Genomic DNA, 56240 nt, shown 5'->3' with positions numbered 1-56240 from the left:
GCCCGACGCATGCTGCCGTTCCGGCGCCAGTCGAAAGCGTCTCCGCTGGATGCGCTGCCGTTCCTTGCGGTGCCGGCCAGCGCCATCGTGGTGTTGCCCGAACCGTCCGCCTTTCGGCACGAACTGCTGCAACTCATCGCGCAGGCCAGCCGGCGCATCGTGATCGTGACGTTGTACCTGCAGGACGACGATGGTGGCCGCGAGGTGCTCGATGCGCTCTATGCGGCGAAGGCACGGCAGCCGGCGCTGCAGATCTCGGTCTTCGTCGACTGGCATCGCGCGCAGCGCGGCCTGATCGGCAAGCAGAAGAGCGAAGGCAATGCGGGCATGTACCGCGGGTACGCCGCGCGGCTGGGGCCCGGCGTCGACATCTACGGCGTGCCGGTGCAGAGCCGCGAACTGTTCGGCGTGCTGCACCTGAAGGGTTTCGTGATCGACGATGCCGTGCTCTACAGCGGCGCCAGCCTCAACGATGTCTACCTGGCGCGGCACGGACGTTATCGGCTCGATCGCTACCACCTGCTGCGGCATAGCGGACTGGCCGATGCGATGGCGGCATTCGTGCAGCGCCATTTCGTCGGCAGCGGGGCGGTGCGCCGGTTGAACGTGGCCGAGGTGCCCACGACGCGGATGTTGCAACCGGCGATCCGTGAACTGCGCCAGGACTTGCAAGGCGCCGGCTACGACATTCCGCCAGGCGGGACACTCGGGCCGTGCGATGTGGCGGTGACGCCGCTGCTGGGCTTCGGCCGCGGCGACAATTCGCTCAACGAGGCCTTGCTGGCATTGCTGCGCGGCACGCGCGAGCGGGTGATCCTGCTGACGCCGTATTTCAACCTGCCGCGGCCGGTGCGTATCGTGCTCGGCCAGCTGCTGCGCCGCGGCTGCGAGATCAACCTGATGATCGGCGACAAGACCGCCAACGATTTCTACATTCCGCCGGGGCAGCCGTTCAAGACGATCGGCCTGCTGCCGTACCTGTACGAAAACAACCTGCGCCGTTTCGCGCGCGCGCATCGCCGTCAGATCGGCAGCGGCCAGCTGAACATCCACCTGTGGCGCGACGGCGACAACAGCTATCACCTGAAAGGCCTGTTCGTCGACGACGACGTGGCAGTGCTGACCGGCAACAACCTCAATCCGCGTGCATGGGCACTGGATCTGGAAAATGGTCTGGTGCTGCTGGACCCCGCGCACCTGCTGCATGCGAAACATCAGGCCGAGTGGGCGGCGTTGAAACAGCACGCTACGCGCCTGTCCGACTATCGAGCGCTGGAAAGCCCACGGCATTATCCGGCGGCGGTGCGCAAGCAGCTGAAGCGGCTCAATCGCACCCGGCTCGACCGTCTGGTCAATCGGCTGCTGTGAGCGCCTGCGCATTGCCCAGGCGCTGCAGCCGCAGGCCCAGCCAGCGCTGCACGTCCGGCCATTCGCCGGCGAGGATGCTGTAGCAGACCGTATCGCGCAGGCTGCCGTCGGGGCGGCGCTTGTGCGCGCGCAGCACGCCTTCGCGTTGCGCGCCGAGACGTTCGATCGCGCGCTGCGAATCGAGATTGCGATGATCGGTATGCAGCTCCACCGCCACGCAGTTCAGCCCCTCGAACGCGTGCTGCAACAGCAGTCGCTTGCAGGCGGTGTTGAGGTGGCTTTTCTGCCAGCGCTTCGCGTACCAGGTGTAGCCGATCGCCAGACGGGGCAGGTCGGGCACATAGTCGTAGTAGCGCGTGGTGCCGACGATCTCGCCGCTGGATGTTTCGCGCACGGCGAACGGCAGCATCACGCCGTCGGCCTGGCCTTGCAGCGCTTTTTCCACATAGCCGCGTGCCTGGCCCGGTGCCGGCGCACTGGTGAACCACAGATTCCATAGTTCGCCGTCGGCGGCGGCGGCTTCCAGCGCCGGCGCATGGTCTAGGCTCAGCGGTTCCAGAACGACGTATTCATCGTGCAGGCGAGTCGGTACGAGGTGGCTCATCGGTAGTCCGGTGCGAAAGGCTAGGCGTCGAGGTCGGGGATCAGCTTGCTCTCGAGGCGGGCGATGTTGTCTTTCAACAGCAGCTTGCGTTTCTTCAGGCGGGTCAGCTGCAGTTCATCGCGGCCGATCGCGGTGGCCAGCTGCTCGATCGCCGCATCGAGGTCGCGATGCTCCATCCTCAGCTCGGCGAGCAGATGGACGATTTCAGCATGATCCTGAACCTGCATGGCGATAACGGCGGTTTTGGGGACGATTTCCCTAGTTTAACGCCGTTTGGCCGCTCGGAGCTGGGCGAGGACCCGGCTACAATGGGGGTTCTTTACTGTCCGATTGGCCGCCATGTCCGCCCAGCCCGCATTCGTCCGCACGCCAGCCGCCGAGGCCGACAAACTGGTCCGGCGCCTGCGTCGCCAGGTCGGCCAGGCGATCGGCGACTTCGGCATGATCGAGGACGGCGACACGGTGATGGTGTGCCTGTCAGGCGGCAAGGATTCCTACACCTTGCTGGACCTGCTGTTGCAGCTGCAGGCGAAGGCGCCGGTGCACTTCAGCCTGATCGCGGTGAACCTGGACCAGAAGCAGCCGGACTTTCCGGAGCATGTGTTGCCGGATTACCTGGCCGCGCGCGGTGTGCCGTTCCACATCATCGAGCAGGACACCTACAGCACGGTGACGCGGGTGATCCCTACCGGCAAGACCATGTGCAGCCTGTGCTCGCGGCTCCGGCGCGGCGCGCTGTACGGCTGGGCGGCGGCCAACGGCATCACCAAGATCGCGCTGGGCCACCACCGGGACGACATTCTCGCCACGTTCTTTCTCAACATGTTCTACCAGGCACAGCTGAAGGCGATGCCGCCGAAGCTGCGTTCGGACGATGGACGCCACGTGGTGATCCGGCCGCTGGCGTATTGCCGCGAAAGCGACATCGCCGAGTACGCCGCGCAGCAGCGGTTTCCGATCATTCCGTGCAACCTGTGCGGCTCGCAGGACAACCTGCAGCGCAAGGCGGTGCGGCGCATGCTGGCCGAGTGGGAGCAACTGCAGCCCGGGCGCAGCGAGAACGTTTTCCGCGCGCTGGGCCATGTGTCACCCTCGCAGCTGGCCGATCGCACGTTGTTCGATTTCACCCTGGGCGCGCCGCCGGCTGAAGCGTCGGCATGGACAGCCGACGCAACGGATGAGACCGTTGTCATGCAAGCTTGAACTTTACATACCACCTGCCGAGTAATCACTGTGTCCTTCTTTGCATCCGTTGAAATGGCCCCCGGCGATCCGATCCTGGGCCTGACCGAAACCTATCTGGCCGACCAGCGCCCGGGCAAGATCAACCTGGGAGTAGGCATCTATATCGACGATCAGGGCCGTATCCCGCTGCTGCCGACGGTGCGCGAAGTGGAGCTGGCCCTGGTCGCGACGGGCAAGCCGCGCGGCTACCTGCCGATCGACGGCCTGGCGGCGTACAACCGGCTCACCCAGCAGTTGCTGTTCGGGGCCGAGTCGTCGCTGCTGGCGGCCGGCCGGGTGGCTACCGCGCAGACCATCGGCGGCAGCGCGGCGCTGCGGGTGGCGGCCGATCTGCTGAAGCAGGTGGCCGGCGCCGGCGCGAAGATCGCGATCAGCAATCCGAGCTGGGGCAACCACCACGTAGTGTTCCGCACGGCCGGTTTCGAGCTGCTCGATTACCGTTACTACGATGCGTCCAGTCATGGCCTGGATTTCGCCGGCATGCTGGAGGACCTGGGCCGGCTGGAGCCGGGTACGGTGGTGTTGCTGCATGCGTGTTGCCACAACCCGACCGGTGTCGACCTGGATGCCTCCCAGTGGCAGCAGGTGATTGCGCTGCTGCAGGAACGCCGGCTGCTGCCGTTCGTCGACATGGCCTACCAGGGCTTCGATAAGGGCATCGAGCAGGACGCCACTGCGGTGCGCCTGCTGGAGGCGTCGGGGACCGAGGCGTTCGTGGTCGCCAACTCGTACTCCAAGTCGTTCTCGCTGTACGGCGAGCGGGTCGGCGCGCTGTCCATGGTCGGTGCCGATCGCGACGAGGCGGCGCGGCTGCTGTCGAAGATCAAGCAGACCATCCGCGCGAACTATTCCAGCCCGTCCACGCACGGTGCCAGCCTGGTCGCCGGCGTGCTTGGCAGTGCCGAGTTGCGTACGCGGTGGGAACACGAGCTGGGCGAGATGCGCTCGCGCATCCACGCGATGCGCGCCGGTCTTGTCGACAAGCTGGCCGCGCTCGGCGCGCCGGATTTCGGCTTCATCAACCGGCAGGCCGGCATGTTTTCCTATTCCGGCCTGAGCAAGGCGCAGGTCCATCGGCTGCGCGACGAGTACGCGATCTACGCGCTCGACAGCGGCCGCATCTGCGTGGCGGCACTCAACCGCAGCAACCTCGACACCGTGGCCGCGGCAGTGACTGCCGTCAGTCGCTGACATCGTTCGCCCCGATTCCACACCGTTCGTCCCCGGATCAAATCCGGGGCAGGCTCTGAGCGTAGTGCAGCGAAGTCGAAGGATTTCGCATCGCATCCCTCGGCTTCGGCCCGCCGGGTCTGCGCTCAGGATGAGCGGAAAGATCATAAAACACTGCCTTCGGGCCACACCCTTATCCGGATATTGAATGTTTTTTCGCAATCTCACGCTGTTCCGTTTTTCTCCCGCCGTTGCTCAAGACCTGAACCGCCTCGACGAAGCATTGGCCGAGCATCGGCTGCGCCCCTGCGGGCCGCTGGAAATGTTCACCAAGGGCTTCGTGCCGCCGGTGGGGCGCGGCGAGGGCGAGCCGCTCACGCATGCCGTGAAGCAATGCACCCTGCTCACCGTCGGCGGCGAGGACAAGCTGCTGCCGGCCGCGGTGATCAATGACGAACTGCACCGCAAGGTGCAGAAGATCGCCGAGGAAGAAGGTCGCAAGGTCGGCGGCCGCGAACGCAAGCGCATCAAGGAGGATCTGCTGACCGAGCTGCTGCCGCGCGCCTTCGTGCGCAACTCGCGGATGTCCGCCTATGTCGACAAGAAAAACGGCTGGCTGGTGCTGGATACCTCCAGCCGCAAGTCGGCCGAGAACGCGCTGACCCAGATCCGCGAGGCGCTGGGCAGCTTTCCGGCGGTGCCGCTGGCGCCGGAGGAGGGCCCGCGCGTGCTGATGACCGACTGGCTGGCCAACGGCAACCTGCCGGCCGGGCTGACCCTGGGCGACGAGTGCGAATTGCGCGATCCGGCCACCGCCACCGGCGCGATCGCCCGCTGCCGCCGGCAGGACCTGGATGCCGAGGAGGTCAAGGAGCACCTGCGCAACGGCAAGCAGGTGTTCATGCTGGGCCTGACCTTCGACGACCGCATCAGCTTCGTGCTGGGCGAGGACCTGATCGTGCGCAAGCTGAAGTTCCTGGACGTGGTGATGGACGAGCTGGGCGACAGCCAGCAGGACGCCCAGGCCGAGCTGGACGCCAGTTTTGCCCTGCTGACGCTGGAACTGGAGCGGTTGCTGGGCAAGCTGGAGGAGTGGTTCGGCCTGCCGCGACCTGCGGAAAGCTGAACAAAAAATCCATACCGCGAAGTCGGCCGGGGCGGCATACTGAGTGTCCGGTTGCAGGTTCGCAAACCGGTTCACTCACTCAACCAAAATACTCAACCAAGACAGGCCGGGGTACAAACGGGCAGGCTCATGGCGCAGCATCTGGAAGGCGACTGGCTGGAACTGGCGACGGTTGGCGGCAGCATCATTCGGGTGCTGAAGTCCGCCCATCCGCGTGCGCGCCGGCTGCGCCTCACCATCACGACCAAGGGCGCACGGGTGACCTACCCGAACGGCACCCATCCGGCCCAGGTCAACGCATTCCTGCGCAGCCACGCCGATTGGCTGGAGCAGAAGCTCGACGAGCTGAACCTGATCGTGAAGCCGCTGCCGCCGCTGCGCGTGGGTTATCCGTGCAACTTCCCGCTGCGCGGCGAATTGGCGGAGCTGGATTGGGCCGAAGGCGCTTATCCGAAGATCGAGCCGCACGCGACCGGGCTGACCCTGGTGATCCCGCGTCCGCATACGCGTGCGTTGCCGATCGCCCGCGGCCTGCTCGCCTCGCATCTGGAAGCGCTGATCCGGCGCGATGTCTCGCGCTGGCTGGCCAGCTACGTGCCGCAGCTGGGGCTGGCGCCCACGTCGTTGCGGATCCGTCCGATGAAAAGCCTGTGGGGCAGCCTGGATACCCGTGACCGCATCAATCTCGACCTGGCGCTGGCGCTGGCGCCGCCGGTGGCGCTGCGCTACGTGCTGGTGCACGAGCTGTGTCACCTCAAGGTACGCAACCATTCGCCGCGGTTCTGGGCGCAGGTCGAAAACCTGTTTCCGGACTGGCGCGAGCAGCGCGACTGGCTGCGCCAGCACGGCGCGATCCTCAAATCGGAACTCGACCGGCTGATCGACGACGTCGCCGATTGATCCTTGCGGCGGCGGACCGGTGGATCATCGGCAGCGGAATGAATCCGGTGAGACGTGCTCAGAACTTGCGGGCCTGCCGCACGTAGCGCGTGCCCAGCAGCACGTCCCACAGCGGCGTGGTGAGGCCGAAATTGCAGTCCGGATGGTAGTGGTGGATATGGTGGGCGCCAGCCCAGCGGCGCAGCCACGGATGCCTGAAGCGAACGTGATGGATGGTGAAGTGGCTCAGCCCGTAAGTGATGTAGCCGAAGGTGATCGCGCCGGCCATCAGCAGGGCGAAACCGGTGGGCATGATCAGCACGAACAAGCCGGCCAGGATTAGCAGCACCACCGCCGGCAGGAAGAACGGCAGCGAGTCGTAGCCCAGCGGCTGCTCATGGTGCGTGCGGTGACCTTGTTCGAACAGCGGCACCCGCGTGTGGAACATCCAGCGGTGAAAGAAATACTCGATGAAGCTGAAGGCAAACAGGCCCAGGCCGATGGCCAGCAGCGCGGTCAGCGGGTTGCCCGCATGCATGCGCCAGCCTTCGACAACCAGCAGCGCGCCCAGCGTGGTATCCACGCCGAGTTCGGCCCAGTAGTTGGTGCGGGTGCTGGACATGCGCACGATCGCATCCACGCCTGAGCGCAAGAAGCTTTGCTTCATCGGTCGCTGCATCGTTCCGTTTTCATGCAATGAGGCAGGCCTTACTGCGGGAGTCATGACCCATTCTCCCATGTTGTCATACGCAATTCACGATGATGTGCGTGGGTTGGCTGACTCGCAGATGACCGGATCGACCCGGCTGGGCCGACCGCGATGCCGGCCGCGATCGCGATTCAGTGCGACAGCGCGAATCCGCTGAGGATCTGGGCCGTCTGCTCGGGCTTTTCCAGCATCGGCATGTGATTGCAGCCGTTGATGGTGCTGGTGCTGATTGCGTTGGCCGCGGTGAGTCCGTTGCGCAGGCTGTCCAGTGCGGAGATGTCGACGATCTTGTCTTCATGGCACCACACACCCAGTACAGGCATGCTCAGCTGGCCTAGCCGGTTCTGCATGGCAAGATATTGCGACGGCTGGCGCAGCTCGTCGAGGCTGCGCTCGATGAAGGCGTGGTCACGCTGGTTGCGCTTGACCAGTACATCGACGAAGCGGCCGGGTACGGTCGGCGGCTTTTCGAAGGCCCAGGCGGTGGCGCGTTCAAAGCCGGCGCGGTCGTCGTACACGAACGGATCCTTGCCGGCCTGCACCTCGCGATCGAACGCGTTCGGTGTCGATTTCAGTCCGAACGCATCCACCAGCGCCAGTTCGGCGACCTGCCCGGGATGCGAGCTCGCATAAACGCCGGCAATGGCGCCGCCCATCGAATGGCCGACCAGCATGAAGCGCCGCAGGCGCAAGACCTGCACGAATGCGTCGAGGCGTGCGACCTGGGCGTCGATGTTGTAGCTGGCGTCCGCGACGCGCGAGGATTCGCCCCAGCCGGGCAGGTCGGGGATGATCAGGTGGAAGTGCGGCGTGAGCAGCTTGGCCACTTCCAGCCAGACGCTCTTGTCCGCCGCAAAGCCGTGCAGCAACACGATAGTCGGGCCGTCGCCGCCCTCGTAGTAGCTCCAGTGCGTATCGCCGGCCTGCACCGAATGCTTGTCCAGATGCGCCGCCATCGCCTCGCGCGTGAAGTTCGCCTGCATCAGCCACTGCGGTGCGAACAGGTAGCTGCCGCCCAGCACGACGACCAGCAAGCCGACCAGCCACCCCAGAAATTTCAGGCGGCGGTACAGCATGCGTTTCCAGAGCGGAGTAGTGGTGGCGTCTATTGATGGCGGCATGATGGCTTCTTGGTGGATCGTGGTGGATATCGCTTCCTTCCCCTGCAGGACAGGGGGAGGGGCGAGTTCGTTACTTCGCTTTTTTCGCCTTCGCGATGAGATCTCCCACCACCTGCTGGGTCAGCGGGTGGTAGCCGGCCCTGGCCCTGGCGTAGACCTGTTCGGCATAGGCCAGGCCATCCGGCGTCCGGGCAAAAGCCTTGTACAGCGGCATGGTCAGGTACAACCGGCCGATCCGGGTCATGTGTTCGGCAGCGGCCGTCCACACGGCCTTGTCGCCGCCGGCGATCGCGTGGCTGTACCAGCGCATGCCGATCTCCGCGTTCGGCGTGCCGGTGAGATGCCAGGCGGCGTCGAGCTGCTGCAGCTTGTCCAGCGGTGCGACGTCGGGCAGACGGTCGAGGAAATACATCCACTCCTGCGTGTTCCAGCCCTTCGCGGCTAGCCGGTCGGCGGCCAGCGTGCCGGCGAGGAATGCGGTACGTTCCCGGTCGATGGTGTCGAAGCGCGCTGAGTCGGGCAGCGGCGCATTCTTCGGGATGCCGGTGTCGTAAACCCAGGCTTTCACTTCATCCCAGCTCATCTTGCCGGGATATTTTTCGATGAGGTTCGGTTTCATGTAGTCGAGCATCTGCTCGGTGGTGATGCTGTGCCAGGCGAAGTGATTGAAATAGCCCTTGAGATAGTCGTCGAACGCGCTGCGGCCGAAGCGCCGCTCCAGCGTGCGCAGGAACCACGAGCCTTTGTCGTAGGCCACGTCGGACAAGGAATCATCGGCGCCTACGCCGCGCGGATCGGGTGCCAGCTTCTGCGCGTTGGCCGGCATCGCACCGATGCTCTTCTGCAGCGCGCGGGCCGACAGCAGCGCTTCCTCGTCGGCCAGCGGCTTGCCGTACACCGCCTCGGTGATGCGGCCCTGCACGTAGGTGGTGAAGCCTTCGTTGAGCCAGATGTCGCGCCAGGCGGCGCTGGTCACCAGATTGCCCGACCACGAATGCGCCAGCTCATGCGAGACTAGCGAGACCAGGCTCTTGTCGCCGACCAGCACCGTCGGCGTGGCGAACGTCATGTTCGGATTTTCCATGCCGCCGTACGGAAACGACGGCGGCAGCACCAGGATGTCGTAGCGGCCCCATGCGTAAGGGCCGTACAGCTGCTCGGTGGTGGCGATCAGCTTTTCGGTGTCCTCGAATTCGTGCGCGGCCTTGTCGACGACCGACGGCTCCGCATACACGGCCGAACGCGGCCCGGTTTCCTTCACCGCGATGTCGCCCGCGCCGATCGCCAGCAGGTAGGACGGGATCGGATGCGGCTGATCGAAGCTGAAGTCGCCGTTCAGCGGGTGCTTCGCGTCGTTGATCGCGCTCATCACCACGCGCACGTCCTTCGGTGCACTGACGTGGGCGTCATAGGTGAAGCGGATCGCCGGCGAATCCTGCAGCGGCACCCAGGACCGCGCGTGGATCGACTCGGACTGCGAGAACATGAACGGCCGTTTCTTGTACGCCGTCTGCGCGGGGGTAAGCCATTGCAGGCCGGATGCTTCGGGCGAAGTGGTGTAGACGATACGCACCTGCGCCGGATGCTGCGGCGCCGCGATCGTCAGCTTGCTGCCGAGCTGCTTGTCGCGCGGCGCCAGCGCATATTTCAGCGCGGTGGTCTTGCCGTCGCCGCCGACTGCCTCGATCTTCGCGATCTTCAGGTCGCGCGTGTCCAGCACCAGCGACTGCGCCTCGGGATTCTTCCAGTCCAGCTTCAGGGTGGCCTGGCCATCGAGCCGGCGCTGCGGAAAATCGATCTTCAGATCGAGATCCAGATGGGTCACGCGCACCTGATCGGGCTGGGCGTAGGAATTCGGGTCGCTGGCGTAGGCGGCCAGCGGCAACATCAGCGTGCCGAAGGCGAGGGCGGGGAGCAGGCGCATGGAAACTCTCGGGCCGGAAAACGCCGAGTATGCCATTGCCCCTGCTCCAGCCGCCCGTGGCGAAAGCTGGGTTCACGATGTCGCTAAGGCAACTCCTCGGCCGAGTGCGGATCGATTGCATACGGATGCATGGTGGCGAGAAAGCCCGGCTGCGCCTCGACTCGCGCGATCCACTCGCGGAAGTGGGGATACGCCTCCAGCGAAAGCCCGGCTTCGCCGGCGCGGCTGGCGTAGGCGAAGATCGCCATGTCGGCGATGCTGTAGCGGTCGTCGGCGATGAATGGCCGTGTCGACAGTTCGCTTTCCAGGATGTCCAGCGATCGCGTGGCGGCGCTGCGCTTGGCCTCGATCGTTTCCGCCGAGCGATGCGCCAGCTTGCCGGTCATCGTCCAGTGGCGCAGCGAGCCGATCACCGACTCCACCCGCTCCTGCTCGAAATGCAGCCACTGCTGCACCTTGGCGCGCTCGAACGGATCCGCTGGAAGATACGGCGTGCCTTCGGCGAGATACGCCAGGATCGCGTTCGACTCGGCCAGCACGCGGCCGTCATCGAGCCGGATCGCCGGCACCGTGCTGGTCGGATTGATGCGCCGGAATACCTCGGTCCGACCCTCGCCTTCGAAGATGCTGACCGCCATCGTGCGATACGGCCGGCCAAGATGATTCAGCAGCAGGCGCACTTTCCACGCGTTCTGCGAGGGCAGGTAGTCGAATAACGTCAGCATGACGGCATTCCTGTGGGAGCCGATGCACAGTGTTGAAGACGCTGCCGCCCCGAACCATCCGTTTCTTGCGCTGGTTCATGGTTGCCGGTAAAGGCTTGTCGGTCCGCATCGAGGCAATGGGGTTCTGATGCGGGGATGAAGCGTGTGCTCCACTGCACCGTCACGCGAGATTCGCCATGCTGGGCTGCCGTGCCGCGAACCGAACCTGATTGATGCGCATACCGCCTGCACCCATGCGTCGACTGCTGTGGCTGTTGGGTGTGCTGTATGTGCTCTACCTGATGGGCGGCAATGTATTCCTCAATAGCCCGCTCGCCCGGACCGAGGTCAATCGCAAGCCGCAGATTTTCCACGCGCAATGGGCCTGGGCGTGGACGTTGTGGCCAGGGCAGATTCATGCGCATGGACTGCAACTGCACGGGCAGGCGCGCCAATTGCTGTGGAGCGCGCGAGGCGATGCGGCGAGCGGCCACATCATGCTGTGGCCGCTGCTTCGGCACGAACTGCGTTTCGACGTGGTCCGTACGGTGGCGGTAAGCCTCGACATCCGGCCGACCGGCATCGATCTCAAGCCGCCGCCATGGCGAAGCGATGCCTGGCGTATCACGGTCGATCGCGTCAGCACAGCGTCGCTACGGCAGGTGCGCCTGGGTGATCTGGTCGCCGATGGCGATGGCGAGGCCGAGCTTGGCTTCACCCATCAGTTGCGCGGCGGTTCGACTGCCATTTCTCCTTCGCATGTCTTGATGCCGAAGGCGCGCCTGCACTATCGGCAGCTGGAGCTGTTGCGCGACGCGAGGCTCGACGTCCATTTCTTGTTCGATCCTTTCACCCATGAGGAGCTGCCGGGTTGGCAAAAACTCGAGCGGGCGAAGATACGCGTTGCCGCGGAAGGCACCACGCCGGCGATCGCGCTGGGTGCCGACAAGGCCGGCGCGCTGGCGGTCCGGCTGTCGCCGCAGGGCGGCCATCTCAACGCGGACTTCCTGCTGGATCACGGCACGCTGGCACCGGGCGGTCGTTTGCAATGGAACGCACCGGTGGCGATGACCGACGGCGACGGAACCCAGCAGCAACGTCATGGTTGGTTCGATCTCGCCGTGCAAGCCGAGGCCGTGACGATCAATGCGCGGATTCCGTCATCCCTAGGCACCGGCAACACAACCAGGCCGAACCAGGTGGACGCGCATCTGCAGTTCGCCAGCCGGCAGCTGTTGCCGCGGCCTTCGTCTGGCGAGGCGTTGCGATTGCTGTCCGGCACGCTCGAGGGCCGCTGGCATTTCGCCTCGATGCGCTGGCTGACGCCGCTGACCCAGTCCAGGCCGTGGCTGCAAATGAATGGCGCGGGCGATATCGTGGGTGCCTTGCGCATCGAGGCTGGACGACTGTTGCCGGGCAGCCATGTCGAAGTGCCGAAGGCCGTGCTGGCGGCGGACCTGCTCGACAACGTGTTCGCCGGCAGCGCGCGCGCGCAGGGGCGTGTAGTAGCCGGCAAGGGCGGTGCACGCACGACGGTGGACATGGTCGCGGATCGCTTCACGCTGGCGCCGCGCAATGCGCCCGGGCAGGCCTATCTGCGCGGGCGAGCGTTGCAGGTGACGTTGCAGTCATCCGCCGATCTGGCAAGCCTCGGCCACGACTTCATTGCCCGCCTGCATTTCGCCGATGCCGATGTTCCCGACTTGCGAGCCTACAACCGCTACCTGCCTGGCAAGAGTCTTTATTTCCTGCAGGGCAACGGCCGGATGAGCACCGAGTTCACCCTGGATGGCAACGGCGACGTGAGTGCGGGACGCATGCAGATGAGCAGTGGCGCTGTCCGACTGGCGCTGGGTGCATCGCGCCTCGCCGGCCAGCTCAAAATGGATACGCGGCTGTATCACGCCACCCGCGACGGCCATAGCTTCGATCTCGATGGCTTCGCGCTGGCCCTTGATGGCGTGCGCGTAGAAGGTTCCGCGGCACCGCCGTGGTGGGCCAGGATCACCTTGCAACATGGCCGTCTGGATTGGGATCGCCCCATGCGCGTACGCGGCAGCGCCACGCTGGTGATGAAGGACGTCAGTCTGCTGCTGTCGCTGTTCGCCGATCGCAGCGTGTTTCCCACATGGATCACCGGCATGATCAACGATGGCCAGGCCACCGCGCATGCCCAGATCGAGGCGCAGCGTGGCGACTTCATCCTCGATCATCTGGTGGCGCGCAACGAGCGCATCGACCTGTTGGCGCATCTGCATGTAAGCGAGGGCAAACCGAGCGGCGATCTCTATGCGCGCTGGGGCGTGCTCGGCCTGGGCGTGGCACTCGCCGACGGCAAGCGCCGCTTCCATCTGCTGCACGCCCGGCGCTGGTATCAGTCGCAGCCGGATCTGATTCCGGCAGAAGCCACTTTGACGCCTTGAGCGAGGCGACGAGCCTGTCTATGCGTAGCGATCGGCTAGCCGATCCGTTGCCTGCACCAGCTGGTCGACGATCGCCGGGTCGGCCGCGCTGTGGCCGGCCAGCACGATGTGCAGGTCCGCTTCCGGCCACGCCTGGCCGAGATCCCAGGCGCTCTTTACCGGGCAGATGATGTCGTAGCGGCCATGCACGATCGTCGCCGGGATGTGCCGGATGCGGTCGATGTCGCGCAGCAGCTGGTCCGGTTCGAGAAAGATCGCGTGACGGAAATAATGGGCCTCCATGGTGGCCAGGCTCACGGCCTTGTGCGGATCGGCGAAATCGCCGGTGCCGTCGGGATCGTGCAGCAAGGTGGTGCTGCCGCCCTCCCATGCGCTCCATGCTTTCGCGGCGGCGAGGCGCATGGCTTCGTCGTTGCCGGTGAAGCGGCGCCAGTAGGCGTCCAGCATCGAGTCGCGCTCCTGCTCGGGGATGAAATCGCGGAAGCGCGCCCAGCGCTCGGGAAAGATCTGCGAGGCGCCGCCGTCGACTTCGTTGAACCAGCGCAGCTCCTGCGGCCGGCCCAGAAAGATGCCGCGCAGTACTAGCCCGAGCACGCGTTCAGGGTGCGTCTGCGCATAGGCCAGCGCCAGGGTCGAACCCCATGAGCCGCCGAACACCACCCAGCGTTCGATGCCGAGCTGCTGGCGGATCGCTTCGATGTCGGCGACCAGATGCCAGGTGGTGTTGTCGTCGAGTTCGGCGAATGGCGTGGATTTGCCGGCGCCGCGCTGATCGAACAGCACGATGCGGTAGCGCGCCGGGTCGAAGAAGCGGCGATGGTAGGTCGCCAACCCGGCGCCCGGCCCGCCGTGCAGAAAGATTGCCGGCAGGCCATTCGGGTTGCCGCATTCCTCCACGTGCAACGTGTGGACGGGACCGACCGCGAGGCGATGGGTCTGGTACGGCTCGATCTCGGGATACATCTCGCGCATGACGGCGATCTCTGCGGTGCGAAAGGGCCACTTCGCCTGCGACCGGAGGAAGTCCCTTCGGGGCAGGCAGCGGAGGGCATTGTAATCAACCGAACTGCAGCGCCGCGGTGAGGTCGCCGGGCGGGAGGCCGCCGGCGGCGATCATGGCGGCATCGCGCAGTTTCAATCCGGGCAGTTGCTTCAGGCCGAAGCGGCGGGTGATGAAGCGCAGGATCGAGCCGGTGTCGTAGATGGTGTGGTCGACGAAACCCTTCTTCGCGAACGGAGAAACGATCAGCGCGGGAATGCGCGACCCCGGCCCCCAGCGATCGCCCTTGGGCGGTGCCACGTGGTCCCACCAGCCGCCGTTCTCGTCCACCGTGATCACCACCAGCATGTGCGGCCACTGCGGGCTTTTCTGCAGCGCATCGACCACCTGCGCCAGATGCTGGTCGCCCGCGGCCACGCTGGAATAGCCGGCGTGCATGTTGAGGTCGCCCTGCGGCTTGTAGAACGACACCGGCGGTAGCGTGCCGGCTTGGACCGCGGCAATGAAGCGGTTGCTGTCGGCGCTGCTGCCGACCCCGGCGTCGCGCAGGTGCTGCTGTCGTGCCGTGGTGCCGGGCGCGAACTGGCGGAAATAATTGAACGGCTGATGATGGATCTGGAAATTCGGCACTTCCGGAAACGCGTGGTGGTCGCCGCCGCCATGGCCGTCCAGCGCCAGCTGCCAGCCACCGGCGTACCAGGCCCAGTCGATGTCGGCTTCCGACAGCAGGTCGCCGATGGTGAGATGGGCCTGCGCCGGCAACGTGCTCGGGCTATCCGCATCGGCCAGCTGCGGCTGCTGCTTGTCACGACTGAATGCCGGCGCGTATGCCGGGCCGATGGTGTTGACCGCCCAGAAATCCGGCGTGAGCGTGTCGGGTGCGGCGAACTTCGAGCGGCCCTGCATCGCGCTGGGCGGCGAGCCGTCGGCCAGCTTCGGACGGATGCCGGTGGGATCGTCGCCTTCGACCATCGCGATCTGGAATTTCGCCGGCCCCTGGTCCGCCTGCGGATAGAACGGCGCCTGCGCCGCGGCCAGGTATTGATGGTTGAGGAACGAGCCGCCGAAGGCGCCCATGAAAAAGTTGTCGCACAAGGTGTACTGCTGCGCCAGCTGCCACAACTGCAGGTTGGCCGCGTTGTCCGCGTAGTGGCCCATCACCAATGCGCCGGAGTTGCCCCAGGCGACAAAGCCGTCGTTCTTGCCGCCGTTGATCTGCAGCTGGTTTTCGTAGAAGCGGTGCACCAGGTCGCGTGTGACCACGCCGTGGGGCAGCGGTGCGCCCGTCGGCGTGTGCAGCGCAAAAGGCCGGTTGGGCAGGTCGGCGATGGCGTCTTCACCGATCTGATAGTGTTGGCCATCGACGATCTGCGCATGCGGCGCCAGGCCGCCCCAGATCGGCGGCAAGGCGGTGAGCACGCTGCCGTCGCGGTCGCGCTGGCGGTATTCGGGCGCGTCGAGGTCCTTCAGCGGCTGCGCCAGTCCGGGGAAGTGCGCGAACAGGTTGTTGAAGCTGCGGTTCTCGGCATACAGCACCACCACCTGCTGGATATGCCGGCGCAGCAGGGCGTCGAGCGCATCTGCGCCTGTATCGGATGCCGCTGGCTGGCCGCCATCGGTCGGCGTGCAGCTGCCCAGGGTCAGTGCCGCGCCGGCCAGCGCGATGCCGCCGAGCAGGCGCCGGCGTTCGGGATCGGGCGGCGCTTCTTCGACCGCCACTGGCGGCCGGTCAGTGGGCTTGCGGATCATCGGATCGGTCGATGGGAGAAAGCCCGCGATTCTAGGACCGTGGCGCAGCTTCGTCATAGAAGCGCGACAGGTCCGCCTTGAGCTGCTTCAGCGCATCCATGTCGAAATAGATCATGTGCCCGGATGGATAGAAGCCGAACTCGATGTTCTCGCGGATCGCCGGATCGAGGCCGAGATGGCCGAGGTCGAACTCGGTGGCATGGAACGGCGTGGCAAGGTCGTAATAGCCGTTGGCCGAGAACACCTTCAGGTGCGGGTTGCGGCGCATCGCGCCGGCCAGGTCGGAGCCGACGTACGGTGCCTGGGTGAAACCGTGGCCGCTCTTGCGTTTCCAGTCCCAGCCGCGGTTGATCACGCCGTAGTTGTTGGGCAGGTAGGCGTGGTCGCTGGTGTATTTCAGCTCCGTGGCGGCGTACTGGTTGAATGCGGCCAGGTAGGCGCCGGTAGCGGCGTCGCTGGCAGCGTCGCCGTCGGGTGTCTCGCCGGCGGCATCCGGGTCGATGCCTTCGAAGCGGCCATCCAGACGCCCGACCGTACGGCGCTGATCGCGCAGCAGCTCCTTGCGGAAGCGGCTGGGACTGATGCGCAGGTTGGCCTCCTTGATGTAGGCCGGCGACAGGCCGATGTACTGGCTGAGCTGGTTGGCGATGCGGTCGGCCTCGGCCGGATCGATCGCATCGCCCTTGGCCAGCGCCAGCGTGTAGTCGGTGTCGGCGAAATGGCGCACACCGGCGAGGAAGCTGGCGATGTCGGCGGGTTTGTTCGGAACCTTGTTGTGATACCAGGCGATCGCCGCCTCGCTCGGCAGGTTGACCACGTAGGCATGGCCGATGCCGGTGCTTGACCACACGTTGAAGTCGAGGATCGAGGACATCAGCACGACGCCGTTGAACTCCATGCCCTGATCCTGCAGCAGCTTCACCAGCACGGCCGAGCGAGTCGTGCCATAGCTCTCGCCGAACAGGAACTTCGGCGAGTTCCAGCGATGGTTGTCGCCGACGTAGCGGGTAATGAACTTGGCGAACGCATCGGCGTCCTGGTCCACGCCGTAGAAGTTCTTGCCCTCGGCGGCGCCGACCAGCTGCGAGTAGCCGGTCCCCGGTGCGTCGATGAAGACCAGATCGGTCTTGTCGAGCAGACTGTATTCGTTCGGCACGGTTTCATAAGGCGGTGGCGGGATCGGCTTGTCACCGCGGTTCGCCACCCGCACCGGGCCGAACGATCCCATGTGCAGCCACATGCTGGAGGAGCCGGGGCCGCCGTTGTACATGAAGGTCACCGGCCGCTTGCCGGGCTTGCCGCCGTCCGCCGTGTACGCGACATAGAACACGCTGACGGTCGGCTTGTCCTTGTCGTCCTTGATCAGCAAGGTGCCGGCAGTGGCCTTGTAGCTGATCGTGCGGCCGCCGATGCGGACACTGTGCTTGCTGACCACGCTGTGTTCGGGCGGGATCGGCAGCTCGTCCTTCTTGCCGTCCTTGTCGGCCTGCGTCGTCTTGGCAGCATCCTTCGGAGTCGTGTCGTCGGCATGGACGGGGCCGCCGAGGGTCAGCAGCAGGGCGAGGGCGAACGGGGCGAGCGGAGAGAAGCGCATGGTGGGGATTCCGTGTCAGCGCTGCGGAGCGGCGCGGTCGTAGAAGGGCGCGAGGTCGGTCTTGAGCTGCTTCAGCGCGTCGGTATTGAGATAAATCATGTGCCCCGACGGGTAGTACAGGAACTGCAGGTTGCCGCGCAGCGACGGGTCGAGGTGCATGTGCGCCAGGTCGTATTCGGTGATGAAGAACGGCGTGGCGAAGTCGTAATAGCCGTTGACCGACAGCACCTTGAGGTTGGGATTGGTGCGCATCGCGTGGGCGAGATCGCCGGCCACGTAGGCCAGCGGCAGAGGACGCTTCACGTCGGCAGCCTTGTGCTTCCAGTCCCAGTCCTTGTTGATCTCGCCATAGGTGGGCCGGTAGTCCAGGTCGCTGTGATAGTGCAGCTGCTGGTCCAGATAGTCGTGGAATGCGCTGACGAACGCGCCGCTGATGCCGGTGTCGGAGGCGTCATAGTCCGGGGTCTCGCCGGCCGCGTCGGGGTCGGTGCCGGTAAAACGGCTGTCGAAGCGGCCCAGGGTGAGGCGCTGATCGCGCAGCAACTCCTTGCGGAAACGGCCGAGGTCGATGCGCAGGTTGGCGTCCTTGACGTACTGCACCGGCAGGCCGGTGTAGGCGGCGAGCTGCTGCGCCACGGCGTCGACCTGGGCGGCCGGGAGATTCTGGCCTTGTGCCAGCGCAGCGGCGTACGAGCCCTGCGCCCAGGCGCGGACCTGGTCGAGGAAGCTCTTCAGGTCGGCCGGCTTGTTCGGAATCTTGTCGTGGTACCAGGCAGCGGCGGCATAGCTCGGCAAGTAGCCGATGTAGATCTCGTCGTAACCGGGGATGCGGATGCCGTAGTTGAGGATCGACGACATCAGGATCACGCCGTTGAATGCCATGCCCTTGTCCTGCAGCGCATCGACCAGCGCGGCGGAGCGGGTGGTGCCATAGCTTTCGCCGTACAGGAACTTCGGCGAGTTCCAGCGCCGGTTGAGGCTCACATAGCGCTGGATCGCGCGGGCGAACGCCGAGATGTCCTGGTCCACGCCCCAGAAGTCTTTGCCGGTGGCCTTGCCCAGCGGGCGCGAGTAACCGGCACCGACCGCGTCGATGAAGACCAGGTCGGTCTTGTCGAGCAAGCTGTCGCCGTTCGGCACCAGATGGTACGGCGGCGGGGCGGTGGCTTCCGGGCTGGCGGTCTCGATCCGCACCGGGGCGAACGAGCCCATGTGCAGCCACATGCTGGAGGAGCCCGGGCCGCCGTTGTACAGGAATGTCACCGGCCGCTTTTCCGGCTTGCCGGTGTCGACCGTGTAGGCCACGTAGAACACGCTGGCCTGCGGCTCGTTCTTGTCGTCGCGGATGATCAGCGTGCCGGCGGTGGCGGTGTACTTGATCGTGTGGCCGCCGATGCTGACGCTGTGCTGCGTGCGCGTGGCGCTTTCTTTGTCGGGCGCCTTGACGTCGTGGGCTTCGTGGTGTCTGCCGGTGCCGGCCTTGATCGCCGTGGGGGCTTCATCGGCATGGCCGGGAGCCGACGGCGCAAGCGCGAACGCGCCGGCCAGCAGCAAGGTGGTCAGGTGGCGCATGGAAACCCCTTCTCGACACGAATCAGTCTGGGAGTATGCGTGTCCGCCCGCGTCCGCGACCGTGACAAAAGTACTGGGTGAGGTTGGACGTCCAAATACGCGGGCGCATGTCGTGTGCTGCCACCGAGCCGGATGTCAGTCGCGCGACATGGCGCGCGCGGCGTTCCACATCGCGCGCGTCACGGGACGGTTCTCATGTGGCGTCTGCAGCACGATCAGCGTGGTGGTGCTGGTGCTGGCGCCGGTTTTCAACAGGCGGTCCAGCACCGATTCGAGATGGCTGATCGACATCGCCACCACGTGCAGCAGGGCCGAGTCCTCGCCCGCTAGGCGCCGGCATTCGAGCACCTCGGGGATGTCCGCCACCAGGGTGCCGATGCGCGCGCAGGTAATGCCGTCGCAGCGCAGCCGTATCATCGCGCTGATCTCGTAACCCAGCCGCTTCGGGTTGACCGTGGCGCGATAGCCGGTGATCACGCCGGCCTCCTCCAGCCGCTTCACCCGCTCGGCCACCGAGGGTGCGGACAGCCGTACCATGCGGCCCAGCTCGGCATAGCCCAGGCGGGCATCCAGCTGCAGCGCTTCCAGCAGCTGCCAGTCCTTGCCGTCCAGTTCCGGCTTCGTTTCCATGACTTCGATTCCAAGGCGGGATCAGGGTTTGTTCATTTCGATCGTCGGCGAAACATCGTCCATACGATGCGATGCATTATTCCTCGGCGCGACCGGTAAGACTAGGATGCGCACTTCCCCGCCCTGGAATCCGTCCCCATGGATACCTCCGAGCGCCTCGACGGGCGCGCACTTTCGTATATCGGCATCGCCCTGGTGACCTGGTCGTCGGCATATGCCGCGATCGCCTACGCACTGGCCTCGTTCACGCCCGGCGAGGTGGCGTTCGCGCGGCTGGCGATCGGGTCGCTGTGCTTCGCCGTGCTGTTGCTGGTGAAACCTGTACCGCTACCGGCGCGCCGCGACTGGCCCCAGCTGGTGCTGCTCGGCGTGATCGGGCTCACCGTGTACCACCTGTGCCTCAACTACGCGGAAACACGCATTGCCAGCGGTACTGCGGCGATCCTGATCTCGCTGGTTCCAGCGGCCACCGCTGCGGTGTCGGCGATCTGGGTGCACGAACGACTGCCGGCCCGCACGTTGATCGGCCTCGGCGTGGCGCTGGTCGGCGTGGTGATGGTGGTGCTGGCCAGCGGCAAGCAGGTGAAGTTCGAACCGATGGCGGCGCTGGTGCTGGTCAGCGTGCTCGCCTGTTCGATCTATTTTGTGGGGCAGAGGCCGCTGTTCGTGCGCAGCAGCACGGCCGGCGTCACGGCATTCACGTTTTTCGCCGGCACATTGGGCACATTGCCGTTCACATCAGGTCTGCCGCAGGCGCTGGCCGCAGCACCATGGTCGCATCTCGCCGCGCTGTTGTGGCTGGGCATCGCGCCTAGCTTCGTCGGCTATCTCGCGTGGAACGCCGCGCTGCGTCGCGCCTCCGCCTCGCAGGTATCCAGTTTCATCTACTTTTCGCCGCCGATTGCGGTGCTGATCGGCTGGCTGTGGCTGGGCGAGCGCCCCGGCATGCTGACCCTGGTCGGCGGCGCGATCACCGTGGGCGGCGTGGTGCTGGCGAATGCGCGGCGACGCGCCGTCCCGAGCGTGCCGGTAGTGTCCGATACTTGCGAACAGAACTAGGCCACACGGAGCCGCAACATGTACGAGTTATACATCGCCAACAAGAACTACTCGTCGTGGTCGCTGCGGCCGTGGCTGTTGCTGAGCGAACTCGGTATTCCGTTCGACGAGCGGCTGGTGTCGTTCGCGCCGGGCACGGGATCGAGCTGGAGCGGGTTCCGCGCGTTCTCGCCGAACGGCAAGGTGCCGTGCCTGCACGACGGCGACACGGTGGTGTGGGATTCGCTGGCGATCGCCGAGTACCTGGCCGAGCGCCATCCGGACGTCTGGCCGTCCGATTCGCAGGCGCGCACGTGGGCGCGTTGCGCCGTCGCCGAGATGCATTCGGGCTTTGGCGCGTTGCGCACGCATTGCGGGATGAACTGTGGCTTGCGCATCCGGTTGCCGGATAGCTTGCCGCAGGCGTTGCGGGCCGACATCGCGCGCATCGACGAATTGTGGAGCGAAGGCCTGGCCCGATTCGGCGGCCGATTCATGGCCGGCAACGCGTTCGGTGCGGTCGATGCGTTCTTCGCACCGGTAGCCTTCCGCATCCAGACCTATGGCCTCACGTTCGGTGCTGCGGCCGGCGCCTACGCACAACGTCTGCGCGAGTTGCCGGGCATGCGCCGCTGGTATGCGGACGCGCTGCTGGAAACCTGGCGCGACCCGGATCATGAAGAAGAGGCGATGCAGTCTGGCATCCTGCTGGAGGATCTGCGCACAACGGTGAGCTGATCCGCCTGTGCTTCAGTGGTCAGGACTGCGCCGGCAGCGCCGCCGTCTTGCTTGAACGCCGTACCTGCCAACGCGCCAGCGCGACCAGCAGCAGCGCGATCGCGACGAATGCCAGCAACACCGCGCAGGCATTGACCAGCACGTGCAGATAGCCCAGCGTGCCGACGTTGAGGAACGGATACGGGTACCAATGGTTCACCGCGCCGCGGATCAGCGCGTAGGCGAAATAGGCGGCCGGATACGTCTGCCAGACGATGACCTGCGGCCAGCGCAGCGTCGCCTTCGGCACCGCCAGCCACCAGTACAGCAGGAACAGCGTCGGCATCACCACATGCAAGATGTTGTCGGCAACGATCTGCCAGCCATGCGGCTGCCACAGCTGGCGCAGCAACAGGTTGTAGATCGCCGCGACGATGGCGATGCTCATCGCGATCGCGGTATGTACGTCGGGCCGCGCGAAGAAACGGCTGACCGCTCCGTGCGGTCCGCGTGCGGCGGCGGTCAGCGCCAGCGCCGTCAGCATGTTCGTCAAAATGGTGAAGTAGCCGATATAGATCCACGCTCCGGCCAGGGCACCTTGCCCGTTCGCGACCGTCAGCTGGATCGACAGCGACAGCTGCAACGCCAGCGCGAGCCAGCCAAGCACGGCGGCAGCGGCAGCGAACGGGCGATAGCGGTTCGGCATGGACGTCGATTCGGTCGATTTGTCGGATGAGGCCTGCACGCGAACGGGTTGTCTCAGAGCTTGTACGCCCGATGGATCGCCACGATGCCGTTGCTGAGGTTGCGTACCTCGACGCGGCCGAAGCCGGCGCGTTCCATCATGCCCTTGAGCGTTGCCTGATCGGGATGCTTGCGGATCGACTCGGCCAGATATTGGTAGCTGTCGGCGTCACCGGCGAACAGCTGGCCGAGTTTCGGCAGCACCTTGAACGAGTGGAAATCGTACAGCTTGCCGAACAGCTCGCTTCGCACCTTGGAGAATTCCAGCACCAGCAGGCGGCCACCGGGCTTGAGCACGCGGCAGATGTCGGCCAGCGCCTTGTCCTTGTCGGTGACGTTGCGCAGGCCGAACGCCATCGTCACCGCGTCGAACGAATTGTCGGGGAACGGCAGCACTTCGGCGTTGAGCTGGGCCCAGCGCAGGCCCGAAACCAGACCGCGATCGATCATGCGGTCGCGACCGACGCCGAGCATGGCCGCGTTGATGTCGCCGACCACCACCTCGCCCTCGTCGCCCACCACCGGCTTCAGCAGCGCGGCGATGTCGCCGGTGCCGCCGGCCAGGTCCAGCACGCGGTCGCCGCGGCGCACGCCGCTGACCGCCACGAAGTGACGCTTCCACAGCCGATGCACGCCGAAGGACATCAGATCGTTCATCAGGTCGTAGCTGCGCGCGACGGAGGTGAATACCTGGCCGACCAGCTTCTGCTTGTCGGCGACCGGCACGTCGCGGAAACCGAAATGGGTGGTCTTGGGCTGCTCGTTCATGGGTGCCAATGCTACAGGATCGGCCGCCCGCCGCGGTTTGCAATGCTCTTGCAGGAGCGGCCTCGGCCGCGATGCTCCTGGCCGCGTGTGCAGAAGAGCGCTGCCGAGGCCGCTCCTGCGGGCGCTCCAGTGAGCGCGACCGCCTCAGGGCACGGTCGGCTTGCCGGCTTCCTTGTAGACCACGCCGTCCTTCATCACGAAACTGACGTGCTGCATGGCGGTGATGTCGTCCAGCGGATTGCCGGGCACCGCGATCACGTCGGCGCCGCGGCCCACCGCGATGCGGCCCAGCTGATCCTGCTTGTGCAGCAGCTCGGCGGCATGCGTGGTGGCGGTCTGCAGTACGAACATCGGCGGCATGCCGGCCTGCACCATGTATTCTAATTCCTTCGCGTTCTCGCCGTGCGGATAGACGCCGGCGTCGGTGCCGAAGGCGATCTTCACCCCGGCCTTGTAGGCCTTGCCGGCGGTGGCCTGGATCAGCGGCCCCACCTGCTCGGCCTTGGCGGCGACCTGTGGCGGATACCAGCCTTCCTTCGCCTTCTCCTCGACGAACTTGCCGGCGATGATGGTCGGTACGTACCAGGTGCCGTGCTCCTTCATCAGCTTCATGTCTTCGTCATCCATGAAGGTACCGTGCTCGATCGAGTCGACGCCGCCCAGCACCGCGCGGCGGATCGCTTCGGCGCCGTGCGCGTGTGCCGCCACGGTGAAGCCGTAATCGTGTGCGGCGGCGACGACAGCCTTGATCTCATCGAGGGTCATCTGCGAATTGCCGACACTGCTGCTTTCATCGAGCACGCCGCCGGACGGCATGATCTTGATCAGGTCGGCGCCGTCCTTGTAGTGCTGGCGTACGGCCTTCCATGCATCTTCGGGCGAATTGATGATGCCGTCCTTGGGGGTGGGGTCGCCCTGCAGGTCCCAGCGATAACCGTCGGTCGGGTCGGCATGGCCGCCGGTGGTGCCGACGAACTGGCCGGCACTGAAGATGCGTGGTCCAGGCACCAGGCCCGCATTGATCGCATTGCGCAGCGCGATGGATTCATTGTGCTGGTCGCCGACGTTGCGCACCGTGGTGAAGCCGGCCAGCAAGGTGCGCCGTGCGTACACCGTGCCCTGGATCGCGTAGTCGGCGGGATTGAGGCGGAACTGGTCGCTGTAGGTAGTCTTGCTGAATTGCATGGTCAGGTGGGTGTGCGAATCGATCAGGCCCGGCATGCACGTGTCATCGGCGAGTTCGATCTGCTGGAAGCCGGCGCCGGACTTGTTCGCTGCATCCTGGTAGGGCCTGCCGTCGACGGTGCCGCTGCGCAGTTCCTTGATGCGCCCGTCCTCCACGATCACCGTGGTCGCACCCAGCAGCTTGCCGGCCACCGGGTCGACCAGGCGCGCGCAATGCAGCACGCTGACCTCGTGGCCGGCGGGCGCGTCGGCAGCCAGCGCGGCGGCTGGCAGCGACAGGGCGATGGCAGCAAGGACGAACGCGCGGCAGGTGGTCATTCAGGGTCTTCCGACTGGGCAAGCAGCCATCTTATGCCCGCATGCCGGCCATCGTCACCGTGACATTCGGCACGGCGATCCGCCTTCCTGGGGAGTCGGGCGCGCGGCCATCACCGCGGCCGCCGTGCTCATTCGCGCGGCGAAGTATTCTCGTCGTCGGCTGTCGGCGCCAGGACAGAGTGTGCATGTGCCTGATGCTCGGCATCGACATGGCGCTGGTGCAGGTCCTCGGCGGAGGCATCCGAGGGGACCTTGTCGCCGCGGCGGCGGGTGGGCGTGGTCCGCGGCTGCGCGGCGGCGGTGCCGGACATGTCGTCGCTCAGGGCTTCGTCCGCGACGGGCTCCTTCTCGCTGCCGCCGGGGGTGATCTTGAGGATCGAATGACGTACCTCGCGCGACAGGATCACTCTGGCGTCGCGCACGATGGCATCCAGCGCGCTGTCGTAATCGAGCTTGCCGGCGTCGTCGGTCCACACGATGCGGCGCTCGCGCAGTTTCTGGATGAAGCCGCGGAACAGAGCCTTGTCGAAGAACTCCGGTGCGGACAGCTCGTTGAGCAGGCTCAGCCGCTGTGCGGTAAGCGTGCAGGCGTTCTCGAGCTCGGCGCCGGTCATCGTGTGCGGACCGTTCTTGGCCAGTGCGGCGATGGTGATGTAATAGCGCTCGAACGCCTGGATCAGGCTGCGCGCGATCACCTTGAGCTGGAACGCGCTGTCCTCCTGGCCGGCGCTGCGCTCCAGGGTGCGGCCGTCGTTGGCGGATTCGAGCAGGCCGCGGCGCACGAAGAAGTCGATAGTCGCCTGCAACTGCGCGCAGAAGCCCTCGCCATCCCACGGCAGGAACAGTTCGCCCTGGATGAACGGGTAGATGATGCGGCCCAGCCGCAGCACCGAGCTGCGCGACATGCGCCGGTTGTTGAGGAAGCAGCAGGCGACCCACGCGGCGGGCGCGGTCAGGTGCAGCACGTTGTTGCGGAAGTAACTGAGCAGCACTGCCTGCTCGCCGCCGACGGTCAGCACGTCGCCCAGAGGATGTTGCACGCGCTGGATCCAGCCCATCTGCTCGCCGTAGGCGATGATGGCGGCCGGATTCATCGGGGTCAGCGTGACGCGATCGGAATACGGCAGTTCTTCCAGCAGCGTCTTGCTCAGTTCAAGCTGGGTCAGCAGGTCGCTCTCGGCCATCGCGTGCTTCGGCGTGGCCAGCAGGGCCAGCGCCAGCAGGTTGATCGGATTGACGTCGGCGGCGCGGTTGATGTTGACCTGGATCCGTTCGGCCAGCTGGTCGACCACGCTGTTGAGCCACTCCGGTTTGGCATCCGGGTCGGCGCTGGCCGCGCGCCAGTCGGCGCTGGCGGCATCCAGCAGCGGGGTCAGCTCGATCGGCTCGCCGAAGTTCAGTGCCACATGACCGTAGCGCTGACGCAACACCTTCAGTCCGCGCAGCAGGCCGAGCAGGGATTCCTTTTCCTTCGGCTTGCCGCTGAGCTCGCCGATGTAGCTCTTGCCCTCCATCAGCTTCTCGTAGCCGATGTACACCGGCTGGAACAGCACCGGCCGGCGCGGCGCGCGCAGGAACGCGCGCACGGTCATCGACAGCAGGCCGCCGCGTGGCGCCAGCAGGCGGCCGGTGCGCGAGCGGGTGCCCTCGGTGAAATATTCGATCGGCACGCCGCGGTCGATCAGCTGGGCCATGTATTCCTTGAACACCACTGAATACAGCGGATTGCCGGTGAAGCTGCGGCGCATGAAGAACGCGCCGCCGCGGCGCAGGATCGGCCCGATCGCCGGCAGGTTGAGGTTCACGCCGGCGGCGATATGCGGTACCACCACGCCGGAGACGTGCAGCTGATAGCTCATCAGCAGGTAGTCGGCGTGGCTGCGATGGCTGGGCACGTAGACCACTTCGTAGCCGGGCGCGACGGCGCGGACCTTGTCGAAGTGGTGCATGGCGATGCCGTCGTACAGCTTGTTCCAGAAGTTCGCCAGCAGGAACGAAACCGAGCGCACCACCGGATGCGAGTAGTCGGCGGCGATCTCCAGCACCAGCTTGTGCGCCTTGCGCCAGGCCTTGGCGTGGCTGATCTTTTCCTTGGCTGCGCTGGCGGCGATCGCGACGCGCACCGGCTCGGCATTCAGCACGGCATCGACCACGGTACGCCGATGCGAGAGGTCCGGCCCGATCACGGCGGCGCGGATGCGGTGGAAATGGGTGCGCAGTACCCGCGCGATCTTGCGTGCGAAGCGTTCCGGTGTGAGCTCTGCCGATTCATCCAGCACGCTGCGCAGCGACACCGGCGCGGAGAAGTGCACCACCGTGTCGCGGCCGTTCAGCAGCAGCGCCAGCAGCCGGCGGAAGCGGCCGACCATCACCCAGTTTTCGGAGAACAGCACGCGGAACCAACCGCTGTCGCGGCTGGGCGCGCGGCCCACATAGATCGACACCGGCACGATCTGGAAATCGCGCTCGGGCGTGCCTTCCAGCGAGCGCACCAGTTGCCGCAGCGGTTCGTTCGGAGCGCGCTGGCGATTGCGTCCGAAGATCCAGCCGTCGCGTCGCGCCAGGGCAAACACCGAGCGCCGCCGGCGCGTGCCCGCCATCGGCTGCATGGGGTTGGGCAGGCCGGCCTCGCGGCAGGCGCGCTGCAGGATCAGTGCATCGGAGAAGCCGTCGCGCTCGATCACGTAGCAGACCGGCACGCCGGCCTGCAGCAAGGCGGCCGGTTCGGCCGGGTCGCGGCGGATACGCACCCACGGCTGCAGCAGCTGGCCGGCCAGGTTGAACCACCAGGGGGCGCGCTGACGAACGGTGGAATCCGCGGTGTAGATATTCTGCATCCGTCTATTCTAATGGCTGCCGCTGTTCAGTCTTGTTTCGCGACGGCATCGGCACTGGCCGACACGCTGGCGCCGCCGGCGGGCTGGCCCGACTGCTGGTGCGCCTTGCGCGCGCTGTCCAGCATGTCCTCGCTGTACCAGCGACCGTCCTGTTGCACCAGCTTCGACTCGGTCGACAGCGGCTTGCCGAGCAAGGTGTAGTCGATCTTCACCACGGCGTGGCCACCGCTGCTGGAGACGGGGGTGAGCTTGACCGAATTCAGCGTGTCGTCCACCGAAAGGCCGTAGATCGCCAGCAGCTGCTTGAGGCCGGCGTAGCCCGTCGCGTACCTCCCCATGGTGTCGTCGAAACTCATCGAGCGCAGTTGCTCCGGATTTTTCAGGTCCAGCTTGCGCGCCGTCGCCACCGCCACAGCGACCGCCTGTTTCGCCTTGGCCCGGTCGAACCATGGCGTCTGCTGCGCCCACGGCGCCAGCACGTCGAGCACTCCATTGGCCTGGGCCTTCTGGGCCTCGCTCAGGGTCTTGCTCTGCGCCACGCCGTTTTTCACCAGTGCCTCGCCGACACTGACCAGTACCGGCAACTGGTCCTTGTACTGCTGCTCCATCGTGGTCAGCTTCGGCTGCAGTTCGGCATACAGCTTGTTCTCTGCGCCCGGTTCGGTGAGCTTCTGCAGTGTCTCGTCGAACTTGGCGCGGTCTTCGGCCGTGATCGGTGGCTGATCGTGCTGGTGACGGCCCCAGTCGGCACGCATGTTGGCGTAGTCGGCCGGCGGCAGCGCGTGTTTCCACAGTCCGGTGAAATCGCCGGCCTTGAGCAGGTCGACCGAGCCCCGCAAGGCCGCCTCAGGCGTACTGCCGCCCGGTTGCGAGGCCTGGTCCTTGCCGTGGCAGGCACTCAGCACCAACGCGGCGAACAAGGGCAGCAAGGCGTGACGGACGAAGGGCAGGCGCATGGCAGGTTCTCGCGTGGGGTGACGGCGGAGCGAAAGCGCACCGGGCAGCATCGTGATCGCGCAGCGTAAGTGCCGCGGCGGTGTCGAAACAAGGGCGAGACGCAAGATTTCGCGACGCCACAAAAGAAAACCCCGCGGGCCGGAGCCTCACGGGGAAATCCGGCAGGAGCCGGAAGGGAAATGGCCTTGCCTGCAAAATGATTGGGTCAGCAGGTGTCGGCAACGAAATATTACTTGTTCGTTAAAGTTGAGGCAACACTTTTGTTATATCTCATAAGTCATTGAATTTCACAATCTAATTACATTATTAATAGCGCAGTGCATCGAGTTTCCGCTGGCGCCGTTGTTCCGGCGGAGCGCTCCAGTCGTTATTGAACAGCGCCGGTTCCCACGAGCCGTAGGTGGCGTTCGGGAATACAAACCAGCGCGTGCCGACCCATGGCAGGTAATCGGCGACCGCCCGGCGACGGCCATCGGCCGTGTTGGCGATCACGTCGACGAAATCGCCGATCTGATCGCCGAACTGCATCAACACGCGGTAGTGCCGGGCGATCAGTTGCCGGCGGCAGCCCTTCTCGCTGCCATCTTGCTCGCAGCCGTCCACCACCGTGCCCAGACCGAGAAAGGCCTGTGGACCGCTCACCGGGAAACCGGCCTGGCGCAGGTTGGCCAGCGTGGCTTGGTCCAGGTCTTTGGCGCGGTTGGAGATGTAGATCACGGCAATGCCGTGCCTGGCGGCGAACTGGGTGAACTCGACCGCGCCCGGCAAGGCGCGGGCCCGGGTTTCCTTGCACCAGGCCGCCCACTCCGCCTCGTTGTATTCGGCGCCGCCCTTCACCATGCGCGCCGCGAACGGCGAATTGTCCAGTACGGTTTCGTCGACATCCAGGACCACTGCCGGCGCGAGGCCCTTGAGTGGTGCGACTCGGTCCGTCTTGCCCAGCGCATCCCAGTGCGGATCGTGCAGTGCGGTCAGCAGGCGCGACTGCGCATCGCGATAGGTCTGCAGATAGATCATGTCGTGCTCGATCGCGGTCTGGCTCCAGGCCACGGCGTTGAGGTTGTCGTTGGCGGCTACTGCCGCTGTACGCAGGGCGGGCGCGACCGCACTGGGCTGGGGCGCCGTAGCGGCGCAACCGGCCAGCAGGGCCAGCGCGAGCAGGATCGTGGGCCGGCGAAGTGACATGCGGAATCCTTGGGCAAGATCAACCGTGACGATGGCGGAAGTTTACGACAGCCATGGGACAGGGTTGGCAGCCGGCGCGGGCTGCTGACAGACTGGCGGCCTCGCAGTCACGATGGCACCTTGCATGGATATCTCTTTCACCACGCGCGAGCCTTCGTCGGTCATCCGTTATGCGAGTTACCTGCTGGCCGCCGCGGCGCTGCTGGTGGCCGTCGACGTCCACTTGCTGTCGGCGTTGCTGTCCGGTCTGCTGGTCTACGAGCTGGTGCAGGCGATGACGCCGCTGCTGGGCCGACGCATTTCCGGCGATCGGGCGCGGCTGGTCGTGGTGGCCGTGCTTGGCGCGATCGTGGTGGGCTTGCTGATCCTGCTGATCCTTGGCGCGATCGGCTTCCTTCGCAGCGAAATCGGCAACCCCGAACTGCTGTGGCAACAGCAGTTGATGCCGCTGGTGGAAAAGGCGCGCCAGCAATTGCCGGGGGCGCTGGTCGATCATCTGCCGGACAGCGTCGACGATTTGCGCGTCGGTGCGATCGAGCTGGCCCGCAAGCATGCGGGAACGCTGCAACTGGCCGGCAAGGGCGCGGTGCGGCTATTCGTACACATCATCATCGGCCTGGTGCTGGGTGCGATCGTCGCGCTCAGCCGCGCCCGTCCGGCACACCAGGTCGGGCCGCTGGCCGCGGCGCTGGGGCAACGCTGCCAGCGCCTGGCCGAGGCGTTCCACAACATCGTGTTCGCGCAGGTGAAGATCTCGCTGATCAATACGGCGTTCACCGCGATCTTCCTGTTCGGCGCACTGCCGCTGTTCGGCATCCATCTGCCGCTGGCGAAGACCCTGGTGGTGCTGACCTTCATCGTCGGCCTGCTGCCGGTGGTCGGCAACCTGCTGTCCAACACCGCCGTCACCATCGTCGCGCTGTCGGTGTCGCTCGGTGTCGCCATCGCCGCGCTGGGTTTTCTGATCGTGATCCACAAGCTGGAGTATTTCCTCAATGCACGCATCGTGGGCATCCAGATCAATGCGCGCGCCTGGGAACTGCTGATCGCCATGCTGCTGATGGAGGCCGCTTTCGGCCTGCCAGGCGTGATCGCCGCGCCGATCTATTACGCCTATCTGAAGAGCGAGCTGGAAGCGGAAAAGCTGATCTAGGGTCCCGATCCATTCAGCACCCCGCCAATCTCCGCGGCGCATTTCCTCGACAGCCACAGCCTGCTTTCGGCAGCGCAACTTGATCAGCGGGCAGACGGCAGCGGCGACGCCTGCTCTCGAACAGATCGGGGCGTCCCTACCTAGCCGCCGGCCAGCATCGCCGCGATCTTCGCCATGTGCGACTGGGCGGTCTCGCGAATCACTTCCTTGTCCGCTTCCGGGTCCTTGCCCTGCCAGTGCAGGTCGGCTTGCGGCAATTCGTGCAGGAAGCGGCTTGGCTGGTTGGTGTGGATGTCGCCGTAGCGTTTGGTCTTGGCCGACCACGACAGCGTCAGCAATTCCTTGGCGCGGGTGATGCCGACGTACATCAGTCGGCGTTCCTCGTCGATGCGGCCCTCGTCGATCGCGCCCTCGTGCGGTAGCGTGCCGTCTTCGCAGCCGACGATGAAGACGAAGCGGAACTCCAGACCCTTCGCCGCATGCAAGGTCATCATGCGCACCGCGTTGCCGGGTTCGTCGCGGTCGGCGTGGCTTAGCAGGGCCAGTTGCGAGGCGAGGTCGCCGGCCGTGTTGCCACCCTTCTGCATCGCGCGAAACCAGTCGGCCAGCTCCTTCAGGTTGCCGAGCTTGCGCTCGCGCACGCTGGCGTCTGGCGTGCTGGCGGCGATCTGGGCGGCATAACCGGTACGTTTGAGAATCAGCTCGACCAGATCCGCCGCGCTCTGATGCAGCGAGGCGCTGCGCAACTCGTCGAGCAGGTTGGCGAACGAGGCCAGCGCGGCGGCCGGGCGTGGCGTGAGCTGGCGCAGCACGCCGTCGCTGCGGACCGCATCGAGCAGCGAGCTGTGCCGGCTTTGCGCCAGCTGGCCGAGCTTCTCCAGCGTGGTCGAGCCGATCTCCCGCTTCGGCACGTTGACCACGCGCAGGAACGCGGCATCGTCGCTGGGGTTGGTCAGCAGACGCAGGTAGCACAGCAGGTCCTTCACCTCGGCGCGGTCGAGGAAACTCAGCGCGCCGGTGAGGTGATAGGGAATCCGTGCCAGACGCAAAGCCTTTTCCAGAACGCGCGCCTGGAAATTGCCGCGGTACAGGATCGCGATGTCGTGCCAGCGCGCCTTGTGCTTCTCGGCCAGCGTGGTGGCGATTGCGGCGACGTGTTCGGCCTCGTGCTCGGCCTCCTTGCATTCCAGCACGCGGATCGGGGCGCCTTCCGGGTGCTCGCTCCACAGCTTCTTTTCGTGCAGGTGCGGGTTGTTCGCGATCAGCTGGTTGGCCGCGCGCAGGATGCGCTTGCCGCAGCGGTAGTTCTGTTCCAGCTTGATCACGCGCAGGTTCGGCCAGTCGCGGCCGAGCTGGTCGATGTTCTCCGGATTCGCTCCGCGCCAGGCGTAGATCGACTGGTCGTCGTCGCCCACGCAGGTGATGCCGCCGCGCTCGCCGGTCAGCACCTTCAGCAGACGGTATTGCGCATCGTTGGTATCCTGGTATTCGTCCACGAGCAAATAACGCAGGCGCTCGCGCCAGGCGTCGCGGCATTCGTTGTCGGCTTCGAGGATGCGCAGCGGCAGCCGGATCAGGTCATCGAAGTCGACCGCGTTGAACGCGGCGAGCCGCTGCTGGTACATGTCGTAGATCGTCGCCGCTTCCAGCTCGCGCGGACTGCGCGCAGCGGCCAGCGCTTCCTCCGGCGAGAGACCGCCGTTCTTCGCGCGGCTGAGCAGGTTGCGGATGCCAAACAGAACGTCGGGCTTGATCCCCTTCGGCACCAGCTCCTTGACGATGCCGGCGCTGTCGTCCGCATCCAGCACCGAGAAGCCGCGGCGCAGGCCGGCGCGAGCATGCTCGATCTGCAGGAACTTCAGGCCCAGCGCGTGGAACGTGCACACGGTCAGCGCCGCCGCGTCCTCCGTGCTGACCAGCTTGGCCACGCGCTCGCGCATCTCCCGCGCGGCCTTGTTGGTGAAGGTGATCGCGGCGATCTTCGACGGCGCCAGATGCTTGCGCGCGATCAGGTACGCGATCTTCTGGGTGATCACCGAGGTCTTGCCGGAACCGGCGCCGGCGAGAACCAGCAGCGGGCTGTCGCAATGTTCGACGGCGGCCAGTTGTTGCGGATTGAGCATGGATCGAAAGACGGGACGAGGCGGTGGTCGATGGTAGCAGAGCACGACTGGCGCGCTGCACGCTGCACTCTGATCGGCATCAGCCATAATCGACCGCACAACAGTCGCAGGGAAGAAGCATGGCGGATCAGGCGGAAATGGCGGCAGAACAGTGCGACGTGGCGGTGATCGGTGGCGGCCCGGGCGGCAGCACCGCGGCGGCGTTGCTGGCGCGGCGCGGCTACAAGGTGATCGCGCTGGAGAAGGCGCGTCACCCGCGCTTCCATATCGGCGAGTCGCTGCTGCCGATGAACCTGCCGGTGTTCGAGCGGCTCGGTGTGCTGGATAAGGTGCGCGCGCTGGGCGTGTTCAAGCCCGGTGCGGATTTCGAGGCGGACAACGAGCACGGCTACAACACTTACGCGTTTGCCCGTGCGATCGGGCAAAGCCCGCCGCATGCATACCAGGTATGGCGGCAGGATTTCGACAAGATGCTTTACGATCACGCGCGCGAATGCGGCGCGGATGCGCGTGAAGGGCATGAGGTGGTGCAAGTCGAAGAGCACGGTTCGCGCGAAAGCTGGCTGGACGTGAAAACCGACGACGGCCGCAGCTACTGCATCCAGGCGCGCTATGTGGTCGATGCGAGTGGCCGCGATGCATTCCTTTCCGCAAAAAGGAAATTGCGCCGCAGAAACGACCAGCACCAGAGCGCGGCCATCTTCGGCCACTATCGCGGCGCCGAGCAGCGTGCCGGCGAGGATGCGGGCAACATCAGCATCTACAGGTTCGAGCATGGCTGGATGTGGATGATCCCGCTGCCCGGCGGCGTGATGAGCGTGGGCGCGGTATGCCGGCCGGATTACCTCAAGCAGCGCAAGGGCCGTACGGTCGAGTTCCTGCTCGATACGCTGAAGCTGAGTCCGGGGCTATGGGGTCGCATTCAGCACGCGGAGCTGATCGACAACGAAGTCCGCGTCACCGGCAATTATTCCTACGATTCGATGCAGATGGGTGGACCGGGTTGGGTGCTGGTCGGGGATGCGTTCGCGTTCCTCGACCCGGTGTTCTCTTCCGGCGTGTATCTGGCGATGAGTGGCGCCGAGCAGGCCGCCGCTGCGGTCGACCAATCGCTGCGTGAGCCGCAGCGCGAGATGGCGCTTCTGCGCAAGCTGGAGAAACGCCAGCGGGCCGGCATGGCGCGCTTCTCGTTCTTCATCTATCGGTTCAACGGGCCAGTGATGCAGCAGATGTTCCGTCAGCCGCGCAATACCTGGCAGCTGGAACAGGGCGTGATATCGATGCTTGCCGGCGACCTGTTCGACACGCCGCGGGTCCTGCGCAAGCTCCGCCTGTTCAAGCTGGTGTACGCGATCAGCGTGCTGCGCGACTGGCGTCGCAGCCGCGCGGAGCACAGGTACCGGCTGGCGCAGGCGCGCGCGCAGTTCACCGGCGGCAATACGACGCTGGACAAGGTGTGAATAAGGCACCTTGACCTCTCGCCGTGTAGGAGCCCGCTGGCGGGCGATGCTGTTGCTTTGATTCTTCCTGCCTGACCATCAAAGCAACAGCATCGCCCGCCAGCGGGCTCCTACGCATGCGCGGGTCCGAAGGATCCCTGCGACGTGCTCGCGCTACCATACGCAGTCGCGACTCGAATGTGCCCTCCCATGGCCAAGCTCTATTTCTATTACTCGGCAATGAATGCCGGCAAGACCACCACGCTGCTGCAGAGTGCGTACAACTATCACGAGCGCGGCATGCGCACGCTGATCCTCACGCCGGCGCTGGACAGCCGTTATGGCGAAGGCGTGGTTGCCTCGCGCATCGGCCTGAAGGCCAACGCGCGGCGTTTCGGCAGCGGGGAGAACCTGCTGGCGCTGATCCAGGCCGACATCGCGGCGCATGGTGCGCTGCACTGCGTGTTCGCCGACGAGGCGCAGTTCCTGACCCGGTCGCAGGTGTGGCAGCTCAGCGATGTGGTCGACAAGCTCAACATCCCGGTGCTGGCGTTCGGACTGCGCACCGATTTTCGCGGCGAGCTGTTCGAAGGCAGCCGCTACCTGCTGGCCTGGGCGGACAATCTGGAAGAGATCAAGACGATCTGCCATACCGGCCGCAAGGCGACCATGGTGGTACGCGTGGATGAACACGGCCGCGTCGTCACCGAGGGGCCGCAGGTTGAGATCGGCGGCAACGACCGCTATGTCTCGGTAAGCCGCGCCGAGTTCAAGAAGATCAGCGAAGGCAGTGGCCGCATCGAACTGCAGCAATCCGTGCTGCCGCTCGGCGAGAGCCGCTGACCGAGATCCACCTTCAAGGAATGTCATGAGCAACCCGATCACCATCCCCGCCTGGCAGCGTCCGCACTGGCAGGCCAGCGACGAGGAGATCCTGCTGCAGTTCTACGTGTTCGGTAAGTTCGACGCGGTGCGCGTACCTTCCGCCGACTACGGCAGCCCGGGCTTGCCGGCCGGCATCGAGGCGGTCAGCCATTACCACAGCGCGTTGCGCCAATGGGAAGGCTATCCGCTGAAAGGCGCGATGGGCCGCATGTTCAAGGACGACGCCCCCGAGGCCTGGCAGCTTGCGTTCGATGCTCCCGAGGTCATGGTCGTGCGCGGCAGGCTCGAGGACAGCCAGGCCACCGGCTATCTGCGCGATACCCTGGGTGTGCTGGCCGGCCTGCTCGACATCGGCGGCACCGCGATCCTCGATCCGCAGATTCTCAGCCTGCTCGATGCCGGCCAATGGCGCCGGAAATACCTGATACGCGACGGCGCACCGATCCGCAATCACCTGCTGATCCTGCGTGACGGCGAGTCCAGGCCGGATCACTCGTGGATCCATACCCGCGGCATGCGCAAGTTCGGTCGTCCCGATATCAGCATCCGCCAGGTGCCGGATCGCGCCGTCGACCGTGCCGGCCTGCTGTGCGAAAAGCTGGTCGAGCTGGAAGCGCTAGGTGCGCACTTCGCCGATGGCCAGAGACTGGATATCGAAGGCGTCCCCAGCGGTGTCACTGCACATCTCGGCGGCGGCCTGGATGATCCGCAGTTCAATAACACCTATGTAGAGTTCCAGTGGCCGGCGTGAGACTCGCATTCTTTATGTAGGAGCCCGCTGGCGGGCGATGCTTTTGATTTGATCTTTCCTTGCCCAACCATCAGAGCAAAAGCATCGCCCGCCAGCGGGCTCCTACGATCGATGACGTGGTGAGTCTTTACATCAACTCTGGCAGTGTGGACACCAGAACGTCGAGCGCTGACCCAGCACGGCTTGCCGGATCGGCGTGCCGCATAGTTTGCAGGGTTCGCCCGCGCGGCCGTACACGTTGAGCTCGAGGAAGAAGTAGCCGGGAGCGCCGTCGGGACTGATGAAGTCGCGCAGAGTGGTGCCGCCGCGTTCGATCGCCCAGGCCAGGATGCGTTTCACTTCGGCGGCGAGCCGCGCATAGCGCGCACGCGAGACCGCACCAGCCGCCCGGCGCGGGTCGATGCCCGCGGCGAACAATGCTTCGCTGGCGTAGATATTGCCCACGCCGACGACGACTGCGTTGTCCATCAGGAAAAGTTTTGCCGCCGCGGTGCGGCCGCGCGAGAGCCGCCACAACAGGTCGCCGTCGAACGCGTCGGTCAGAGGCTCGGGGCCGAGCTTCGCCAGCAATGCGTGTGTCTCGCCTGGCGGCTGCCACAGCAGGCAACCGAAGCGGCGCGGATCGGTGAAACGCAGGATGCGCGGCGCCTGCGATGGCGTGCGCTCCAGTTCGATATCGACATGATCGTGCCTGCCCGCCGGCGCGTCCGGCGGCAGCACGCGCAGCACGCCGGACATGCCCAGATGCAGCAATGCGCTGCCGGCTGTGGTATGCAGCAGCAGGTACTTCGCGCGTCGTTCCACCGCGTCGATGCGCTGCCCGGGCAGCAGCGTGCTGATCTCCGGTGGAATCGGCCAGCGCAGGTCGGGCCGGCGCAGGATCACGCCGGTGACGTGCCGGCCGATAAGATAAGGCGCGATGCCGCGGCGGGTGGTTTCGACTTCGGGAAGCTCGGGCACGCGGCGTCAGTTCCATTCCTCGTGGAAGCTGCCTTTTTCGTCGACTCGCTCGAAGGTGTGCGCACCGAAGAAATCGCGCTGTGCCTGCAGCAGGTTGGCCGGCAGGCGTTCGCTGCGGTAGCCGTCGTAGTACGCGATGGCCGAGGAGAAACACGGCACCGCAACGCCGGCTGCGATGGCCGCGCAGACCACGTCGCGCAGCGACGATTGGTAGTCGGCCGCGACGTCGCGGAAGTACGGTGCCAGCAGCAGGTTGGCCAGCGAGCTGTCCCTGGCGTAGGCGTCGGTGATGTTCTGCAGGAAACGCGCGCGGATGATGCAGCCGCCACGCCATATCCGCGCGATCGCGCCGTAGTCGAGGTTCCAGTCGTATTCGTCGGAGGCCGCGCGCAGTTGGGCGAAGCCCTGTGCGTAGGACACGATCTTGCTGAGGTACAGCGCACGGCCTACCGCCGCGATGAAGGCATCGCGTTCGCCGTCGAATGCTTTAGGCTGCGGGCCGGCCAGCTGTTTGCTGGCGGCGACGCGCTCTTCCTTCAGCGAGGACAGCACGCGGGCGAACACCGATTCGGTAATCAGCGGCAGCGGCACGCCGAGGTCGAGCGCGCTCTGGCTGGTCCATTTGCCGGTGCCTTTCTGCGCGGCGCGATCGAGAATGACGTCGATCAGATCCTTGCCGGTCTTCTCGTCCTTCTTGCCGAAGATCTTCGCGGTGATCTCGATCAGGTAGCTGTCCAGTTCGCCGGCGTTCCAGTCGTGGTAGACGCCGGCCAGTTCGCTATTGGACAGGCCCAGCACGTGCTTGAGCACGGCGTAGCTTTCGGCGATCAGCTGCATGTCGCCGTATTCGATGCCGTTGTGCACCATCTTCACGTAATGACCGGCGCCGTCCGGGCCCATGTAGGCCACGCACGGGGCGCCGTCCTTCGCACGGGCGGCGATTTCGGTGAGGATGGGCGCCACGAGGTCGTACGCGTCGCGCGGGCCACCGGGCATGATCGAAGGGCCGTGCAGCGCGCCTTCCTCGCCGCCGGAGACGCCGGTGCCGATGAAGTGCAGGCCGGCCTTGGCCAGCTCCTGATTGCGCCGAATGGTGTCCTTGAAATTCGTGTTGCCGCCGTCGATCAGGATGTCGCCCTTGTCCAGCAGCGGCTTGAGCTGCTCGATCGTATCGTCGGTCGGCTCGCCGGCTTTCACCATCAGCAGGATGCGTCGCGGCTTTTCCAGCGAGTCGACGAATTCCTGCAGCGTGTACGCGGGCACCAGGCGCTTGTCGCGATGTTCGGCGATGACTTCGTCGGTCCTCGTCCTGCTGCGGTTGAAGATGGACACCGCGTGCCCGCGGCTCTCGATGTTCAGTGCGAGATTCTTGCCCATCACGGCCATGCCGATCACCCCGATTGCTTGCTGACTCATCTCGATCCACTCCTTAACCATTGCCAGACCAGTGAAGATGGGTAATTCCCAGCATGCCGGGATACGCGTTCTGGCGTGATGAAGGCGCCATCGTCCCACAGGCTGCTGCGGTCAGTGCAGCTCGGTGGTCCGGGTGGCCGGCGATCGCGGCGTATAGCGCGCCGGCACCAGCGCGATTCGCTGGCCCACGCGCACGTAGTGCTGCGGTCCGGTCACCGAGGTCTCGCCGAATTCCAGCGTCTGCCCATCCAGCTCGAGCACGGCCTTCGGTGGCGCCAGCCCGATTTTCGCGGGATCGAAATCGCCGGCAGGCCGCCAGCTGAGCACATGCGCCGCGGCGGTATCGGCCAGATCACTGAGCCTCGCATCGTTGGCGCGCGCCGGGGTGCCGTCGGTACGCCACCAGTGGCCTTCGCGTTTTTCGTAGTGCATGGCGGGTGCGCCGGGCAAGGTCAGCGTGATGTGGCTGACGCTGGCCGGATCGATCGACGTGAGCGGTCCGGTCTCCTTGCCCGCATCGATCTGCAGTTGCCAGCCGGCCAGCACCAGCAGCGCCAGCACGGCGAACAGCAGGATCAGGCGCTGGCGGGTGGCGCGTTTCATCGTTCAGCGGCGCCGCCGGCGCCATACGATCAGGCCGCCGATCAGCAGCAGCAGCAAGGGCAGCGCGATCAGGAAACCGACACTGATCGTGTTCAACCCGGTCTGCGAAATCTGCAGCAGCCGGTCCGGTGCGCCGCGTGGCGGCAGGTCGACCAGCTTGTCGTCGCCCAGCAGCCAGTCGAATACGCGCTCGCCCAGCGCGCGATTGCCGCCGTTGCCGAGAAAAGTGTTGGACAGAAAATCGCCATCGCCGATCACCACCGCGCGCTGCTCGCTCTTGTCCGGGCTTGGCGACAGCCGGCTCAGTGCGAAGCCGAAGTCCAGCGGTCCCTTGAGTTCGCCGGCGGCCGCGTCGAAACGGATGTCGGAAGGCTTGTCGTTGTCGATCGGCTGGAACTCGGTCCAGCTCTGCGCGCCGGAGCGCAGGAACGGTTTGACCGCCCAGCCCGCCTGTGCCACCTGGGCCAGCGCGGAGACCTGGGGAAACAGCGTGGTCAGCGTGAAGCCCCGGGTGATCGCCTGCGGCGGGTAATCGCCCCGCGCGATCATGCGCGGGTCATGCAGGCCCAGCGCCGTGCCGCCGCCGTCGACCAATACGCCGGGCAACACGCGTACGCCCAGCGCGTCGGCCAGCGGCTTGAGACCGAGGTCGTCGTTCGCCGGCTCGGTCAGCCACAGCAGATTGCCGCCGTTCTGCACGTAGCCGACCAACGCATGCACGGCTCCCGGCGCCAGCGCCAGGGAGGGGCTGGCCAGCACGACCAGGTCGGTGTGCTCGGGCACGGTGCTGACCTGGGCGAAGTTCAGCGGTACCGCGCGCATGCCGCGCGCTTCCAACTGCGTCATGAAGGTGCCTAGATCGGCATTCGCCCGGCCGTCGGCGCGGCGTTCGCCGTCGCCGCTGACGAACGCGACGACGCGGTCGTCGCCGCGCACCAGCCGTTCCAGCGCATTGGTGAGACTGCGTTCGGACAGCTCGTCCAGCCGCTGTTCGCGACCCTTGTAGTGCAGGATCAGCGCGCCATCGACCGTGATGCCCAGTTCGCGCATCTTGGCTGGGTCGAGCTGTGGGTCGACGAAACGCAGGCCGAGATCCGGCTTCACCGCCTGATAACGTTGCAGGAAGCCAGCCACGGTCTGGCGCAGGTCGCCCTGCGGGTTCGCGTAACTCACGATGTCCACCGGCCCGGTCAGCTGCGCCAGCACGGCGCGGCTTTCGGCCGACAGGCTGGTGCGGCCGTTAGCGGTCCAGTCGGCCTCATGCGCGTAGTGCGTGCTCAGGTAGCCGATCGCAGCGGCCGCCAGCAACAACAACAGTGCGAACAGCCAGCCGTCCAGACGTCTGAATAGATGGCGCATCAGCCACGCTCCCGGTCGGCGCTCAGCCGGCGCACGGCCAGCGCCAGCGCCAGCACGATCAGCAGTACGAACCATACGATGTCGGTGCTCGACACCAGCCCGCGCAGCAGCGGTTGCAGATGGGTGCTCATCGCCAACCAGTTGATCGCGCCGCCATTGATGCCGGCCATCTGCGCGCCGAGGTTCACACTCCACAGCGCCAGCGCGAGGACCAGGGCGGCAGCTGCCGCGATCGCCGGGTGCGACGCGAAGGTCGAGCAGGCCACGCCAGCCGCGGCCAGCGCGGCCAGCATCAGTACCAGGCCCAGCGTGGCGGCGGCCAGCTTGCCCCAGTCGATATGGGTGGCGTGGGCCAGCGCCAGCGGCATCGCCAGCGTCGACAGCAGCCACAGCAGCAACCAGCCGAGCACCGCCAGATACTTGCCCAGCACGATGCGCGAGGCAGGCAGGCCGGCGGCGAACAGCAACGGCAAGGTGCCGTTGCGACGGTCGCCGGCGATCGTCGACATGGTCAGCAGCGGCACCACCAGAAACGCCAGCTGGGCGAGCTGGGCGAGCAGCGGCACGCCGACCAGGTCGGTGAAGCCGGGGCCGTCCGGCCGCGCGGCGTTCTGGATCTGTCCGGCCAGAAAACCACCCAGCAGCAAGGTGAAATTCCACGCCAGCCACGCCAGCGTCAGCGCGGCCAGCACCCAGGCCAGCGGGCGTACCAGCAATCTGCGCCACTCCAGTCGAATCACAGCCAGGAGACTCATGCGGCGCGCGCCGGAAGGGTGTTGCCGTTCATCGCGATCTCGAAGAAGGTTCGCTCCAGATTCGCGTGATCGTCGCTGTGCACGGCGCCGTCGTGGCGCAGCATGCCCTCGTGCAGGATGGCCACGCGGTCGCAGACGGCGGTGACTTCGGTCAGCAGGTGGGTGGAAAGGATCACGGCGGTGCCGGCGGCGGACTGTTCGCGGATCAGCGCACGCAATGCTGCGACCTGCACCGGATCGAGCGCGTTCGCCGGCTCGTCCAGCACCAGCAGGGCGGGGCGGTGCAGCAGTGCGCAGGCCAATCCCAGTCGCTGGCGCTGGCCTTGCGACAGCACGCCGGCCAGGCGCCGCGCCAGCGGCTGCAGTTCCAGCCGCTCGATGATGGCCGAACCTGCCTGCTTCAGCGCGGCGCCACGCAGGCCGCGCAGCTGACCGTGCGCGTCCAGATGCTCGCTTACCGTCAGTTCCGGCCACAGCGGGGCACGTTCGGGCAGCCAGCCGATCAGCCGGCGTGCCAGCCCGGGGCGTTCCAGAAAATCCTCGCCGTTCAGTTCGATGCTGCCGCTGTCCGGCCGCAGCGCACCGGCGATCATCGACAAGGTGGTCGATTTGCCGGCGCCGTTGACGCCCAGCAGGCCCAGCACCTGCCCCGATGACAGGGCCAGGCTCAGATTCTGCACGGCGGGGCGGCCGGCGCGGCGGCGGCTGAGCTGGTTCAATTGCAGCATGGGCGTTGCAGATGCGTCAGTTGGCAAGGTCATTGCCTGATTGTCATGGCGCCCCCATGGTTAGACAACAGGTGATTGCCTCCCCTGCGGACGAATGCCCGATTACTAACGTCTGATTAGCTTCTCCCCCTTGACGGCCTGTTATTATTGTGGGCCAGGCCATGCTGGCGGGTATGGAAACCCCTCGACTAGACTGAATTCGTTCCTTACCCCGGTGCTATCCATGCTCGATGCAGTGCTCAATTTCCTGAACCACGGTCTGACCGGCGCAAGCTGGGGCCAGATGCTTGTCTACCTGTTGATCGTGACCCAGCTCACCATCTTCACGGTGACGCTGTACCTGCATCGCAGCCAGACCCATCGCGGTGTGGATTTCCACCCGGTGCTGGCGCACTTTTTCCGTTTCTGGGGCTGGCTGACCACCGGCATGGTCACCCGCGAGTGGGTGGCGGTGCATCGCAAGCATCACGCCAAGGTCGAGACCGAGGAAGATCCGCACAGCCCGATGATCTACGGCATCAAGAAAGTGTTCTGGGACGGCGTCTCGCTGTACCGCGATGCCTGCGAATCTAAGCAGGACATGGAGCAGTACGGTCGCGGCACGCCGGACGACTGGGTCGAGCACAAGGTCTATGGCGGGCATCCGTACTGGGGTCCGACCCTGATGCTGCTGATCAGCATCGCGCTGTTCGGCGTGATCGGTGCCGCGTTGTGGGCCGTGCAGATGGTATGGATCCCGTTCTGGGCCGCCGGCTTCGTCAACGGCATCGGCCACTGGGCCGGCTACCGCAATTTCGAGAGCGCCGACACCGCGCGCAACCTGATTCCGTGGGGTTTCTGGATCGGCGGCGAAGAGCTGCACAACAATCATCACGCCTTCCCGAGCTCGGCCAAATTCGCGCTGCGCAAGTGGGAGTTCGACATCGGCTGGGCGGCGATCTGCGGCCTGCGTGCGGTTGGCCTGGCCAAGGTGCTGCGCGTGGCACCATCGCTGGACGTGCGCCCGAACGTGCGCCTGCCCGATGCCGAGACGCTGAAGGCCGTGCTGACCCACCGCTTCCAGGCGATGACCGATTTCTACCGCGGCGTGATCATGCCCACCCTGCGCGATGAAGCCCAGCACGCCGGCGAGAGCCTGAAGGCCGTGCCGCGCCGCATGCGCCTGGCGCTTGCCGACGGCGGCCGCTGGCTGGACCACGAAGGCAGCACGAAGCTGCAGGCCATGCTGGCCAAGCGCCCCACGCTCAACGTCGTGTGCGACTTCCGCAACCGCCTCGCGGCGCTGATGGAACAGCGCGGTGCCGATCAGGCGCTGAAAGGATTGCAGCAGTGGATCCACGAAGCCGAAGAAAGCGGTATTCGCGCACTGCAGGAATTCGCTCAGCGACTCAAGGGTTATACCGTCGCGACAGCCGCCTGATCGCCGCAGCGAAAACACATGCACCAGCAAAACCCGCCGGATGGCGGGTTTTGTTTTTGAGAGACTTCGACGGCTGGAGAAGTGGATGAGCCTGCGCGTATTGCTGATCGGCGCCAGCGGCGTATTCGGTTCGCGCATTGCCCGCCAGCTGGCCGGCGACCCGCGTTTTCGCCTGACGCTTGCCGGCCGGCAGTCGACAAGCCTGGCGGCGCTGGGCGAAAGCCTGGGTGATCCAGCGGTACAGATGGCCGTGCTCGACGTGGCGGCGATAGGGCTGGTCGAGGCATTGACGGCGCTGCGGCCGCAACTGGTGATCCATGCCGCCGGTCCGTTCCAGGTGCAGGACTATCGGGTGGCCGAGGCCTGTCTGGCCTGCGGCAGCGACTATATCGACCTGGCCGATGGTCGCGATTTCGTGGCCGGTATCGGTCGCCTGGACGCGCGCGCACGGGCGGCGGGCCGGCTTCTGATCAGCGGCGCATCGACCTTGCCGGCGTTCAGCAGTGCCGTGGTGGACGCCTTGTTGCCGCGGTTCAGCGCGCTGAAAACCATCCACCACGCGATCAGCCCGGGCAACCGCACGCCGCGCGGCGATGCCACGGTGGCGGCGATCCTCGGCTATTGCGGCCGCCCGCTTCGACTTTGGCGCGATGGCCGCTGGCAGTGGGGTCGTGGCTGGATGTCGACGCGTCGGCAGGTGTTTCCGTTCGGTGGCCGCTGGGTCGGTCTGTGCGACGTGCCAGACCTGGAACTGTTCCCATCGCGCTACCCGGCCGTGCGCGAGGTGGCGTTCCGCGCCGGGCTGGAACTGCGTCGGTTGCACTTCGGCATGCTGGCAGCGGCGTGGCTGGTGCGGCTGGGCGTGATCCGCGACCTGGCGCGGCACGCACCGCGCCTGCGCCGCATGAGCGAGTGGGTCCTCGGCGCAGGCGCGATGTGGGCGGCATGGTGGTGGAGTTGGCTGGTCGCGATATGAAGGACGGGCGCCTGCGATTGCGTTGGTCGCTGACCGCGGCGGCGGGCGATGGCCCCCAGATTCCCGCCATGCCGGCAGTAGTGCTGGCGCGCAAGCTCGCCGACGGCGCGTTGCCCACCCCGGGCGCCGCAAAGCCTTGCATGGGCCTGTTCACGCTGGATGAGGCTCTTGTCGCACTCGCCGATTTCGCGATCGGCACCCGGCTGGATGTGCTTACGGCATGAAGCGTCCGCGCTGTTCCGGCGTGGGCACGAAACAGCTGCGGCTCTGTCCGAAGATGCGATAGCGATGTCGGGCCACGAAGCGATACAGAGGATCGCGCAGTCCGCGCGGCACCAGCAGCATGCCGCGGCTCAGCCAACGCCAACGGCGGCGATCCAGCCCAAGCAGTACGCGGGCGATCGCGTCGCTGTCGGTATATCCGCGGTCTTCTTCCACCAGGAGGAAGGACAGCGGCGAATCCGGATCCAGCCCGTGCGCCAGCAGCAGGGCGCGACCGCTGTCCGATTGCATCGAAGCGAACCGGTAGCGCGCCACCCTGTCGTGTTTCAGCAGGAAGCGTACCCAGCGGCTGCACAACAGGCAGACGCCGTCGAACACGATGACCGGTGCGGTGGCTTCAGTGCCCATGCGGCAGGGATTCCAGCCAACCCTGATAACCGATCAGCAGGCCCAGCAACGGCAGCTGCACGGCGACGCTGAAGTGGTAGCGCGTCCGTCGCGGATGCCGCTGCGCGACAGTACCTTGCCACGCAGTGCGCGCGGCAGCGGCAGGCCGAGCACATGCACGCTGCGCAGTTGCCAGTCGATCGCGTCGCCGTCGCGGCGCAACGCGAAGCCCAGCGTGGCCGGCCCCAGCCGTTCGTATAGCAGCGGCGAGCCGGGGCGGCGATCGAGTACGGACTGCATTCGCCGGCCAGTGAAGCGGCGGGTCCACAACTCGCGGGTGCCGCAGCGTTCGATGGTCATAACCAGCGCCTGCTGCGGACCCGGTGCGGGCAGGCCGAGCAGGCGGCGCAGGCAGCGTGCGGGGAAGTGGCTGGCGCCGGCGACGTCGGCCAGGCCATTCGCACGCAGGGTTGCGGCGGCTCCGTGCATGGCCCGCACGGCATCCGGCAACTGGCGCCAGATTTCGTCGCCCAGCAGGCCGGGGAACAATGCGGTGGAGGTCATGCGGGGATGATGCGGGGCGGCTGCCGGGCAGGCAAGCGATCGCCTGGAGAAAAAGCCGCGTTATGCCCGAGCGGGCCTGGTGCGGATAAGAAAAAACCCGCCATGAAGGCGGGTTTTTGGAAGTTTCACTGGATCCCGGCCTGCGCCGGGATGACGTTCCGGCAAAGGCGTTCGCGCTATGCGCGAACGCGCCAGAACGTCACTTGATCTTGCCTTCCTTGTAGATCACATGCTTGCGCACGACCGGATCGTACTTCTTGAACTCGAACTTTTCCGGCGTGTTCTTCTTGTTCTTCTGCGTGGTGTAGAAGTGGCCGGTGCCGGCCGAGGAGATCATGCGGATCTTGTCTTGGGTCTTGTTTGCCATGGTTTGATCCTCAGACCTTGTCGCCGCGGGCACGCATTTCGGCAATCACGGCTTCGATGCCATTCTTGTCGATCGTGCGCAAGGCGTTGTTGGACACACGCAGCTTGATCCAGCGATTCTCGCTGGCGACCCAGAAGCGACGCTCATGCAGGTTCGGCAACCAGCGGCGACGGGTACGGTTGTTGGCGTGCGAGACGTTGTTGCCGCTCTGCACACCCTTACCGGTGACTTGACATACACGGGCCATGACGACCTCCGTTGAATGACTTCAGAAGCCGGGGCTTTGAAAGTCGGTAAACACCCGTTAGCCAGGGTGACATCGGCCCAGCGGCGCTGCGCGCCACGCGATGCTGGAGGTTGTTGCTTCGCATGATCGTGAGGTCCGTACCGCGTGGCGGACTGCCCGGAAACTCCGGGTCGATCGAGGCGAGCCGCGTATTCTCGCAGAAAAACAAGGCTGTGCGCAATCTGTTCCGCCCGGCCGGATGCCGTCCGGCGTGCGTGCCGAGGGGATGTATGGAACAATCGTCCTCTTTTTCGACAAGTCCAGACCCGAGGAACTCCCGATGGCGCAAGAGATCACCAACGACCAGGCCAGCGGCCAGGCCAGTCAGCCGCAGCTGGTGATGCAGAAGATCTATGTGAAGGATGTTTCCTTCGAGGCGCCGAATGCGCCGCAGATCTTCCAGGAAATCGACGGGCAGGATCAGCCGCAGGTGCAGCTGAACCTGGGTCAGAAGGCCACCGATCTGGGCAACAGCCTGTATGAAGTTGTGCTCAGCCTCACGCTGACCTGCACGGTCGGCCAGCGCACCGCCTATCTGGCCGAAGTGGAGCAGGCCGGCCTGTTCGGCATCGCCGGCTTCAACGAAATGGACCATGCCGGGATCATCGGCAGCTATTGCCCGAACCTGCTGTTTCCATATGCGCGCCAGGTGATTTCCTCGCTGGTGCTGGAAGGCGGTTTCCCGCCGTTCCTGCTGCAGCCGATCAATTTCGACGCGCTGTTCGCCGAGCAGCAGCGTCGCGCCATGGGTGGCGACGAGGTCCCGGCCACGCTCAACAGCTGAGTCGACGGCATGGTCGAAAACCCGAAGCTGACCGTTCTCGGCGCCGGCTCCTGGGGCACGGCGCTGGCGGCACTGACTGCGCGCAACGGTGTGCCGACCCGGTTGTGGGGACGCGACCGCGCGGCACTCGCGGCGATCGCGGCGAATCGCTGCAACCAGCGCTATCTGCCGGACATCCAACTGCCGCTGGAACTGGGCTACGAAAGCGACCTGGCCAGCGCCGTGCGCGGTGCCGACGTCGTGCTGATCGTGGTGCCCAGCCATGCGTTCTCCTCGATGCTGGCCGAGCTGGCGCCGCTGCTCGGCGCCGACACCGCGATCGCGTGGGCGACCAAGGGCTTCGAACCGGGCACCGGGCGTTTCCTGCATGAACTGGTGGCCGAACGGCTGCCCGGTCGTGCCGCGGCGGTAGTCACCGGCCCGTCGTTCGCGAAGGAAGTGGCGGCTGGCCTGCCCAGCGCGGTCACCGTGCATTCGGACGACGCGGCGTTCGCACAGCAGCTGGCCGGCCTTCTGCACGCGCCGAACCTGCGTGCGTATTCCGGCGGCGACATGCTCGGTGCCGAACTCGGCGGTGCGATGAAGAATGTGCTGGCGGTGGCCACCGGCATCGCCGATGGCATGCAGCTGGGCCTGAACGCCCGCGCCGGCCTGATCACCCGCGGCATGAACGAGATGCTGCGTCTGGGCGTGGCGCTCGGTGCGCGGCCGGAGACGCTGATCGGCCTGTCCGGCCTCGGCGATCTGGTGCTGACCTGCACCGGCGACCTGTCGCGCAACCGGCGGCTGGGTCTTGCGCTGGGGCGAGGCGTGGCGATCGATGAAGCGGTACGGCAGATCGGTCAGGTGGTGGAGAGCATTCTCAGCGCCGACGAAGTGGCGCGGCTGGCCGACAAGCATGGGCTGGACCTGCCGATCAGTGCCGGCGTGCGCGCCGTGCTGCACGGTGAGGTCACCCCGGTCGAAGGGCTCAAGGCGCTGATGGCGCGCGAGCAGAAGCCGGAATATCCGCGAGGCCTGTTCGGCACCGCCTGAATCCCCTTTCCGGTGGCGATGCGGGTTCATCGATCCGCACGCACGACGACCGTCGCAACTCGCTCCCGCGCTGCTAAGCTCAACGTTTTGGTTGTCGCCACGGATCGCATGCGCATGCAGCAACCGGACGAGAAACAGCACGCCGGCACAGGGCCAGCCGGCGAGGACGAAGCCTTGCCGCAGGCATGGCGGCGGCTGCTCGCTGCGCCCAAGCCGGTGGTGGCCGATGACCACGGCGTGCTCGGTTTCTTTCTGGAAGTGATGCCGGAAGAAGGCGCGGCATTCGCCCGGCTGGATGCGGCGCCGGTGCTGCTGACGGTGGCCGAACACGGCCGCTACGTGCGGCCGGTGCCGCTGGACAGCCGGCACCTGGCGCAGTCGCCGCTGCAGCCGCACGAACAACGCCTCGCCGCCACCATGCTCGGGTTGCCGCAGAACGTGCGCAAGACCCGCAGCTATGCAAGGCTCAGCGGCCATGTCGGCGATACCTTGCTCGCCGAGATCCTCGATACCGCGCCATGTTTCCTCGGCGGCCTGGCCGGGCTGCGGCTGTCGCGCGGAAAGTCCCACCAGTTGAACTGGCACTGGCAGATGGAACCGGACGGCAGTCAGCGCCTGCTGCCCTTGCTGCCGCACAGCCAGCGCCTGCTGCGCATCGACGGCCTTTGGTATCTCGATGCCGAGCGCGCCACTGTGGGCTTGTTCGACGCCGCGGCCGAGGAAACCCACTGGCTGGATCTGCCGCCGCTGAAACACGAGCACGGCCGCCGCCTGCGCAATCGCCTGCCAGGCAGCCGGCTGGCCACGCGGGTGCCGTTGCCGCAGGTGTTCGGCGAGGTGCGCCGCTCGGAGCTGGCGCCGAAACCGGTGCTGACCCTGCACGCGCTGACCCGGCACGCCCGGCTGGCCGCCGGCACGCCACCGCTGGGCTATGCGCGGCTGGCGTTCGACTACGCCGGTGAACGCCTGCCCGGGCGCGGCGGCGAGCCGCTGGTGCGCCGCGTGCGCAACGGCCAGCTGGTCGAGATCACCCGCCGCCGCGCCGAGGAATTGTCGGCGATGGAGCAGTTGGAACGCGCCGGCCTCACCCCCGGCGTGGACACCGAAGGCCTGCCGTGGGACGTGGCCGAAACACTCCCCGAAGACGCCTGGCTGTTCCCCGGCACCGGTTACGCCGGGGCGCTGGAGGTCAACACGCCGGCACGCTGGCTAGCTCTGCGGCCGAAGCTTGAACAGGAAAATTTCCAGGTCGAGTACGCGCCCAGCTTTCCGTTCGAAGTGCTGGAAGGCCCGGTGCGCTGGTACGGCCAGGCGGTGGAAGACGCCGACGATCATGCGTTCGACCTGGAAATCGGCATCGAGCTCGATGGCCAGCGGCATAACCTGTTGCCCGCGGTGGCGCAGGCGCTGGCCGAGCATCAGCTGAACTTGAGCCCTGCGCCGAACGAGCCGGAAGACGCGGTGTGGTACGCGCCGGTCGATGCGCGTCGCCGCGTGCCGGTGCGGCTGAAAGAGCTGCGCGGCCTGCTGGCGCCGCTGGCCGAATATCTCGAGAAGCCGCGCAAGAAACTCCACCTGCCACGGGTGCAGGCCGGACGGCTGGAGGAACTCGTCGCGGCGATGCCCCGCGGCGGCACGCTGGAAGCGGCCGAGCCGCTGCTCGGTTTCGCCGCGCGCCTGCGCGATGCCGCCGAGCGTGCCAGCGACGCGGTTCCGGAAGGGCTCACGGTGGAGATGCGGCCGTACCAGCGCGAGGGTCTGCGCTGGCTGAACGCACTGGCCGAAGCCGGTGTCGGCGGCGTGCTGGCCGACGACATGGGTTTGGGCAAGACGCTGCAGCTGATCACTCATCTGCTGTCGCTGAAACAGAGCGGGGCGCTGACCCAGCCGGCGTTGATCGTGGTGCCGACCAGCCTGATTCCGAACTGGCAATCGGAGATCACGCGCTTCGCGCCGATGCTGCATGTATTGACCTTGCACGGCCCGCAACGCGCCGAAGAATTCGCCCAGCTCGGCGCGCAGGACATCGTGCTGACCAGCTACGCGCTGCTGCCGCGTGACGTGGTCACCTTGAGAAAACAATCCTTTGCTTTGATCGTGCTGGACGAGGCGCAGCAGGTGAAAAACCCGCGCACGCAGGCGCGCCGCGCGCTGCTCAGCCTGCGCACGCCGCGCTATGTCTGCCTCACCGGTACGCCGCTGGAAAACCACCTGGGCGAGTTGTGGTCGCAGATCGACCTGGCGGTGCCTGGCCTGCTCGGCGACGAAGGCGCATTCCGTCGTTTCTACCGCGTGCCGATCGAGAAGCAGCACGACGAGGAATGCCAGCAGCGGCTCAACCTGCGCCTGGCGCCGTTCATCCTGCGCCGGACCAAGGCGCAGGTGGCCAAGGAATTGCCGCCGAAGACCGAGATCACCCGCCGGGTGGTGCTGGAAGGTCGCCAGCGCGAACTGTACGAAGGCCTGCGCCTGTCGCTGGCGGAGGAGCTGCGCGAGGTGATCGCCCAGCGCGGCATCGCGCACTCCGGCATCGTGGTGCTCGATGCGCTGCTCAAGCTGCGCCAGGTCTGCTGCGATCCACGGCTGGTGAAACTCGAAGTGGCACGTGGCGTGCACGAATCGGCCAAGTTCGAACTGCTGATGGACATGCTGCCGGCGCTGCTCGACGAAGGCCGCAAGGTGCTGCTGTTCTCCCAGTTCACCGGCATGCTGAAGCTGATCGCTGCCGAGCTCGATCGCCGGCGCATCCGCTATGTCACCCTCACCGGCGAGACGCGCGATCGCGCCGAGCCGGTGCAGCGCTTCCAGAACGGCGAGGTGCCATTGTTCCTGCTGTCGCTGAAGGCCGGCGGCGTCGGCCTCAACCTCACCGCGGCCGACACCGTGATCCACTACGACCCGTGGTGGAACCCCGCCGCCGAAGCCCAGGCCAGCGACCGCGCCCATCGCATCGGCCAGGACAAGCCGGTATTCGTGTTCCGCCTGATCACCAGCGGCACGGTGGAAGAGCGCATCGAAGAGCTGAAGGCGCGCAAGGCCGAACTGGCCGCGGCGGTGCTGGAAGGCGGCGGCAGCCGCGAAAAACTCAGTTTCGATCAGGTCGACCTGGATACCTTGCTGGCACCGGGCTGAGGACTTCGTACCATGTCAGTTCAACGCATCGCTCAGGACGACGGCGGCATGCGCGTGCGCAGCAATGCGTCGACGGATTGCTGCCATTGCGGCGAGCCCGGTTTCGATTGCGGCGCTTCCTGCCCCAGCTTGTTCTGCACGGCCTGATTCCAAGCGGCCGAACCGCGCTGCGGGGCATGGCCCTCGCTGTCGTCGATGCCCAGCGACTGGTCGACCCATGCGTACCATTCGGCCGAGCCCAGCGCGGCATTGGCTGGCGCGGCCCGGCCAGTCGCAGGCTGCGTCGGCGTCGGCGTCGGCGTGGGCGAGCACGCGGCGAGCAGCAGGGCGAGCGGGAGACTGGCGACGAATCGGCGCATGGGCGGCTCCGTGTGCGATTGCCCGGGAGCCTATCGTCTACTCGCACGCGGGGGATTAATTTTTCATGATGCCGGCAGACGTCATTCAGGTCTTTTGCAGCGAGCGCGACGAATCCGCTCAGTCGCGCGCGGCAACCTCGTCGATATGCCGCAGCAGGCCGGCAGGATCGTCGTACACGCGGAATGCACCCGACTGCTGCAGCTCGGCCAGGCCGTAGCCGCCGGAGAGCAGGCCCACGCCGAGCGCGCGGGCACGCTGGGCAGCGAGCATGTCCCATACGCTGTCGCCGATCACCAGCGAATGATGGATGTCCACGCCCAGTCGCGCGGCGGCGGCGAGGAACAGATCCGGGTCGGGCTTGGCGTGGCGCACCTGGTCGCGCGTCACCACCGGTATCTTCGACGGATCGACGCCAAGCGCTTCGAGATTGTGCGCCGCAGTCTGCATGCGGCCGCTGGTGGCGATCGCCCACGGAATGTCCTGCGCGGTCAGATGGGCCAGCAGCTCGCACGCTCCCGGCAGCGGCCGCACCGAGCCCTGCGTGTGCTGCCGGTTGAACGCCTCGGCATGCCATTCGCGCAGCCGTGCCAGGCGCTCCGCGGTGATCTCCAGCCCGGTCTCGCGCAGCAGGATGTTCGCGAACAGGCCGCCGCTCATGCCGATTTTGCGATGGATGCGCCATACCGACAGCTCCACGCCTTCCCTGTCCAGCGCTTCCTTCCACGCCAGCACGTGCTGGTACACGCTGTCGACCAGGGTACCGTCGAGGTCGAACAGGAAAGCGGTGTCGTGGCGGGGCATGGCGACTCCTTCGACCGGGGGTGGCGGCGCTCTATCGCTGCGGCAGCAGCGACCGGCCCGATTCCATCACCGCCAGCGCCGCGGCGCCGAGCAGGCCCGGCTCGGGGTTCATGATCGCCTGGGTCGGCACCTTTTCCATGATGTCGCGGAAGCGGCCCTTCGCCTCGAAGCGCTCGCGGAACCGGCCCCGCTCCAGCCAGGGCAGCAGGATAGGGATCAGGCCGCCGGTGAGGTAGACACCGTTCCAGGCGCCCAGCGTGAGCACGAGGTCGCCGGCGACGCTGCCGAAGATGCCGGCGAAGGTCTCCACGGTGCGTGTGCACAGCGGGCAGCTGCCGTCCTTGGCGCGGGCGGTGATGTCCTCGGGCTTGAGGTCGTCGGGCCGGGCGCCGACCATGTGGCAGATCGCGTCGTAGAGATTCACCAGACCCTGGCCGCAGATCAGCCGCTCGTTGGAGACGCGGCCGTACTTGTGGTTGAGGTAGTTGAGGATCTCGATGTCCTCGGGCGAATGGGCGGCGAAGCCGGCATGGCCGCCTTCGGTCTGCAGCACGCTGCAATGGCCCTGGCGCACCAGCAGGCCGCCGACGCCCAGGCCGGTGCCGGGGCCGACCACGGCGAAGGTCTGCTCCGCTTCCGCGCCGATCACCGGCGGCGGCAGCGGGCCCACGCTGACCAGGTCGTCGCCCCGCAACAAGGTCACCGCCATGCTCTGCGCGGCGAAGTCGTTGACCAGGTGCACGTATTCGAGGCCGAGCGCGCTCGCCGTCTGCCGCGCCGAAATCGCCCACGGATTGTTGGTGACCTTGACCGTCTCGCCGTCGTCGATGCGCCCGGCCGCGGCCACGATGGCGCGGTGCACCTGCAGGCCGGTATCGGCGAGGTACTGCTTCGCGGTGGAAACCAGCGAATCGTGTTCGGCCACGCGGTAGCGCCGGATGCTGTCGGGCAGCAGCGGCCTGTCGCGCGAGGGATCCGCCACGCCGAAACGGACATTGGTACCGCCGAGATCGACGAGCATGGTGGGGGCGGTAACGCGCATCGGGGCTCCATCGGGGGATACGGAAAACAGCAAGCCTGCCGTGAATGCGGGCCAGCGTCCAGCACCAGCCGCATCCGGCATGCCGATTCGCTCTGCGCGCGCCTGGCGATCCTACGGCTGGCCCTTGCGTTTGCCGCCCTTGACAGGTGGCTTGTGCCCCCCGCGCTTGGGCTTGTGACCGGACGGGGCCGGAGCGGGATTGCTGCCCGGCGTCCCGGCCTGGAGGGCGCCTAGCAAAGCCTGTCCGTCCGGACTGCCCAGTCCGGTGCAGGCGTCCCAACCCGGGGCCGCCGCGTAGCTGCCGTTGTTGCCCTGGGTGATGTCGCGGAACGCCTTGCTGCCGATGCCATACAAGGCGGCATTGGCGCCACCCAGCGAGTGGCCGAGCTGCTGGTTGAGACGCGCCACCAGCGCGGCCCACAGCGGCGCGACTGCGCTGGTGCCGCCGATCACCTCGTCCTGGCCGTCGACGCGCACCGCGTAGCCGGTGAGCGGATCCGCGTTGCCGGCGATATCCGGCACGCCGCGACCGGCGAAGCCACCCGCTGCCACAGGCACACCCGCATTCGCCTGCCATGCGGGCAGCGCGAACGCGGTGCTGACACCGCCGCCGGTAGCGCCTTCATTGCCTGCGGTCTCGTTCCACACCACCTCGCTGCCGATCGCACTGCCGCTGCCGAGCAGCTTCGTGCCGCCGCAGGCCAGTACGGATGGACTGGAGGCGGGGAAATCCACATGCGGCTGCCCATCGCTCTCGCCGTCGCCGGAGCCGCTGTCGCCGGCGGCCACGGTCACCGTCACGCCGAGTGCGGCGGCATCCTCCAGCCCGGTTTCCATGGCGTTGCGCGATGCCGCACTCCAGCCGTCCTCGGGTCCGCCCCAGCTGATCGACATCGCCGTGGCCGGCTGGCTGCTGCTGTGCGCAGCCTGCGAGATCGCGTTGTAGAAACCCTGATCGGTATTCGGGGCGAAATAGACCACCAGCGCGGCGGCCGGCGCCAGCGAACCGCAGACCTCGATGTCCAGCATCACTTCCGCGTCCGCGGCACCGCCGGGCGCATTGCTGCCGCCATCGACGGAAGCGGCGGTGACCGAAGGCGTCGCCAGGCTGAGTGACTTGAAGTAGGTGTCCAGATCGGTCTGCTGGTAACCGCCGCCGAGTTCGATGATCGCGATGGTCTGTCCGCCGCCGTCGGCGCCGGCGGGGAAGTTGTACAGCTGGCCTATCTGCGGCGGCGTGTAGGTCGTATTCGGCTGCGCCCGCGCGATGCGGAAATGCGGCCGTGCGACCGGTCGCCGGTCCAGTCCCAGTACGGCGATCACCGCGGGGTCGGGCAAGGTGGGAGCCTGGGCGCAGCAGACACAGGTGGGGCCGCCGGGCGTCAGCTCGTAGTGCCCCAACTGCACGCCGAACGCCTGCTGCAGCGATTGCACCGTGCCACTCAGGCGCAGCGTGCGCCGTTCCGGTTCGCAGGCCAGTTCCCGCAGGCCGTGCTGGCGGCTGAAGCTGCGCAGTCGTTCCACGTCGGCCGAATCGGCGCCGTGGCGCGCCACGAAATCGGCATGCCGGGCGCTGCGCGATGCCGACGGAGCCAGCGGCGCGCCCAACGGACTCTTGCGCCGCAGCACCAAAGTCACGTCGAGCGTTTCGTCCGGGGCATGCGGCCCCAGATAGCGGGCGCCGGCGGGCAGATGCCACGGTGAAGTCGCGGCGGTGGACTTGGTCTTGCTCATGAGCTTCCTCCGGTGGGGAACGGCGGGTCGTGGCGCGGAGGGTGCATCCCGAAGCGTTATGGCGAGGTGTCCTCGATGTTGGGCCGGTGGCGACAAGGCGGGCAGCCAATGCCGCAGCGCGGCCGCAGGCTTTCGTTGTGGCCTAAAATGGCCTGGATACGACCAGCCAGGATCCGCCATGAGCTTTCCCGCCATCCGCATGCGCCGCATGCGTCGCGACGCCTTCTCCCGCGCGCTGATGCGTGAGCACACCTTGCTGGCCAGCGACCTGATCATGGTCGCGTTCGTGATCGAGGGCGAAGGCCAGCGCGATCCGGTGCTTTCCATGCCGGGAGTGGATCGGCTGTCGATCGACGAGCTGCTGAAGCTGGCCGGTGAATGCGTGCGTCTGGGCATTCCGGCCCTGGCGCTGTTCCCGTCGCCCGATGCCGACGCCAAGTCGCTCGATGCCAGCGAGGCGTGGAACCCGGACAACCTGATGCATCGCGCCACCCGCGCGTTGAAGGCCAGGTACCCCGAGCTGGGCCTGATCGGCGATGTGGCCCTGGATCCGTACACCACCCACGGCCAGGACGGCCTGATCGACGCCAGCGGCTACGTGATGAACGAGCCCACCGTCGAGGCGCTGATCAAGATGTCGCTGGCGCAGGCCGAAGCCGGCATGGATTTCGTGGCGCCGTCGGACATGATGGACGGCCGCATCGGCGCGATCCGCGAGGCACTGGAAGATGCCGGCTACATCCATACCCGCATCCTCGCCTACTCGGCCAAGTACGCGTCCGCGTTCTATGGCCCGTTCCGCGATGCGGTCGGTTCGTCGGCGAACCTCGGCAAGGGCAACAAGCACACCTACCAGATGGACGTCGCCAACAGCGACGAGGCGCTGCGCGAGGTCGAACTCGACATAAACGAAGGCGCCGACGCGGTGATGGTGAAGCCGGGCCTGCCGTACCTGGATATCGTGCGCCGTGTGAAGGACACGTTCGGCGTGCCGACCTTCGTGTATCAGGTGAGTGGCGAGTACGCGATGCTGAAAGCCGCGTCGCAGAATGGATGGCTGGATGAGAAGGCGGTGGTGCTGGAGTCGCTGACGGCGATGAAGCGGGCCGGGGCGGATGCGATTTTGACTTACTACGCGATTGATGCGGCGCGGTGGTTGCGGGGAGGGTAGAAGTGGTCATCTTCGCGACGACTATTTTGATGGGTGGGTGAAATTGGCATCTTCAGTAGGAGGATTTCATGAGCGACCGCATCAGCGAAATTCTAGGGATGCCCTGATCTATCGACTTTGAAACAGCCGTCCAGACGGCCGTGCGAAAACGCTGGCATGGTTACGGGAAAAAGGCGATGTTTCCGGCGTTTTCGTGCCGCCGTGACGGTGATGTGCCTCT

51 protein-coding genes (1 of these 51 running past the window's edge) are annotated in these 56240 nt (G+C 66.2%); 19 read left to right on the top strand and 32 right to left on the bottom strand.

The features are described from left to right. Positions 1-1368: the 3' portion of a CDP-diacylglycerol--serine O-phosphatidyltransferase gene (gene pssA, locus ACFPPB_RS14270; RefSeq protein ID WP_377328218.1), read on the top strand. Its footprint begins 33 nt before the window's first position; 1368 of the gene's 1401 nt are visible here — the last part of the coding sequence; its start codon lies beyond the left edge, outside the window; it ends in the stop codon at positions 1366-1368. On the opposite strand, the gene ACFPPB_RS14265 is transcribed toward pssA, so the two are convergent. Together ACFPPB_RS14265 and ACFPPB_RS14260 are read right to left on the bottom strand one after the other, a co-directional pair. Beyond that, complete coding sequence (locus ACFPPB_RS14265; protein ID WP_377328216.1) at positions 1352-1972, bottom strand: GNAT family N-acetyltransferase; 621 nt, start codon at positions 1970-1972, stop codon at positions 1352-1354. The two genes, pssA and ACFPPB_RS14265, sit on opposite strands and share 17 nt — an antisense overlap. Positions 1973-1992: 20 nt before the next feature. Further along, on the bottom strand, positions 1993-2199 hold the full coding sequence (locus ACFPPB_RS14260) for a YdcH family protein (protein WP_377328214.1): 207 nt from the start codon (positions 2197-2199) through the stop codon (positions 1993-1995). 112 nt (positions 2200-2311) lie between these two features. Here ACFPPB_RS14260 and ttcA point away from each other — a divergent pair, with 112 nt between their 5' ends. From ttcA to ACFPPB_RS14240, 4 genes are all read left to right on the top strand, one after another. After that, a complete protein-coding gene (gene ttcA / locus ACFPPB_RS14255; protein WP_377328212.1) occupies positions 2312-3175 on the top strand; it encodes a tRNA 2-thiocytidine(32) synthetase TtcA in 864 nt (287 codons plus the stop codon). Positions 3176-3205: 30 nt separating this feature from the next. Further along, positions 3206-4408 carry an amino acid aminotransferase gene (locus ACFPPB_RS14250; protein ID WP_377328210.1) on the top strand — a complete coding sequence of 401 codons (1203 nt, stop codon included), beginning with the start codon at positions 3206-3208 and terminating at the stop codon, positions 4406-4408. 187 nt (positions 4409-4595) lie between these two features. Next, positions 4596-5513: a recombination-associated protein RdgC gene (locus ACFPPB_RS14245; RefSeq protein ID WP_377328208.1), complete on the top strand. Its 918-nt coding sequence runs from the start codon at positions 4596-4598 to the stop codon at positions 5511-5513. A 129-nt stretch (positions 5514-5642) separates the two neighbouring features. After that, positions 5643-6413, top strand: coding sequence for a M48 family metallopeptidase (locus ACFPPB_RS14240; RefSeq protein WP_377328206.1), 771 nt, complete (start codon positions 5643-5645; stop codon positions 6411-6413). A gap of 58 nt (positions 6414-6471) precedes the next feature. On the opposite strand, the gene ACFPPB_RS14235 is transcribed toward ACFPPB_RS14240, so the two are convergent. The 4 genes from ACFPPB_RS14235 to ACFPPB_RS14220 all read right to left on the bottom strand — a co-directional run bounded on the left by ACFPPB_RS14235 (position 6472) and on the right by ACFPPB_RS14220 (position 10871). Further along, a complete protein-coding gene (locus tag ACFPPB_RS14235; protein WP_377328204.1) occupies positions 6472-7059 on the bottom strand; it encodes a sterol desaturase family protein in 588 nt (195 codons plus the stop codon). A gap of 173 nt (positions 7060-7232) precedes the next feature. Then, positions 7233-8177, bottom strand: a complete 945-nt coding sequence (locus tag ACFPPB_RS14230; RefSeq protein WP_377328274.1) for an alpha/beta fold hydrolase — start codon at positions 8175-8177, stop codon at positions 7233-7235. Positions 8178-8292: 115 nt separating this feature from the next. After that, positions 8293-10146 carry a M1 family metallopeptidase gene (locus tag ACFPPB_RS14225; protein ID WP_377328202.1) on the bottom strand — a complete coding sequence of 618 codons (1854 nt, stop codon included), beginning with the start codon at positions 10144-10146 and terminating at the stop codon, positions 8293-8295. Positions 10147-10229: 83 nt separating this feature from the next. Then, a complete protein-coding gene (locus tag ACFPPB_RS14220) occupies positions 10230-10871 on the bottom strand; it encodes a glutathione S-transferase family protein (RefSeq protein WP_377328200.1) in 642 nt (213 codons plus the stop codon). 233 nt (positions 10872-11104) lie between these two features. On the opposite strand from ACFPPB_RS14220, the gene ACFPPB_RS14215 reads away from it, so the two are divergent. Further along, positions 11105-13273: a hypothetical protein gene (locus tag ACFPPB_RS14215; protein WP_377328198.1), complete on the top strand. Its 2169-nt coding sequence runs from the start codon at positions 11105-11107 to the stop codon at positions 13271-13273. An 18-nt stretch (positions 13274-13291) separates the two neighbouring features. On the opposite strand, the gene pip is transcribed toward ACFPPB_RS14215, so the two are convergent. The 5 genes from pip to ACFPPB_RS14190 all read right to left on the bottom strand — a co-directional run bounded on the left by pip (position 13292) and on the right by ACFPPB_RS14190 (position 19818). Next, positions 13292-14245 (bottom strand): prolyl aminopeptidase, encoded by a 954-nt coding sequence (pip, locus tag ACFPPB_RS14210; RefSeq protein WP_377328196.1) that lies wholly within the window; start codon positions 14243-14245, stop codon positions 13292-13294. Positions 14246-14330: 85 nt separating this feature from the next. Beyond that, complete coding sequence (acpA, locus tag ACFPPB_RS14205; protein ID WP_377328194.1) at positions 14331-16022, bottom strand: acid phosphatase; 1692 nt, start codon at positions 16020-16022, stop codon at positions 14331-14333. 31 nt (positions 16023-16053) lie between these two features. Beyond that, positions 16054-17616: a S10 family peptidase gene (locus tag ACFPPB_RS14200; protein ID WP_377328192.1), complete on the bottom strand. Its 1563-nt coding sequence runs from the start codon at positions 17614-17616 to the stop codon at positions 16054-16056. 15 nt (positions 17617-17631) lie between these two features. Further along, positions 17632-19188, bottom strand: a complete 1557-nt coding sequence (locus ACFPPB_RS14195) for a S10 family peptidase (RefSeq protein WP_377328190.1) — start codon at positions 19186-19188, stop codon at positions 17632-17634. Between the two features lie 135 nt (positions 19189-19323). Then, complete coding sequence (locus ACFPPB_RS14190) at positions 19324-19818, bottom strand: Lrp/AsnC family transcriptional regulator (RefSeq protein ID WP_377328188.1); 495 nt, start codon at positions 19816-19818, stop codon at positions 19324-19326. A gap of 138 nt (positions 19819-19956) precedes the next feature. On the opposite strand from ACFPPB_RS14190, the gene ACFPPB_RS14185 reads away from it, so the two are divergent. Both ACFPPB_RS14185 and ACFPPB_RS14180 read left to right on the top strand, forming a co-directional pair. Then, positions 19957-20877, top strand: coding sequence for a DMT family transporter (locus ACFPPB_RS14185; protein WP_377328186.1), 921 nt, complete (start codon positions 19957-19959; stop codon positions 20875-20877). Positions 20878-20895: 18 nt separating this feature from the next. Next, complete coding sequence (locus tag ACFPPB_RS14180) at positions 20896-21594, top strand: glutathione S-transferase family protein (RefSeq protein WP_377328184.1); 699 nt, start codon at positions 20896-20898, stop codon at positions 21592-21594. Positions 21595-21613: 19 nt separating this feature from the next. On the opposite strand, the gene ACFPPB_RS14175 is transcribed toward ACFPPB_RS14180, so the two are convergent. The 6 genes from ACFPPB_RS14175 to ACFPPB_RS14150 form a co-directional block, all read right to left on the bottom strand. Then, the gene (locus tag ACFPPB_RS14175; RefSeq protein WP_377328182.1) at positions 21614-22279 is read right to left on the bottom strand and encodes a Pr6Pr family membrane protein; all 666 of its coding nucleotides are present in this window, start codon (positions 22277-22279) and stop codon (positions 21614-21616) included. A 53-nt stretch (positions 22280-22332) separates the two neighbouring features. After that, positions 22333-23085, bottom strand: a complete 753-nt coding sequence (ubiE, locus tag ACFPPB_RS14170) for a bifunctional demethylmenaquinone methyltransferase/2-methoxy-6-polyprenyl-1,4-benzoquinol methylase UbiE (protein WP_377328180.1) — start codon at positions 23083-23085, stop codon at positions 22333-22335. Between the two features lie 144 nt (positions 23086-23229). After that, positions 23230-24588, bottom strand: a complete 1359-nt coding sequence (locus ACFPPB_RS14165) for a metal-dependent hydrolase family protein (protein WP_377328178.1) — start codon at positions 24586-24588, stop codon at positions 23230-23232. Positions 24589-24716: 128 nt separating this feature from the next. Further along, positions 24717-27425, bottom strand: coding sequence for a glycerol-3-phosphate 1-O-acyltransferase PlsB (gene plsB, locus ACFPPB_RS14160; protein ID WP_377328176.1), 2709 nt, complete (start codon positions 27423-27425; stop codon positions 24717-24719). Positions 27426-27451: 26 nt separating this feature from the next. Next, positions 27452-28381 (bottom strand): hypothetical protein, encoded by a 930-nt coding sequence (locus tag ACFPPB_RS14155; RefSeq protein WP_377328174.1) that lies wholly within the window; start codon positions 28379-28381, stop codon positions 27452-27454. A gap of 307 nt (positions 28382-28688) precedes the next feature. Next, positions 28689-29567, bottom strand: a complete 879-nt coding sequence (locus ACFPPB_RS14150) for a 5'-nucleotidase, lipoprotein e(P4) family (protein WP_377328172.1) — start codon at positions 29565-29567, stop codon at positions 28689-28691. Between the two features lie 124 nt (positions 29568-29691). On the opposite strand from ACFPPB_RS14150, the gene ACFPPB_RS14145 reads away from it, so the two are divergent. After that, on the top strand, positions 29692-30720 hold the full coding sequence (locus ACFPPB_RS14145; protein ID WP_377328170.1) for an AI-2E family transporter: 1029 nt from the start codon (positions 29692-29694) through the stop codon (positions 30718-30720). Positions 30721-30860: 140 nt separating this feature from the next. On the opposite strand, the gene ACFPPB_RS14140 is transcribed toward ACFPPB_RS14145, so the two are convergent. Beyond that, on the bottom strand, positions 30861-32843 hold the full coding sequence (locus ACFPPB_RS14140; RefSeq protein WP_377328168.1) for a UvrD-helicase domain-containing protein: 1983 nt from the start codon (positions 32841-32843) through the stop codon (positions 30861-30863). A gap of 119 nt (positions 32844-32962) precedes the next feature. Here ACFPPB_RS14140 and ACFPPB_RS14135 point away from each other — a divergent pair, with 119 nt between their 5' ends. The 3 genes from ACFPPB_RS14135 (at position 32963) to ACFPPB_RS14125 (ending at position 35918) form a co-directional block, all read left to right on the top strand. Continuing rightward, positions 32963-34303, top strand: coding sequence for an NAD(P)/FAD-dependent oxidoreductase (locus tag ACFPPB_RS14135; RefSeq protein WP_377328166.1), 1341 nt, complete (start codon positions 32963-32965; stop codon positions 34301-34303). Between the two features lie 189 nt (positions 34304-34492). After that, positions 34493-35125: a thymidine kinase gene (locus ACFPPB_RS14130; protein ID WP_377328164.1), complete on the top strand. Its 633-nt coding sequence runs from the start codon at positions 34493-34495 to the stop codon at positions 35123-35125. Between the two features lie 25 nt (positions 35126-35150). After that, entirely contained in the window at positions 35151-35918 is a 768-nt protein-coding gene (locus ACFPPB_RS14125; protein ID WP_377328162.1) for a hypothetical protein, read from the top strand. A gap of 132 nt (positions 35919-36050) precedes the next feature. On the opposite strand, the gene mutM is transcribed toward ACFPPB_RS14125, so the two are convergent. The 6 genes from mutM to ACFPPB_RS14095 all read right to left on the bottom strand — a co-directional run bounded on the left by mutM (position 36051) and on the right by ACFPPB_RS14095 (position 41739). Beyond that, positions 36051-36878, bottom strand: a complete 828-nt coding sequence (gene mutM, locus ACFPPB_RS14120; RefSeq protein ID WP_377328160.1) for a bifunctional DNA-formamidopyrimidine glycosylase/DNA-(apurinic or apyrimidinic site) lyase — start codon at positions 36876-36878, stop codon at positions 36051-36053. Positions 36879-36884: 6 nt separating this feature from the next. Further along, positions 36885-38294 carry an NADP-dependent phosphogluconate dehydrogenase gene (gene gndA, locus ACFPPB_RS14115; protein ID WP_377328158.1) on the bottom strand — a complete coding sequence of 470 codons (1410 nt, stop codon included), beginning with the start codon at positions 38292-38294 and terminating at the stop codon, positions 36885-36887. 111 nt (positions 38295-38405) lie between these two features. Next, positions 38406-38897 (bottom strand): hypothetical protein, encoded by a 492-nt coding sequence (locus ACFPPB_RS14110; RefSeq protein ID WP_377328156.1) that lies wholly within the window; start codon positions 38895-38897, stop codon positions 38406-38408. A 3-nt stretch (positions 38898-38900) separates the two neighbouring features. Then, a complete protein-coding gene (locus ACFPPB_RS14105) occupies positions 38901-40256 on the bottom strand; it encodes a GldG family protein (protein WP_377328154.1) in 1356 nt (451 codons plus the stop codon). Next, positions 40256-41011, bottom strand: a complete 756-nt coding sequence (locus ACFPPB_RS14100) for an ABC transporter permease (protein ID WP_377328152.1) — start codon at positions 41009-41011, stop codon at positions 40256-40258. The genes ACFPPB_RS14105 and ACFPPB_RS14100 overlap by 1 nt, the downstream gene beginning before the upstream one ends. After that, complete coding sequence (locus tag ACFPPB_RS14095; protein WP_377328150.1) at positions 41008-41739, bottom strand: ABC transporter ATP-binding protein; 732 nt, start codon at positions 41737-41739, stop codon at positions 41008-41010. Before ACFPPB_RS14095 ends, ACFPPB_RS14100 begins: the two co-directional genes overlap by 4 nt. 223 nt (positions 41740-41962) lie before the next feature. Here ACFPPB_RS14095 and ACFPPB_RS14090 point away from each other — a divergent pair, with 223 nt between their 5' ends. The 3 genes from ACFPPB_RS14090 (at position 41963) to ACFPPB_RS14080 (ending at position 44359) form a co-directional block, all read left to right on the top strand. Next, entirely contained in the window at positions 41963-43159 is a 1197-nt protein-coding gene (locus tag ACFPPB_RS14090) for a DesA family fatty acid desaturase (RefSeq protein ID WP_377328148.1), read from the top strand. An 85-nt stretch (positions 43160-43244) separates the two neighbouring features. After that, complete coding sequence (locus tag ACFPPB_RS14085; RefSeq protein WP_377328146.1) at positions 43245-44135, top strand: saccharopine dehydrogenase family protein; 891 nt, start codon at positions 43245-43247, stop codon at positions 44133-44135. Then, positions 44132-44359 (top strand): hypothetical protein, encoded by a 228-nt coding sequence (locus tag ACFPPB_RS14080; RefSeq protein WP_377328144.1) that lies wholly within the window; start codon positions 44132-44134, stop codon positions 44357-44359. The genes ACFPPB_RS14085 and ACFPPB_RS14080 overlap by 4 nt, the downstream gene beginning before the upstream one ends. Here ACFPPB_RS14080 and ACFPPB_RS14075 read toward each other — a convergent pair. The 4 genes from ACFPPB_RS14075 to rpmB form a co-directional block, all read right to left on the bottom strand. Beyond that, the gene (locus ACFPPB_RS14075; protein ID WP_377328142.1) at positions 44349-44765 is read right to left on the bottom strand and encodes a thiol-disulfide oxidoreductase DCC family protein; all 417 of its coding nucleotides are present in this window, start codon (positions 44763-44765) and stop codon (positions 44349-44351) included. The two genes, ACFPPB_RS14080 and ACFPPB_RS14075, sit on opposite strands and share 11 nt — an antisense overlap. Positions 44766-44798: 33 nt before the next feature. Next, entirely contained in the window at positions 44799-45308 is a 510-nt protein-coding gene (locus ACFPPB_RS14070; protein WP_377328140.1) for a DUF4166 domain-containing protein, read from the bottom strand. A 199-nt stretch (positions 45309-45507) separates the two neighbouring features. Next, positions 45508-45675, bottom strand: a complete 168-nt coding sequence (gene rpmG / locus ACFPPB_RS14065) for a 50S ribosomal protein L33 (protein WP_072759007.1) — start codon at positions 45673-45675, stop codon at positions 45508-45510. 10 nt (positions 45676-45685) lie between these two features. After that, positions 45686-45922 carry a 50S ribosomal protein L28 gene (gene rpmB, locus ACFPPB_RS14060; protein WP_072759006.1) on the bottom strand — a complete coding sequence of 79 codons (237 nt, stop codon included), beginning with the start codon at positions 45920-45922 and terminating at the stop codon, positions 45686-45688. 319 nt (positions 45923-46241) lie between these two features. On the opposite strand from rpmB, the gene secB reads away from it, so the two are divergent. From secB to ACFPPB_RS14045, 3 genes are all read left to right on the top strand, one after another. Further along, positions 46242-46745, top strand: a complete 504-nt coding sequence (gene secB, locus ACFPPB_RS14055; protein ID WP_072759005.1) for a protein-export chaperone SecB — start codon at positions 46242-46244, stop codon at positions 46743-46745. Between the two features lie 9 nt (positions 46746-46754). Beyond that, entirely contained in the window at positions 46755-47780 is a 1026-nt protein-coding gene (locus ACFPPB_RS14050) for an NAD(P)H-dependent glycerol-3-phosphate dehydrogenase (protein WP_377328138.1), read from the top strand. A 114-nt stretch (positions 47781-47894) separates the two neighbouring features. Continuing rightward, positions 47895-50912: a DEAD/DEAH box helicase gene (locus tag ACFPPB_RS14045; protein WP_377328272.1), complete on the top strand. Its 3018-nt coding sequence runs from the start codon at positions 47895-47897 to the stop codon at positions 50910-50912. 32 nt (positions 50913-50944) lie between these two features. On the opposite strand, the gene ACFPPB_RS14040 is transcribed toward ACFPPB_RS14045, so the two are convergent. The 4 genes from ACFPPB_RS14040 to ACFPPB_RS14025 all read right to left on the bottom strand — a co-directional run bounded on the left by ACFPPB_RS14040 (position 50945) and on the right by ACFPPB_RS14025 (position 54849). After that, the gene (locus ACFPPB_RS14040; RefSeq protein ID WP_377328136.1) at positions 50945-51271 is read right to left on the bottom strand and encodes a hypothetical protein; all 327 of its coding nucleotides are present in this window, start codon (positions 51269-51271) and stop codon (positions 50945-50947) included. A 118-nt stretch (positions 51272-51389) separates the two neighbouring features. Continuing rightward, positions 51390-52073, bottom strand: coding sequence for an HAD family hydrolase (locus ACFPPB_RS14035; RefSeq protein WP_377328134.1), 684 nt, complete (start codon positions 52071-52073; stop codon positions 51390-51392). A 31-nt stretch (positions 52074-52104) separates the two neighbouring features. Next, complete coding sequence (gene glk / locus ACFPPB_RS14030; protein WP_377328132.1) at positions 52105-53115, bottom strand: glucokinase; 1011 nt, start codon at positions 53113-53115, stop codon at positions 52105-52107. A 111-nt stretch (positions 53116-53226) separates the two neighbouring features. Then, positions 53227-54849, bottom strand: coding sequence for a S53 family peptidase (locus ACFPPB_RS14025; RefSeq protein WP_377328130.1), 1623 nt, complete (start codon positions 54847-54849; stop codon positions 53227-53229). Between the two features lie 178 nt (positions 54850-55027). Here ACFPPB_RS14025 and hemB point away from each other — a divergent pair, with 178 nt between their 5' ends. Continuing rightward, complete coding sequence (gene hemB, locus ACFPPB_RS14020) at positions 55028-56020, top strand: porphobilinogen synthase (RefSeq protein ID WP_377328128.1); 993 nt, start codon at positions 55028-55030, stop codon at positions 56018-56020. Positions 56021-56240 lie beyond the last annotated feature (220 nt).

Origin of the sequence: Rhodanobacter terrae, from assembly GCF_042657005.1 — a bacterium.
GTDB lineage: Bacteria > Pseudomonadota > Gammaproteobacteria > Xanthomonadales > Rhodanobacteraceae > Rhodanobacter > Rhodanobacter terrae.
This window is presented reverse-complemented; position numbering and strand designations above follow the sequence as displayed.

Coding starts and splice junctions, on each gene's coding strand:
- ACFPPB_RS14265 (WP_377328216.1), bottom strand. CDS start 1,972: ATGAGCCACCTCGTACCGACTCGCCTGCACGATGAATACGTCGTTCTG.
- ACFPPB_RS14260 (WP_377328214.1), bottom strand. CDS start 2,199: ATGCAGGTTCAGGATCATGCTGAAATCGTCCATCTGCTCGCCGAGCTG.
- ttcA (WP_377328212.1), top strand. CDS start 2,312: ATGTCCGCCCAGCCCGCATTCGTCCGCACGCCAGCCGCCGAGGCCGAC.
- ACFPPB_RS14245 (WP_377328208.1), top strand. CDS start 4,596: ATGTTTTTTCGCAATCTCACGCTGTTCCGTTTTTCTCCCGCCGTTGCT.
- ACFPPB_RS14240 (WP_377328206.1), top strand. CDS start 5,643: ATGGCGCAGCATCTGGAAGGCGACTGGCTGGAACTGGCGACGGTTGGC.
- ACFPPB_RS14235 (WP_377328204.1), bottom strand. CDS start 7,059: ATGAAGCAAAGCTTCTTGCGCTCAGGCGTGGATGCGATCGTGCGCATG.
- ACFPPB_RS14230 (WP_377328274.1), bottom strand. CDS start 8,177: ATGCTGTACCGCCGCCTGAAATTTCTGGGGTGGCTGGTCGGCTTGCTG.
- ACFPPB_RS14225 (WP_377328202.1), bottom strand. CDS start 10,146: ATGCGCCTGCTCCCCGCCCTCGCCTTCGGCACGCTGATGTTGCCGCTG.
- ACFPPB_RS14220 (WP_377328200.1), bottom strand. CDS start 10,871: ATGCTGACGTTATTCGACTACCTGCCCTCGCAGAACGCGTGGAAAGTG.
- ACFPPB_RS14215 (WP_377328198.1), top strand. CDS start 11,105: ATGCGTCGACTGCTGTGGCTGTTGGGTGTGCTGTATGTGCTCTACCTG.
- pip (WP_377328196.1), bottom strand. CDS start 14,245: ATGCGCGAGATGTATCCCGAGATCGAGCCGTACCAGACCCATCGCCTC.
- acpA (WP_377328194.1), bottom strand. CDS start 16,022: ATGATCCGCAAGCCCACTGACCGGCCGCCAGTGGCGGTCGAAGAAGCG.
- ACFPPB_RS14200 (WP_377328192.1), bottom strand. CDS start 17,616: ATGCGCTTCTCTCCGCTCGCCCCGTTCGCCCTCGCCCTGCTGCTGACC.
- ACFPPB_RS14195 (WP_377328190.1), bottom strand. CDS start 19,188: ATGCGCCACCTGACCACCTTGCTGCTGGCCGGCGCGTTCGCGCTTGCG.
- ACFPPB_RS14190 (WP_377328188.1), bottom strand. CDS start 19,818: ATGGAAACGAAGCCGGAACTGGACGGCAAGGACTGGCAGCTGCTGGAA.
- ACFPPB_RS14185 (WP_377328186.1), top strand. CDS start 19,957: ATGGATACCTCCGAGCGCCTCGACGGGCGCGCACTTTCGTATATCGGC.
- ACFPPB_RS14180 (WP_377328184.1), top strand. CDS start 20,896: ATGTACGAGTTATACATCGCCAACAAGAACTACTCGTCGTGGTCGCTG.
- ACFPPB_RS14175 (WP_377328182.1), bottom strand. CDS start 22,279: ATGCCGAACCGCTATCGCCCGTTCGCTGCCGCTGCCGCCGTGCTTGGC.
- ubiE (WP_377328180.1), bottom strand. CDS start 23,085: ATGAACGAGCAGCCCAAGACCACCCATTTCGGTTTCCGCGACGTGCCG.
- ACFPPB_RS14165 (WP_377328178.1), bottom strand. CDS start 24,588: ATGACCACCTGCCGCGCGTTCGTCCTTGCTGCCATCGCCCTGTCGCTG.
- plsB (WP_377328176.1), bottom strand. CDS start 27,425: ATGCAGAATATCTACACCGCGGATTCCACCGTTCGTCAGCGCGCCCCC.
- ACFPPB_RS14155 (WP_377328174.1), bottom strand. CDS start 28,381: ATGCGCCTGCCCTTCGTCCGTCACGCCTTGCTGCCCTTGTTCGCCGCG.
- ACFPPB_RS14150 (WP_377328172.1), bottom strand. CDS start 29,567: ATGTCACTTCGCCGGCCCACGATCCTGCTCGCGCTGGCCCTGCTGGCC.
- ACFPPB_RS14145 (WP_377328170.1), top strand. CDS start 29,692: ATGGATATCTCTTTCACCACGCGCGAGCCTTCGTCGGTCATCCGTTAT.
- ACFPPB_RS14140 (WP_377328168.1), bottom strand. CDS start 32,843: ATGCTCAATCCGCAACAACTGGCCGCCGTCGAACATTGCGACAGCCCG.
- ACFPPB_RS14135 (WP_377328166.1), top strand. CDS start 32,963: ATGGCGGATCAGGCGGAAATGGCGGCAGAACAGTGCGACGTGGCGGTG.
- ACFPPB_RS14130 (WP_377328164.1), top strand. CDS start 34,493: ATGGCCAAGCTCTATTTCTATTACTCGGCAATGAATGCCGGCAAGACC.
- ACFPPB_RS14125 (WP_377328162.1), top strand. CDS start 35,151: ATGAGCAACCCGATCACCATCCCCGCCTGGCAGCGTCCGCACTGGCAG.
- gndA (WP_377328158.1), bottom strand. CDS start 38,294: ATGAGTCAGCAAGCAATCGGGGTGATCGGCATGGCCGTGATGGGCAAG.
- ACFPPB_RS14110 (WP_377328156.1), bottom strand. CDS start 38,897: ATGAAACGCGCCACCCGCCAGCGCCTGATCCTGCTGTTCGCCGTGCTG.
- ACFPPB_RS14105 (WP_377328154.1), bottom strand. CDS start 40,256: ATGCGCCATCTATTCAGACGTCTGGACGGCTGGCTGTTCGCACTGTTG.
- ACFPPB_RS14100 (WP_377328152.1), bottom strand. CDS start 41,011: ATGAGTCTCCTGGCTGTGATTCGACTGGAGTGGCGCAGATTGCTGGTA.
- ACFPPB_RS14095 (WP_377328150.1), bottom strand. CDS start 41,739: ATGCTGCAATTGAACCAGCTCAGCCGCCGCCGCGCCGGCCGCCCCGCC.
- ACFPPB_RS14090 (WP_377328148.1), top strand. CDS start 41,963: ATGCTCGATGCAGTGCTCAATTTCCTGAACCACGGTCTGACCGGCGCA.
- ACFPPB_RS14085 (WP_377328146.1), top strand. CDS start 43,245: ATGAGCCTGCGCGTATTGCTGATCGGCGCCAGCGGCGTATTCGGTTCG.
- ACFPPB_RS14080 (WP_377328144.1), top strand. CDS start 44,132: ATGAAGGACGGGCGCCTGCGATTGCGTTGGTCGCTGACCGCGGCGGCG.
- ACFPPB_RS14075 (WP_377328142.1), bottom strand. CDS start 44,765: ATGGGCACTGAAGCCACCGCACCGGTCATCGTGTTCGACGGCGTCTGC.
- ACFPPB_RS14070 (WP_377328140.1), bottom strand. CDS start 45,308: ATGACCTCCACCGCATTGTTCCCCGGCCTGCTGGGCGACGAAATCTGG.
- rpmG (WP_072759007.1), bottom strand. CDS start 45,675: ATGGCAAACAAGACCCAAGACAAGATCCGCATGATCTCCTCGGCCGGC.
- rpmB (WP_072759006.1), bottom strand. CDS start 45,922: ATGGCCCGTGTATGTCAAGTCACCGGTAAGGGTGTGCAGAGCGGCAAC.
- secB (WP_072759005.1), top strand. CDS start 46,242: ATGGCGCAAGAGATCACCAACGACCAGGCCAGCGGCCAGGCCAGTCAG.
- ACFPPB_RS14050 (WP_377328138.1), top strand. CDS start 46,755: ATGGTCGAAAACCCGAAGCTGACCGTTCTCGGCGCCGGCTCCTGGGGC.
- ACFPPB_RS14045 (WP_377328272.1), top strand. CDS start 47,895: ATGCAGCAACCGGACGAGAAACAGCACGCCGGCACAGGGCCAGCCGGC.
- ACFPPB_RS14040 (WP_377328136.1), bottom strand. CDS start 51,271: ATGCGCCGATTCGTCGCCAGTCTCCCGCTCGCCCTGCTGCTCGCCGCG.
- ACFPPB_RS14035 (WP_377328134.1), bottom strand. CDS start 52,073: ATGCCCCGCCACGACACCGCTTTCCTGTTCGACCTCGACGGTACCCTG.
- glk (WP_377328132.1), bottom strand. CDS start 53,115: ATGCGCGTTACCGCCCCCACCATGCTCGTCGATCTCGGCGGTACCAAT.
- ACFPPB_RS14025 (WP_377328130.1), bottom strand. CDS start 54,849: ATGAGCAAGACCAAGTCCACCGCCGCGACTTCACCGTGGCATCTGCCC.
- hemB (WP_377328128.1), top strand. CDS start 55,028: ATGAGCTTTCCCGCCATCCGCATGCGCCGCATGCGTCGCGACGCCTTC.